Origin of the sequence: Synechococcus sp. PCC 7336 (genome assembly GCF_000332275.1) — a bacterium.
Classification (GTDB): domain Bacteria; phylum Cyanobacteriota; class Cyanobacteriia; order Thermostichales; family PCC-7336; genus PCC-7336.
The window spans coordinates 4,960,554-5,018,224 of record NZ_CM001776.1 but is presented as its reverse complement, the minus strand read 5'-3'; the positions used below and the strand labels follow the sequence as shown (position 1 = coordinate 5,018,224).

Annotated in this window: 50 protein-coding genes, 1 tRNA gene and 1 pseudogene (1 of these 52 only partly in view); 35 read left to right on the top strand and 17 right to left on the bottom strand. The window is 50.7% G+C overall.

Annotated elements, in window-relative coordinates:
* The 7 genes from moeB to SYN7336_RS23425 all read right to left on the bottom strand — a co-directional run.
* On the bottom strand, positions 1-535 hold the 5' portion of the coding sequence (gene moeB, locus SYN7336_RS23455) for a molybdopterin-synthase adenylyltransferase MoeB (RefSeq protein WP_017328387.1). Its footprint begins 635 nt before the window's first position; the window shows 535 of its 1,170 coding nt (coding positions 1-535); it begins with the start codon at positions 533-535; the stop codon falls past the left edge of the window.
* Between the two features lie 3 nt (positions 536-538).
* Entirely contained in the window at positions 539-820 is a 282-nt protein-coding gene (locus SYN7336_RS23450) for a MoaD/ThiS family protein (RefSeq protein WP_017328386.1), read from the bottom strand.
* Positions 821-913: 93 nt separating this feature from the next.
* Positions 914-1,390: a M67 family metallopeptidase gene (locus tag SYN7336_RS27520; RefSeq protein WP_017328385.1), complete on the bottom strand. Its 477-nt coding sequence runs from the start codon at positions 1,388-1,390 to the stop codon at positions 914-916.
* A gap of 261 nt (positions 1,391-1,651) precedes the next feature.
* Positions 1,652-1,855 (bottom strand): DUF3134 family protein, encoded by a 204-nt coding sequence (locus SYN7336_RS23440; RefSeq protein ID WP_017328384.1) that lies wholly within the window; start codon positions 1,853-1,855, stop codon positions 1,652-1,654.
* A 53-nt stretch (positions 1,856-1,908) separates the two neighbouring features.
* Positions 1,909-2,082 (bottom strand): photosystem II assembly protein Psb35, encoded by a 174-nt coding sequence (gene psb35, locus SYN7336_RS31830; protein ID WP_017328383.1) that lies wholly within the window; start codon positions 2,080-2,082, stop codon positions 1,909-1,911.
* A gap of 338 nt (positions 2,083-2,420) precedes the next feature.
* Positions 2,421-3,740, bottom strand: coding sequence for an HD domain-containing protein (locus SYN7336_RS23430; RefSeq protein ID WP_017328382.1), 1,320 nt, complete (start codon positions 3,738-3,740; stop codon positions 2,421-2,423).
* Between the two features lie 107 nt (positions 3,741-3,847).
* Positions 3,848-4,075, bottom strand: coding sequence for a ferredoxin family protein (locus SYN7336_RS23425; protein WP_017328381.1), 228 nt, complete (start codon positions 4,073-4,075; stop codon positions 3,848-3,850).
* A gap of 185 nt (positions 4,076-4,260) precedes the next feature.
* Between SYN7336_RS23425 and SYN7336_RS23420 the strand changes: the two genes are divergently transcribed.
* Both SYN7336_RS23420 and SYN7336_RS23415 read left to right on the top strand, forming a co-directional pair.
* Positions 4,261-4,542 carry a DUF1778 domain-containing protein gene (locus SYN7336_RS23420; RefSeq protein WP_038026233.1) on the top strand — a complete coding sequence of 94 codons (282 nt, stop codon included), beginning with the start codon at positions 4,261-4,263 and terminating at the stop codon, positions 4,540-4,542.
* The gene (locus SYN7336_RS23415; RefSeq protein ID WP_017328379.1) at positions 4,542-5,054 is read left to right on the top strand and encodes a GNAT family N-acetyltransferase; all 513 of its coding nucleotides are present in this window, start codon (positions 4,542-4,544) and stop codon (positions 5,052-5,054) included. The genes SYN7336_RS23420 and SYN7336_RS23415 overlap by 1 nt, the downstream gene beginning before the upstream one ends.
* A gap of 68 nt (positions 5,055-5,122) precedes the next feature.
* On the opposite strand, the gene SYN7336_RS23410 is transcribed toward SYN7336_RS23415, so the two are convergent.
* On the bottom strand, positions 5,123-6,013 hold the full coding sequence (locus SYN7336_RS23410; RefSeq protein ID WP_017328378.1) for an AEC family transporter: 891 nt from the start codon (positions 6,011-6,013) through the stop codon (positions 5,123-5,125).
* Positions 6,014-6,205: 192 nt separating this feature from the next.
* Complete coding sequence (locus SYN7336_RS23405; protein WP_202951127.1) at positions 6,206-8,008, bottom strand: hypothetical protein; 1,803 nt, start codon at positions 8,006-8,008, stop codon at positions 6,206-6,208.
* Between the two features lie 956 nt (positions 8,009-8,964).
* Between SYN7336_RS23405 and SYN7336_RS32825 the strand changes: the two genes are divergently transcribed.
* The 9 genes and pseudogenes from SYN7336_RS32825 to SYN7336_RS29405 all read left to right on the top strand — a co-directional run bounded on the left by SYN7336_RS32825 (position 8,965) and on the right by SYN7336_RS29405 (position 17,993).
* Complete coding sequence (locus SYN7336_RS32825) at positions 8,965-9,363, top strand: deoxyhypusine synthase family protein (protein WP_255346690.1); 399 nt, start codon at positions 8,965-8,967, stop codon at positions 9,361-9,363.
* A complete protein-coding gene (locus SYN7336_RS32820) occupies positions 9,341-10,012 on the top strand; it encodes a deoxyhypusine synthase family protein (protein WP_255346689.1) in 672 nt (223 codons plus the stop codon). The genes SYN7336_RS32825 and SYN7336_RS32820 overlap by 23 nt, the downstream gene beginning before the upstream one ends.
* Positions 10,013-10,112: 100 nt before the next feature.
* Complete coding sequence (speB, locus tag SYN7336_RS23390) at positions 10,113-11,039, top strand: agmatinase (RefSeq protein ID WP_026101270.1); 927 nt, start codon at positions 10,113-10,115, stop codon at positions 11,037-11,039.
* Positions 11,040-11,270: 231 nt separating this feature from the next.
* On the top strand, positions 11,271-13,220 hold the full coding sequence (speA, locus tag SYN7336_RS23385) for a biosynthetic arginine decarboxylase (protein WP_369791891.1): 1,950 nt from the start codon (positions 11,271-11,273) through the stop codon (positions 13,218-13,220).
* Between the two features lie 83 nt (positions 13,221-13,303).
* Positions 13,304-14,431 (top strand): hypothetical protein, encoded by a 1,128-nt coding sequence (locus SYN7336_RS29420; protein WP_071590848.1) that lies wholly within the window; start codon positions 13,304-13,306, stop codon positions 14,429-14,431.
* 238 nt (positions 14,432-14,669) lie between these two features.
* Positions 14,670-15,653 (top strand): DMT family transporter, encoded by a 984-nt coding sequence (locus tag SYN7336_RS27510; protein WP_071590847.1) that lies wholly within the window; start codon positions 14,670-14,672, stop codon positions 15,651-15,653.
* A gap of 114 nt (positions 15,654-15,767) precedes the next feature.
* On the top strand, positions 15,768-16,046 hold the full coding sequence (locus SYN7336_RS31930; protein ID WP_017328372.1) for a hypothetical protein: 279 nt from the start codon (positions 15,768-15,770) through the stop codon (positions 16,044-16,046).
* A complete protein-coding gene (locus SYN7336_RS29415; protein ID WP_369791890.1) occupies positions 15,986-16,663 on the top strand; it encodes a hypothetical protein in 678 nt (225 codons plus the stop codon). Before SYN7336_RS31930 ends, SYN7336_RS29415 begins: the two co-directional genes overlap by 61 nt.
* Positions 16,664-16,761: 98 nt before the next feature.
* Positions 16,762-17,993 (top strand): annotated as a pseudogene (locus tag SYN7336_RS29405) (IS1380 family transposase).
* A 181-nt stretch (positions 17,994-18,174) separates the two neighbouring features.
* On the opposite strand, the gene SYN7336_RS23360 reads toward SYN7336_RS29405, so the two are convergent.
* The gene (locus tag SYN7336_RS23360; RefSeq protein ID WP_017328370.1) at positions 18,175-18,993 is read right to left on the bottom strand and encodes a creatininase family protein; all 819 of its coding nucleotides are present in this window, start codon (positions 18,991-18,993) and stop codon (positions 18,175-18,177) included.
* A gap of 113 nt (positions 18,994-19,106) precedes the next feature.
* Between SYN7336_RS23360 and SYN7336_RS23355 the strand changes: the two genes are divergently transcribed.
* From SYN7336_RS23355 to SYN7336_RS23335, 5 genes are all read left to right on the top strand, one after another.
* The gene (locus SYN7336_RS23355; RefSeq protein WP_017328369.1) at positions 19,107-19,472 is read left to right on the top strand and encodes a single-stranded DNA-binding protein; all 366 of its coding nucleotides are present in this window, start codon (positions 19,107-19,109) and stop codon (positions 19,470-19,472) included.
* A 93-nt stretch (positions 19,473-19,565) separates the two neighbouring features.
* Positions 19,566-20,141, top strand: a complete 576-nt coding sequence (locus SYN7336_RS23350) for a Uma2 family endonuclease (RefSeq protein WP_017328368.1) — start codon at positions 19,566-19,568, stop codon at positions 20,139-20,141.
* Between the two features lie 42 nt (positions 20,142-20,183).
* A complete protein-coding gene (locus SYN7336_RS23345; protein ID WP_017328367.1) occupies positions 20,184-20,756 on the top strand; it encodes a Uma2 family endonuclease in 573 nt (190 codons plus the stop codon).
* A 17-nt stretch (positions 20,757-20,773) separates the two neighbouring features.
* On the top strand, positions 20,774-21,913 hold the full coding sequence (locus SYN7336_RS23340) for an aminotransferase class V-fold PLP-dependent enzyme (RefSeq protein WP_017328366.1): 1,140 nt from the start codon (positions 20,774-20,776) through the stop codon (positions 21,911-21,913).
* A gap of 190 nt (positions 21,914-22,103) precedes the next feature.
* Positions 22,104-22,191, top strand: a tRNA-Ser gene (locus SYN7336_RS23335).
* Between the two features lie 59 nt (positions 22,192-22,250).
* Here the strand turns inward: SYN7336_RS23335 and SYN7336_RS23330 are convergent.
* The gene (locus SYN7336_RS23330; RefSeq protein ID WP_017328365.1) at positions 22,251-23,033 is read right to left on the bottom strand and encodes an SDR family oxidoreductase; all 783 of its coding nucleotides are present in this window, start codon (positions 23,031-23,033) and stop codon (positions 22,251-22,253) included.
* A gap of 212 nt (positions 23,034-23,245) precedes the next feature.
* Between SYN7336_RS23330 and SYN7336_RS23325 the strand changes: the two genes are divergently transcribed.
* The gene (locus SYN7336_RS23325; protein ID WP_017328364.1) at positions 23,246-27,478 is read left to right on the top strand and encodes a DEAD/DEAH box helicase; all 4,233 of its coding nucleotides are present in this window, start codon (positions 23,246-23,248) and stop codon (positions 27,476-27,478) included.
* A 303-nt stretch (positions 27,479-27,781) separates the two neighbouring features.
* Here the strand turns inward: SYN7336_RS23325 and SYN7336_RS27490 are convergent, their stop codons facing one another.
* Positions 27,782-30,007 carry a heavy metal translocating P-type ATPase gene (locus SYN7336_RS27490; protein ID WP_017328363.1) on the bottom strand — a complete coding sequence of 742 codons (2,226 nt, stop codon included), beginning with the start codon at positions 30,005-30,007 and terminating at the stop codon, positions 27,782-27,784.
* Between the two features lie 144 nt (positions 30,008-30,151).
* On the opposite strand from SYN7336_RS27490, the gene folP reads away from it, so the two are divergent.
* The 6 genes from folP (at position 30,152) to SYN7336_RS23290 (ending at position 36,597) form a co-directional block, all read left to right on the top strand.
* Complete coding sequence (gene folP / locus SYN7336_RS23315) at positions 30,152-31,228, top strand: dihydropteroate synthase (RefSeq protein WP_369791867.1); 1,077 nt, start codon at positions 30,152-30,154, stop codon at positions 31,226-31,228.
* Positions 31,229-31,693: 465 nt separating this feature from the next.
* Positions 31,694-32,746, top strand: a complete 1,053-nt coding sequence (locus SYN7336_RS23310; protein WP_017328361.1) for a hypothetical protein — start codon at positions 31,694-31,696, stop codon at positions 32,744-32,746.
* 205 nt (positions 32,747-32,951) lie between these two features.
* Positions 32,952-33,734: an IS5 family transposase gene (locus SYN7336_RS23305; protein WP_017325264.1), complete on the top strand. Its 783-nt coding sequence runs from the start codon at positions 32,952-32,954 to the stop codon at positions 33,732-33,734.
* A gap of 165 nt (positions 33,735-33,899) precedes the next feature.
* The gene (locus SYN7336_RS23300; RefSeq protein ID WP_026101268.1) at positions 33,900-34,589 is read left to right on the top strand and encodes a Uma2 family endonuclease; all 690 of its coding nucleotides are present in this window, start codon (positions 33,900-33,902) and stop codon (positions 34,587-34,589) included.
* Positions 34,590-34,701: 112 nt separating this feature from the next.
* Entirely contained in the window at positions 34,702-35,412 is a 711-nt protein-coding gene (locus SYN7336_RS23295; RefSeq protein WP_017328359.1) for a Uma2 family endonuclease, read from the top strand.
* 390 nt (positions 35,413-35,802) lie between these two features.
* Entirely contained in the window at positions 35,803-36,597 is a 795-nt protein-coding gene (locus SYN7336_RS23290; protein ID WP_017328358.1) for a Uma2 family endonuclease, read from the top strand.
* A 6-nt stretch (positions 36,598-36,603) separates the two neighbouring features.
* On the opposite strand, the gene SYN7336_RS23285 is transcribed toward SYN7336_RS23290, so the two are convergent.
* Both SYN7336_RS23285 and hflX read right to left on the bottom strand, forming a co-directional pair.
* Positions 36,604-38,529 carry an FAD-dependent oxidoreductase gene (locus SYN7336_RS23285; protein WP_156820302.1) on the bottom strand — a complete coding sequence of 642 codons (1,926 nt, stop codon included), beginning with the start codon at positions 38,527-38,529 and terminating at the stop codon, positions 36,604-36,606.
* Between the two features lie 64 nt (positions 38,530-38,593).
* On the bottom strand, positions 38,594-40,213 hold the full coding sequence (gene hflX / locus SYN7336_RS23280; protein ID WP_017328356.1) for a GTPase HflX: 1,620 nt from the start codon (positions 40,211-40,213) through the stop codon (positions 38,594-38,596).
* 218 nt (positions 40,214-40,431) lie between these two features.
* Here hflX and SYN7336_RS23275 point away from each other — a divergent pair, with 218 nt between their 5' ends.
* The 4 genes from SYN7336_RS23275 (at position 40,432) to SYN7336_RS23260 (ending at position 43,372) form a co-directional block, all read left to right on the top strand.
* On the top strand, positions 40,432-42,090 hold the full coding sequence (locus tag SYN7336_RS23275; protein ID WP_017328355.1) for a DUF2079 domain-containing protein: 1,659 nt from the start codon (positions 40,432-40,434) through the stop codon (positions 42,088-42,090).
* Positions 42,091-42,159: 69 nt separating this feature from the next.
* A complete protein-coding gene (locus SYN7336_RS23270; protein ID WP_017328354.1) occupies positions 42,160-42,456 on the top strand; it encodes a type II toxin-antitoxin system Phd/YefM family antitoxin in 297 nt (98 codons plus the stop codon).
* Entirely contained in the window at positions 42,437-42,733 is a 297-nt protein-coding gene (locus SYN7336_RS23265) for a Txe/YoeB family addiction module toxin (protein WP_017328353.1), read from the top strand. The genes SYN7336_RS23270 and SYN7336_RS23265 overlap by 20 nt, the downstream gene beginning before the upstream one ends.
* A 51-nt stretch (positions 42,734-42,784) precedes the next feature.
* Positions 42,785-43,372: a hypothetical protein gene (locus tag SYN7336_RS23260; protein WP_017328352.1), complete on the top strand. Its 588-nt coding sequence runs from the start codon at positions 42,785-42,787 to the stop codon at positions 43,370-43,372.
* Between the two features lies 1 nt (position 43,373).
* Here the strand turns inward: SYN7336_RS23260 and SYN7336_RS31385 are convergent, their stop codons facing one another.
* Both SYN7336_RS31385 and SYN7336_RS31380 read right to left on the bottom strand, forming a co-directional pair.
* Positions 43,374-43,544 (bottom strand): hypothetical protein, encoded by a 171-nt coding sequence (locus tag SYN7336_RS31385; RefSeq protein ID WP_156820301.1) that lies wholly within the window; start codon positions 43,542-43,544, stop codon positions 43,374-43,376.
* Between the two features lie 307 nt (positions 43,545-43,851).
* On the bottom strand, positions 43,852-44,121 hold the full coding sequence (locus SYN7336_RS31380) for a hypothetical protein (RefSeq protein ID WP_156820300.1): 270 nt from the start codon (positions 44,119-44,121) through the stop codon (positions 43,852-43,854).
* Between the two features lie 440 nt (positions 44,122-44,561).
* On the opposite strand from SYN7336_RS31380, the gene SYN7336_RS23250 reads away from it, so the two are divergent.
* The 8 genes from SYN7336_RS23250 to SYN7336_RS23215 all read left to right on the top strand — a co-directional run bounded on the left by SYN7336_RS23250 (position 44,562) and on the right by SYN7336_RS23215 (position 55,614).
* Positions 44,562-45,557, top strand: coding sequence for a ferritin-like domain-containing protein (locus SYN7336_RS23250; RefSeq protein ID WP_156820299.1), 996 nt, complete (start codon positions 44,562-44,564; stop codon positions 45,555-45,557).
* Positions 45,554-45,826: a hypothetical protein gene (locus tag SYN7336_RS23245; RefSeq protein ID WP_017328349.1), complete on the top strand. Its 273-nt coding sequence runs from the start codon at positions 45,554-45,556 to the stop codon at positions 45,824-45,826. The genes SYN7336_RS23250 and SYN7336_RS23245 overlap by 4 nt, the downstream gene beginning before the upstream one ends.
* Before the next feature lie 144 nt (positions 45,827-45,970).
* The gene (locus SYN7336_RS23240) at positions 45,971-47,644 is read left to right on the top strand and encodes an enoyl-CoA hydratase/isomerase family protein (RefSeq protein WP_156820298.1); all 1,674 of its coding nucleotides are present in this window, start codon (positions 45,971-45,973) and stop codon (positions 47,642-47,644) included.
* The gene (locus SYN7336_RS23235) at positions 47,641-48,381 is read left to right on the top strand and encodes an SDR family NAD(P)-dependent oxidoreductase (RefSeq protein WP_017328347.1); all 741 of its coding nucleotides are present in this window, start codon (positions 47,641-47,643) and stop codon (positions 48,379-48,381) included. Before SYN7336_RS23240 ends, SYN7336_RS23235 begins: the two co-directional genes overlap by 4 nt.
* Positions 48,374-50,125 (top strand): fatty acyl-AMP ligase, encoded by a 1,752-nt coding sequence (locus tag SYN7336_RS23230; RefSeq protein WP_162139137.1) that lies wholly within the window; start codon positions 48,374-48,376, stop codon positions 50,123-50,125. Before SYN7336_RS23235 ends, SYN7336_RS23230 begins: the two co-directional genes overlap by 8 nt.
* A gap of 31 nt (positions 50,126-50,156) precedes the next feature.
* The gene (locus tag SYN7336_RS23225) at positions 50,157-50,576 is read left to right on the top strand and encodes an ester cyclase (protein WP_026101265.1); all 420 of its coding nucleotides are present in this window, start codon (positions 50,157-50,159) and stop codon (positions 50,574-50,576) included.
* 427 nt (positions 50,577-51,003) lie between these two features.
* The gene (locus tag SYN7336_RS27485) at positions 51,004-52,056 is read left to right on the top strand and encodes an efflux RND transporter periplasmic adaptor subunit (RefSeq protein WP_162139136.1); all 1,053 of its coding nucleotides are present in this window, start codon (positions 51,004-51,006) and stop codon (positions 52,054-52,056) included.
* Positions 52,057-52,128: 72 nt separating this feature from the next.
* Positions 52,129-55,614, top strand: a complete 3,486-nt coding sequence (locus tag SYN7336_RS23215; protein ID WP_017328343.1) for an efflux RND transporter permease subunit — start codon at positions 52,129-52,131, stop codon at positions 55,612-55,614.
* Positions 55,615-55,827: 213 nt separating this feature from the next.
* Here the strand turns inward: SYN7336_RS23215 and SYN7336_RS23210 are convergent, their stop codons facing one another.
* On the bottom strand, positions 55,828-56,619 hold the full coding sequence (locus SYN7336_RS23210; protein WP_083885865.1) for a PEP-CTERM sorting domain-containing protein: 792 nt from the start codon (positions 56,617-56,619) through the stop codon (positions 55,828-55,830).
* Positions 56,620-57,671: the final 1,052 nt, after the last annotated feature.

Below are 57,671 nucleotides of genomic sequence, written 5' to 3'. Positions count from 1 at the left end.
AGTTGGGGCCGCCCTCGTAGTTGAAGACCGTTGCCTGACCTTCGAACCGATAGATGGAGCCGTAGACGTTGGGTTTGCCGGTTAAAACGCAGGCATCGTTGACCAGATAGCGGGTGGGGAAGTTATCGGTCCCGTCCACCACGATGTCGTAGTCGGAAAAGATCTCTAGGGCATTGCTGGCTTCTAAACGGGTTTCGTAGAGATCGACCTGGCAGTAGGGGTTGATTTCTAGAATGCGATCTTTGGCCGACTGAATTTTGGGCTTGCCCACCCAAGAGGTGCCGTGGATAATTTGGCGCTGCAGATTGGAAGAATCGACCACGTCGAAATCCACTAAGCCGAGACGACCGATACCGGCAGCCGCTAGGTAGAGCAGCAGGGGAGAGCCCAAGCCGCCGCTGCCAATGCACAGCACACTAGCCGCTTTGAGGCGCTTTTGGCCTTCGAGGCCCACTTCTGGGAGGATTAGGTGGCGCGAGAAGCGCTCCATTTCGTCCCGAGATAACTCGATTTGGGAAGTGTCTAGATTCACCATGATTTAGCAACCTCCCGCAATGGAAGGAACGATACTGATGGTTTCGTCACCCGTGACGGGCGTATCTTTGCCCTGCTCCAGGTGGCGGATGTCTTCGTCGCCTAAATAAACGTTCACGAAGTTCCGTAACTGGCCTTCCTCATTGTAAAGATGGCGCTTGAGATCGGAATAGGTTTCGGTGAGGTTATCTAGGATCTCGCCGATGTTGCTGCCTTCGAGTTCCACACTGTCTTGGTTGCTAGTGTAGGCTCGCAGCGGGGTGGGGATGAGAACTTTTACAGGCATAGTTCGAGGGGGTCGGTAGCAGCAAGTGGACGTGCAAACTTGTGGGTCGGGGATTTAGTCTAGCAGTCTAGCGCAGGGGTTGCCGGGTCGGGGTCAAACGATCGTAGGCTGGGTTGTTTCAATCGACTGCTCGATGCATCGATCGGTGGAGTCCAAAACCCAACTGCGCAGGTCGGCAGCCGCTCCAGCCATAATGCTGACAATGACACAGGAATATCCCCACGGAAAAGCATGTTGGCGATCGAATTCAGATGGGATGGCAGGGTGGTTGGGGTGGGAGTGGTAGGTGCCTACAACGCCTAAGCCTGAGGAGCGAGCGTAGTCGTAACCTCGTTTGAAGTCAGCGGGCTCAATCAGGAAGCGACGATTTTTCGATTCGCCGTCAGCCACAGGATTTTCGGCAGAGTCCCAGGTGTTATCCACTTGCCACAAAGCCTCGATCGCCTTGTGTTCCTGTCCGTCCTGCAGCTCGATATTGCCCAATAGCAAACCGCAGCACTCTTGCGGGAAAGCCCGTTCGCCATGTTGTCGAATGGCATCCAAGTGTTCGGGGGTCAGATGCAGCGTCATGAATCTCGCCTATTCCGATGGGAATACTGGACTTTATTGATTGTCACACAAAAACCTGCGATCGCGGGCTGTGCTAGACCGCAGTCTACTGACTAGTTATTCTTTCATGATGCAGGCGATCGCCATTCCACATCCCCCCTAACCCTCTTTCTAGAGCCGAGGCAAGGAGAACCTGACAACAACTAGAGGTTCCCCAGCTATTACTTCCATCTCCCAATTTTGGCAGAAGGGCTGGTGGGGGAAGAGCGGTTCGGCGTTGTTTTAATCTTCGTCGTCGTACTTTTCTTCTTCGCCCATCAAGACGCTAATGTCCTCTTCTTCGGGGCGGTTGAGCTCGGTGGTGGGGACGACCTCGATCAGCCGTCCCTGAGCTTTGAGCCAATCCAAAATAGACAGGGTGTCGCTCATGGGGACGATGGGGGCGCGGCCTTTGAGGGGCTCTTCGCGTAGAGAGGGATTGTGCATGGAACTCTGGCGGTCAGTGGTATAGCCTATCTATCGTACTTTAATCAGATACGCTAGCTGTCACTCTCGTCTTCACCAATTTTGGGAACGAAGTCGGGGCGTTCGGCGTTTTCCCAGCCTGCAGGGCGCTTGGAGTTGTACCAGGCGAGAGAACCTAGTGTCACAGCAGCAATAAATCCGATGGCTCCCACGGCTAGGGGGGCGATGGGGATGTCTCCAATCATCATGTCTTAACCTTTATTTATATTTGATTTAGCTAGTATGACACGGCGCGTTCGCGATCGGTATTGCGAGGGGCTGTGACTACTCTCACCGCTAACCCTACGGGTCTAGCGGGAGCTTCTCAGACTCACGAGTGAGAGTTGCTGTTTCACAGGCATCCCAGCGGATAAGCCTCCACAGCCAGAGAGCGGTAGTCCAACCGCCCTGCGTTTAACTATCCTATCCCCCTCACCGCCAAACGCTCTGCGTTCTGGCGGGAGTACCCCGGAGGTCATGATGGGATTTCCATACAGCTCTGTCGCTGTTGTGGGGAGTTGGCTTAAACCAAGAGGTTGTGGGTGGATTAAATGTTGGTTGGGAGAGGAAGTGTAAGAGGGGCTGGAACTTCGGAAGGGGAGAGGTGTTTGAGGTGGGTTTCTATAATGTCTTCGATTTCTCGGGGGAAGATGAGGCGGGTTTTGGGTTGAGTGTGGGCTAAGGAGTTAACTAGGGGGGAAAGATCGGCGATTTCGCGATCGCCGCGATCGCCTCTCAAACAAATGCCTTCTTGGTAGGGGGTGTAGCCGCGTGCGTAGGAGGAGCGGACGCCGAGATAATAGTTGGCAGGTAGGTCAAGTTTGGCAAGGGCGGCTGCGGCTGCGGCTTGTAGATCTGCTTGGCGATCGGGGGGGAGTGCGGCGATGTTGCGGGCTTTAAACAGATCGCGGTCTAGATAGCGCCGCGCGAGATCGGCCAGGACGGGATCGGGATGGTCGCACCAGAAGCGAATGGGGTATTGGAAGAGGATGTCGTCGGCGGCTAAGTACAGATCGAGGGGGAGCTGGTCTACAGGGCCTTGCAGCCATGCGGTGAGGATGCGATCGCAACTCAGTTCGCCTGCTTGGAGGAGGGTGCGGGCTCGTTCGTAAAGTTTGGTCAGGACAAAGCGGGCGGCGATGCTTTTGGGGTGGTGGTAGACCTGCGCGTACATGAAATAACGCACCACTAAGTAATGTTCGATCGCGCCTAAGCCTTTGCGTTCGGGGATGGTTAATTGCTGGGTGGCAGGGTCGTAGCCCAGGACAGTGACGATGCGATCGAGGTCGAGGCGGCCATATTGGGCTCCGGTGTAGTGGCTGTCGCGCAGCAGGTAGTCGAGCCGATCGCAGTCCAGTTGGCTGGAGATCAGTTGGCTGACAACGGGAATGGGGAAGCGGTGGCGGTAGACCTGTTGCAGTTGGTCGGCGAGGCCGGGTTCGCAGATATCGAATAATTCGGCGATCGCCAGATCTTCTTTGACGATGCGGCAGGTCCAGAGTTCGTGATGGCAGCCAAAAATCTCTTCTCCGGCGTGGCTGAAGGGGCTGTGGCCGATGTCGTGCAGCAGGGCGGCGACGAGGGCAACGGAGCGGTAGCGGCGCAGGTCTTCGTGGTGTTGGGCCAGTTGGTCGAAGATCCGTCGGGCGACGTGGAGGACTCCGACGGAATGGGTAAAGCGGGAGCCTTCCGCACCGTGGAAGGTGAGGGAGGCGGTGTCCAATTGACGGATGCGGCGCAGTCGCTGAAAGGCGGGAGTATCGATTAAGCGAATCAGCAGGGCTTCAGTGCGATCGCCCCCATCCAACTGAATCGATCCGTGTAGCGGATCGTGATAGGTTCTGGATTTACAAAATCTGAGCACCATCGGCGGAGCTCCCGACGCGCTGAATGTTTGGCGATGGTGTGAGTTGGGCCACTGACTTGGGTTGACTGGGGCTGCAGTTTGACTCCACCTAGCCAAACCTTACTCCCTCAGACCGGCAGGCGCTGCAAATCGGGTTTTTCTTCTGGCACGATCGCCCCTTTGACGGGACAGACCTGCAGGCAGATGCCGCAGTCAATGCAGGTTTCGAAGTCAATCCAGAAGTAGTCGGTGCCTTTAGCATTTTTGGTGTCGGCGGGGTGGATGCAGGCGACGGGACAAGCCTCAACGCAGTCGGCTACGCCTTCGCAAACGTCGGTGACAATGGTGTGGGGCATAGATTCCTCTCGCGAATAGCATCACTAGCCTAGATTAAAAATTGTAAACCGAGATGTGGAGAGAAATCGCCCGTCTCGGCAAGACAAAGACAACGACTGAAAGATTTGATTGGGACATAGGCTCGATTTGAGTGTACGGCCTTTTGCCGGATAATATGGAAGCATCTGAATGAATCGATCCTGTCATGGCTACTTCTTCAAAATCGATGGCCCGCCTTGAAGCTCGGGTCGATCCCGAAATGAAAGCACTTTGGCAGCAAGCGGCTGAGCTTCAGGGATGCAGCCTGACTGACTTTGTGGTGTCAAGTGTGCAAGAAGCTGCTTGCAAGGCGATCGAGCAATATCGAACCTTAAATCTGAGTCGGCAGGATAGCGAAGCATTTGTAGATGCGCTGTTAAATCCACCACTTCCTAATGAAGCCTTAACAACAGCAGCAGCACGCTACCGACAAGCGATTCAGTCCTAATGACTTTGCAGTTCGAACCCTTCGATAAACGCCGACACGATCGCGCGAGGTTCACATGCAGAGAACTTAGCCTCGACGATTACATCCAAAAGCAGGCTTCTCAGGATCTCAAAAGGCGAATTGCTGCTGTCTTTGTCCTTGTTGACTCTCCTGATGATGCCATTCTAGGCTACTACACCCTCTCTTCATACTCGGTAGAGCTGTCCGAGTTGGGGGACAAGTTGGTCAAGCGTTTGCCGAACTATCCAAAACTGCCAGCAACTCTATTGGGGCGTTTAGCAGTCGATATCAATTATCGAGGTCGCGGGCTGGGTGAGTTGTTATTACTAGATGCATTGCAGAGATCCCTGCAGGCAGCCACACAGATCGCTTCACTGGCTGTGGTGGTGGATGCTTTAGATGAGCAGGCAGCCAAGTTCTATCAGAAGTATGGCTTTCAGCGGTTTCGACATAACCCTCTCAAGCTCTACTTGCCGATGAAATCCATTGAGTTCTTATTCCCAGGTAGTTAAAGCTGACAGTGCGATCGAGGACCGACGAAAACCTGGCGATCCCGTGCCGCACGATCGCCCATAAACCCTCACAGCGCGGTCAGCCACAGCACCCCCGGCAGCGTCAAGAAACTGAGCAAGGTCGAGAGCACAATGGTTCTAGCCACTCGAACCTTATCTCCCCCCAGCTCTGTGACCCAAATGAGAGAATTGACTGCCACCGGCATAGCCGCCTGCAAGACCAGAACCTGCAGATCCAATCCCTCTAATCCTAAGACTCTCCCGATACCGTAGGCTGACAGCGGCGATACCACTAACCTCAAACCTGCCCCCAAGAGCTCGCGATACCCGAAGGCAAACTGGGTCCGCGATAACTGTACCCCCAGCATGACCAGCGCAATCGGAATTGCCCCGCTTCCCAGCAGCGCGACCCCTCGCTCGATCGCCTGGGGCAGCGCTCCGCCCAAAGCTTGTAGCACCAACCCCGCCAGTGTTGCCCAAAAGACTGGCAGTCGCAGCGTCAAGCGTACGCCAGTTCTGATGCCTGCTCCCTTCAGTACAATCGGAAATAGGCTAGCAATCGTCAGGCTCGACACCACCAGATACAGGACCGCCCGCTCCAGACCCGCCTCCCCCAGCGAGAACAACACAAACGGCAGCCCCATGTTGCCGACGTTGGCAAATAGAGTGGTGGCGATCGCACTTTTCTGCTCGTCTGGAGAAAATTTGAGGCTGCGACCCAACCCCACAGCGAGCAGATATAGCAGGGCTGTGTTGAGTAAGAATGCAGCCACAATCGCGATCGCATTTCCGAAGGCCAGGGTTGTCTCCGTCAGGCTCGTCAGCACTAGTGCTGGCAGCATCACATAGATATTCACCCGTGCTAGCGTCTGTAAATCCAGCTCGAAGATGCGTCCGATCCAAGCGCCCGCGAGTGCCACCAATGCAATGGGCAGCACCGCTGAAATCAAAACAGCCATAAACAAAGCCGGAAGCTGATATCCTGCGTATCCTAGCGCCTCCGTTACTGCGATTCCCCGGACATATTTTGCGCAGATATTGCACGGGGCGGGAAAACCCCGCCCCTACAGGGACAAGGCTCCTGGTATTTTTTCAATCAATTGCAAAGACCCTGAAACACTGATTTCACCGTGGAGAATTCGGGGACTCTACTAAAGCCGCGATGCGGTCAGCTCGACATCGGCATACTGCCATGCCTCGTCAAACCGATCGCGCACCATCTGCGCCTCGTCCGATCGCCCTTGAGCTTCTAAGCTTTGGGTCAAACCAAACAGCGACCAGCCATTGCGCTCGTGGGCAACGAGATCCTGGCGATAAACGGCTTCTGCGGCCTCGGGCCGATCGGCTTCTAACAGCGCGGCTCCCAAAATCTGCCGTACCGGTAAATACCAATCTTCCGGCTCGTTATAGATCAGAGCATCCTCCAGCTCGACAGCAGTTTCTAGAGCGGCGATCGCCGTTTCTAGATCCCCACTCTGGCGGGCAATCTCGCCAGACAATACCTCTTTACTGATTTCCATCAGTCGTGCAACTGAGTTGATATCAAAGACAGTGACGGCTTCGAGTTCGGGGTCGGCGGCGATCGCCTTTACCCGAGCCAACTCTTGCTCGGCTTGCTCTAATTGACCGGTGTTAGCAAAAGCCATGCCGCGCGCATAATGCCACACGCCCATCGGATATGGCAGATTCACTTCGGGGGCAGGCTCGGCCAGAATTTCCTGCCAGCGACCGAAGCGGGCCAGTCCGTAGTAGGGAATCGCGTAAAAGTGCTGCAGCACCCCCAGTTCGGGCATTAGGTCTCGATTCACAGATGCCGCCAATTCGCGTGCCGTCTGGATGCTGAGCTCCCCTTGCCCTTCCATTGCCGCGCTAGACCACAAGAAGTGCTCGTTGTGGGGTATGTAGGCCAGCGGATAGAGTCCTTGAGCGTGACATTGGGTGACATAGTCGTCGTCAGCCGAGATCGCCGCTTGGTTCGACACCGCAGCATCGTGGTAGCGACCGACGTTGATGTAGATGTGGGAGGGCATGTGGACGAGGTGACCGGCCCCTGGCACGAGGGTCGCGAGGCGATCGGCTGTCGCTTCGGCCCATTCGGGATGGACGGCTTCGACAGCGTGAATGTAGAGGTGATTGGCTCCGGGATGATTGGGATCGTGGCTGAGTACAGACTCCAAGCTGTCGAGCAGTTTGCGAGTGGCCTCGCGAGGTTGGTCGTCCTCCGTCCAATAATTCCAAGGGGTGGTGTCCATCAAGGCTTCGGCATATAACACCGCCGCATCGAGATCGTCAGGATATTGCTGCACCACCTGGCCCATTGCCTCGGCATAAGCGCGATCGAGCTCGGAACGATCCTCCACGGGTGACGCTGGGTACCGTTGAGCCATCGCTGCGATATAGGCCCGTTCGAGTGGGGTGGCGCGATCGCTGAGCTCCTGTGCCCGCTGAATGGCGATATACGCCTCGGGCACGGCGTCGTCTGCCATGGCTGCATTAATATTGGGTCCTAACACGTAGGCCAGCCCCCAATGACACATGGCGCAGTCGGGATCGAGGCGAGCGGCTTCTCGGAACGAGCGAGCTGCTTCGGCATGGTTGAAGCCATAGGCGAGAACCAACCCTTGGTCGAAATAGGTTTGGGCCAGTGGGGATGTGGTTGAAATGGGGTGATGGGTGTCGCCCAGCCCTTCGAATAAGGGTGCTTGGGGGTCAATGGCGGCAACGCCGTTCTCGGCAGGGGCGCTGTCGGTGTTTTGGCTGAAGGCATGGGGCAACCCTGCCAACCCCAGCAACAGCAATGCAGCAATCAGGTAAGTCGTCAGTCGCTTCATTTGGAAAACCTCTCGATATCGATAGGTCAAAGATGCAAGTATTGGAGCGAGGGGGTCGGCTTGCGATCGCCTGCTCAGAGCCCAAACCCATCTTCGGTAGTGGGCTGCGGGAAATTCAAACAATTGCAAAATCCCGCTGCGGAAAATCCCCCAACTCCGGGAAGGAGTGCGGGAGCCATGCTTGCATTCAGTCAATATTTGTAGTGTGAGACACCATTTTAGCCCTCGCAACTGAGGATCGCAGGTTAAGCCCTCAACTTAAGCACATGCAAAATTCTCTGCCGAAAACCGCCGCTGCAACTGCGGTTGCGAGGGCGATCGCCCGATAGATATCTGCTCCTTCCAAACGTGTAACCCACAATTGAAGCAGGTCTACGCAACTACTTTCCCTACGGCGCACATTGAGCGACTCTTAATCTGAGAACAGGCTTGAAAGCTCATTTCTTACCTTGAAAGACTTACATTTCTGATGTGGTTATGGCTTCAAATCTTATCAAGCTGTTCGCGAGACTGGTTCCCCTTGGGCTGATTAACCACCGATCGGACTTTCAAGTATACTCTGAGCCTGCGATAACTCTTCCTCAGCGATCTCCGCTTCATACGTAGTGAAGTCCCTGAGCGAGCTGACAAAAGTCCCACGAAGCTGATGACAGGAGTAGCTCATCCACATTGGCTCGAACTGCTGGATTTCCAACGTTTACAAAGAGCGTAATTCACCTCTACATGTCTAATCCGGCTATCTTCAAGTGACGGAAAATTGTTATCTTAAGTTAGCCAGTTTTTGAACCAGATTAATTGCTAATTTAATAAAAAGATAGTATTACAATAAACTTACTTTAAAGTGGAATTTATTGATAACTACAAGCTCAGATTTTTCTAAGCATCATCTAATTCTCAAGACTGAATAGAAGATCTTATGTTGGATGCATCTCATGACCAGGAATAACTTGACTGAGAGTCGATGAAAGCAAAGTATTTTCTTAGACTACAGTGGAGAAATCTAGAATGGAAGAGTAAATATATTAACGGACTTGAAAATATTAACAGACTTGAAAAAATAGTAGCGCGGTAAACATGTTATGAATCGTCAAAAACTTCTACAAAAAACTGTCAACCCAATCGATATCAAAAGATTTGATTGTGTGGATCTGGTTGAAGCAATGGGGCAAATGTCCTTTCAAGCAAGGAATTTGTCTAGAGCTGCTCAAATCTACGATCGGATGATTCAAGATACCGACTGCAATATTATCCTTTGCCTTGCTGGTTTCTTATTCAGCGCTGGATTAAAGGAAATAGTTTATGACTTGATCGCCAATAATATGGTAGATGTGATTGTCTCGACGGGAGCTAACATCGTCGATCAAGATTTCTTTGAAGCCTTAGGCTTTCGTCATTACTTGGGCGATCCACTTGCCAATGATGAGTTACTAAGACAACAACAGATCGATCGAATTTATGATACCTTTATCTATCGATGAAAGACAGCTAAGGGAATGCGATCTTACTATTGCTGAAATTGCAAAATATTTGTCCCCCAAACCTTACTCTTCTCAAGAATTTATCCATCACATGGGCGAGTATCTTACACAACATGCTAAAGATACTCGCTCTGTCGTGTTAGCAGCTTACCAACATCAAGTTCCGATTTTTGTTCCTGCATTTAGCGACTGTTCTGCTGGATTTGGTCTGGTTCACCATCAGTGGAAGTCTCCAGAGTGTCATCTCACTATCGATTCAGTACGAGATTTTCGTCAGCTAACCCAGTGTAAACTAGCTTCAACTTATACAGGCTTAGTGACGATCGGTGGTGGTGTACCGAAAAATTTTGCTCAAGATACGGTAGTGGCTGCTGAATTACTAGGTTTTGAAACTAGCATGCACAAATACTCCATCCAGATTACTGTGGCAGATGAACGAGATGGTGGCTTATCGGGGTCAACTCTGCGTGAAGCTCATTCTTGGGGCAAAGTAGATAAGAAAGTCGAACAGATGGTTTTTGCTGAAGCTACTTTAGCGTTTCCTCTAGTTGCTGGATACGTCTACGGTAAAAATAACTGGCAGGAGCGCAAAGCTCGTTGTTTAGCCAGATTATTTTGCTCATCTCAAGTACCTCTCGCTTACACTTAGAAGTCTTCGGTGAAAGCCTTCCAATTCAAAGGTAGACCGAAGTATTCACTTCCATAATGATTTTAGTACGAGAATGATGTAAACCAACCTATCTAATACCATGCCAACTCAAACTATTTCCGTCATCCCTTTCCTGGGATCTGAAGTTGCGGCGGATTATGATTCAGCTCAAGTAGTCATTCTACCGATTCCTTACGAGGCCACAACAACTTATCGCCGAGGCTGTGAACATGGTCCATCAGCAATCCTCAAAGCCTCTCAACAAGTGGAATTCTATGATGAAGAGCTAGATCGGGAGGTCTGGACCATTGGAATTTATACTCACGATCCGATTGCCGATTCTCGTCATGGTTCTAGGAAATCCTCAGCTGAAATGCTTGCTGTTACCCAACACACTGTGCAGCGTTTAATTGCAGACAATAAATTTGCGATCGTGCTGGGTGGTGAACATAGCATTACAGCAGGTATCGTAGAAGCTTACCGACAGGCAGCAAATCCTAATGAACCCTTCACTGTTATTCAAATTGATGCCCACGGCGATCTACGCCATAAATATGAAGGTTCAATCCATAACCATGCCTGTGTGATGCGTCGAATTGTAGACATGGATTTACCAACAGTACAGATTAGTATCCGTAGTATCTGTAAAGAAGAAGCCGATCTAATAAAAGAAAAACAGCTCACTGTATTCCGAGCCCGAGAGATTGCTAAGCAGCCAGATTGGATAAAACAAGTACTCGCCAGCATTCCGACTCAAAAAGTTTTTCTGACCATCGATTTAGATGGAATTGACCCGACACTCATTCCTGGTGTTGGCACTCCAGAACCTGGGGGATTGGACTGGTATAGTCTCACGAGCTTCTTGCGACAAGTTTTTGAAAGTTATCAAGTAATCGGTTGTGATGTCATGGAGTTAGCACCTGTTGCAGACTCTGTCGTGTCAGAGTATACGACCGCTAAATTGATCTATAAGCTCATTAGTTACTACACATTGTTGAGGTCGGCAGAGAAAAATCAGGATGAATAAGGGAATGCTAGGAAGATTGTGTTAGGTAAGTCAGGAATTTAATGTGCTCAATCTTGCCTATTCTGATGTGAATTTCTCATAAACTTTATGCTCTAGATACCTAGATCTTAAAATCAAGATCTAGAGAAATATTTCCATCAGCTACAAAAATATTCACGGAGTTCAAAAAAGATGAAAATTGAATTAACAGACATCTCAACTGAACTAAAAGAACCATTCAACAATCGACGTATGGTTGAGCTAAAAAGCAACCCAAAGCGATTTTTACCAGCCATCAAATCAGATTCGTCTCATTTGTGGAAGATAGAAGATAGCGAAGAACTTTACCGGATTAAAAGCTGGGGGCAGCGTTACTTTTCAATTAATGCTGCCGGTCATATTACTGTTTGTCCCAAGGGCGATCGCGGCGGTTCTCTAGATTTGTTTGAATTAGTCAACGCTCTGAAGCAGCGTAACTTAGAACTGCCTCTGCTAATTCATTTTTCCGATGTATTAGAGGACTGCATTGAGTGGTTAAACTCTTGTTTTGCTAAAGCAATCACCCACTACAATTATCCTGGTATTTACCGTGGGGTGTTTCCCATCAAGTGTAATCCGCAGCGGCACTTAATTGAAGACTTAGTGCGCTTGGGTAAGCCTCATCAATTTGGTTTAGAAGCTGGTTCTAAACCAGAATTAATGATTGCTCTGGCGCAGCTGGATACAGCGGGAGCATTGATAATATGCAACGGTTATAAGGATCGGGAATACATCGAGACGGCGATGTTAGCCCAAAGATTGGGAAAAACGCCAATTATTGTTTTAGAGCAGATTGAAGAAGTCAATTTGGTGATTGCTGTCAACCGCCAGTTGGGGATTAAGCCAATCTTGGGAGTTCGCGCTAAACTCAGTACCCAAGGTGTAGGACGCTGGGGAACGTCAACAGGAAAGCGGGCCAAATTTGGTCTGACTATTCCTGAAATTATCCAAGTAGTTGACAAGTTACGGGAAGCCAATCTATTAGATTCATTACAACTGTTGCACTTCCACATAGGTTCGCAAGTCTGTTCGATTAATGCGATAAAAGATGCCATCAAGGAGGCCAGTCGAATCTATGTTGAATTAGCCGTCTTAGAGACAAACATGAACTATCTTGATGTCGGCGGTGGCTTGGCTGTCGATTACGACGGTTCCCAAAGCAATTTTCATGCTTCGAGAAATTACACTATACAGAACTACGCCAATGATATCGTGGCAGAAGTAAAGGAGAGCTGCTCTGAGCGTAATATTCCAGTGCCAACATTGATTAGCGAAAGTGGACGGGCGATCGCCTCCCATCAATCGGTACTAGTTTTTGATACCCTCAGTGTCAGCCAAGTCTCTTTTGAGTCACCAGAACCTCCATTAGAAGGAGAGTCTCCAATAATTACTCACCTTTGGGAAATATACCAATCTATTCACAAAGATAATTTCCAAGAACCATACCACGATGTGACTCAACTCAACGAAGAAGCCAGAAGTCGCTTCAATTTTGGACTTTTAAATATTACAGAACGAGCCAAAGCTGAGAAGTTTTACTGGGCTTGTCATCAAAAAATTCTTAATATAACTAGGCAGCTGGAGTACATACCAGACGAGCTGTCGGATCTAGAAAAAATTATGGCTTCCATCTACTATATCAATCTTTCTGTGTTTCAATCATCACCAGATTGCTGGGCGATTGACCAGTTATTTCCTATCATGCCGATACATTGCCTGGATGAAGAACCGACACAGCGTGGAATTTTGGCAGACCTTACCTGCGACAGCGATGGCAAAATTGACCGATTTATTGCTTTGCGAGATGTTAAGCCAATTTTAGAACTACACTCTATCAAGTCAGGAAAACCTTACTACTTGGGGATGTTCCTTCAGGGTGCTTACCAGGAGGTTATGGGAAATTTGCACAACTTATTTGGCGATACTAACGCTGTTCACATCCATCTAACCCCTAAAGGCTACCAGATTGAACATGTTGTCAAAGGAGACACCATAACGGAAGTGCTTGGCTATATGCAGTATAACTCCGACGATCTGGCTGAGAACATTCGCAAGCAAATTGAGCAAGCTTTGCAAGAAAAGCATATTACTTTGACTGAATCCCAACGACTACAGCAAAACTACGAGCAGAGTCTCAGCCAGTACACTTATCTATCCTCCTAGAAATTTGGCTATTCAGGTAGTTAGTGAATTCATGCTTGAACACTTAAATTTATCCTTTATCAATTGTTCAAAAGGAGATTATCATGTCTAAATTTGGAGCTTCTTCTTTTTCTAAACTTCCGCAGCATCCTGATGAATACGACTTCGGCTCGGACATAAATGAAGCTAATCGCATACTTTTATCTAAAGAATATGAACAATCGCAGAAAATAGAGTGTTTATTTAATTGGATATCTCGCTACAACCCCTGTTTTTTTGGTCGAGTAGCAGTTCGTCAGTCAGAAGGACTTTCTGTTGAAATTTGTTGGATATCAGAAAGCGAAATTGAGTTAGGTCAACTATATCTGATCGACAAAATACAAACTGCTCGACGCGCTTGGAAAGATAAAGCAGAAAAAGGTAAAAGTCATGGTTTTCTTATTTTCTTTAACAGTAAGCAATTAGCATTTGCCAAACCAAGCTTTGAACTACTTGATGTTTGCAGGTATGTATCTGATATATATTTTATTGAACATGCCCCCACTGAAACTGACGTCATTTACACAGAGGCTATTCCCCTCCGAGATAAAAATGAAAATCTAAGCATTTTCAAAGCTGGAGCGAATATTTTTTATCCTGGAGCTCACAAAACACGAAACCACGATCGTCGCATTCCTGGTGGATTAATGATTTCTATCAATTCACCTGGCCATTATGCTAATTCTCTCGTTTATCGAGATCTAGCTTCTTCTTTATCAGAAGCTATAGAGCATGTACGAAATCTTGCGTGGCTTTCAATAGGTAATGGTGGAATAGGTGATGAAAAAATGTATAGCACGACTTGGCATAATCAAGATCCATCGCAACTCCCATCAGAATGTCCGATGAAAAATCGTCCCCCTTACATTCCCAGCGATTTTTCTAAGGAAAATTACTCAGGTCTTTATCATACTGACATCCTTTCGCCTACCTCAGTGACAATCGATTCAAAGGAGATAGATGAACTGGAGGGAGATTACAAAGGCTGTGAAATATGGAAGGAGCTAAGAATTGATTACCTTACAGAGCGTCGTTTTAAACCCGGGGATCGAAATTATGCTTTGTTTCACGGACATCCAATTTCTGATGAAGCAAAATATCACAATCCATGGCCTCCGATTCGGGCCGTAAACAAACCAGGATTGACCTACGGATATTCAACAGGGCTTACACAAGCACAATATATGCATTGATGTAAGGCTTAATGGTGTAGAAAAGTCTTAGAATGCCTGCTGTGCCTGGAGTCTCAATCAGACAGGGGTAGCTTGAGGGAGGTGAATCATGGGATACTCAAGTTCCCAAATTGAAAGCGCCCATAGAAATGCCCCTGCTTATCGTCAATGGCTTGAGCAACTGCGTCAATGGACTGTGCCGACGATCGCCAAGACAACCTCGCCATATCTGGTTATTTAATCAACCCAGGAAAGGGATATGCCAAACTTATTATACCCGATGGATCTGACCAAATGGAGAGCAAAAGGATTTATGATCCTATCTGCTGCTTGCTGGGGGGGATCTACAGTAATGAGTAAGGCAGCATTAGAATATATTCCTCCTCTACATCTACTTATCATTCAACTTGCTGCAAGCATCACTTTACTATGGATGACGACACTGATAGTAAATCAACGATTATTTCTGAATTGGGCTGCCATCAAATATAGTTTGACTGGGTTCCTCGAACCAGGACTAGCCTATATTTTTGGAATGCTTGGATTGGTACTGACTACTGCAACCAAAGCATCACTACTGGGTACAACTGAGCCTATTATTGTTGTCATTATTTCCTGGCTTTTCTTACGAGAAAAAATCACTAGAAGCTTGCTTTATTCTGCTGGACTTGCTTTTACTGGTGTAATTTTAATTATCGGTCTTGATGCAGAAATTATTAATTATAATAATAGTGCTCTTGTGGGTGATATATTAATTTTTATTGGTACTTTTTGCGCAGCTCTTTATGTTATTTTTTCCCACCGAATAGTTGGCAACTTTTCCCCAGTTACTCTAGCAGCTGTTCAGCAAACTGCTGGTTTTATATTGGTAACTTTTGTCTGGTATACTGGAATACTAGGCGACGAAGTGTTAGATTTTTCATCCCTAGATTTAGGAATATGGTTTTTAGCAATATTTTCTGGAATCGTTCAGTATGCGCTGGCATTTTGGTTTTATCTCATTGCTCTCAAAACAATAACCGTAAGCAGTGCAGCACTATTCCTTAATCTCATTCCGGTTTTTGGTGTTGGTGCGGCTTATCTATTTCTAAATGAAAAATTAACGATTTTGCAGTGGCTAGGAGCAATTATAGTTCTTATTGCTGTGGCAAATATTTCTATGATACAAAGACAACGTGAAGTTCAAGTCAATACTCCGGACAGTTTTGAGACGGAGATGGAAGAAAAGCCACCCACCGTGTAGAGTGCGATTGTAGAAAAAATACACACCGATGGATAGCTTCAAAGAGATTCTAACCGGTCTGCTGGACTCAGCAGGCCATTTCACAAACCCCAACGCCAGTTTCTGCTGACCTTGATGAGCACAATTTTCGTGGTCTGTGGCAAGGTCAATTACACCAACCTCAGCCGCTACAGCGAACTATCCGAGCGAACCTATCGTCGCCACTTTGAGCAAGGACTGGGATTGGAGAGGCTCAACCAAACGCTGATAGAACAGGTGAGCTCCTCCCAAAGCAACCAGATCGCCGTGGTGGATTGTAACTTCGTCGAAAAAGTGGTCGTCATACCCCCGGACTGGATTGGTTTTATAACGGCAAAACCCAACGAGCCGAGCGAGGTTTGGAGTGGTCGGTAGTGGCGATCGTGGATCTGGAACAGAACACGGGATATACCCTGTCCGCTCAACAGACCGAAGCGGGATTGGCTAGCCAGGCTGACACAGCGGCTCCAGCACATCAGTCTCGGGGCAACCGTGTGGACTTCTACCTGGGACATCTGGCTTATTGTCAAAGCTATTTCCCCCCTCAAGTGCGCTATGTGGTTGGCGATGGCTACTACACCAAGGACAAGTGGGTGGAGGGGGTGGTGCAGTTGAAGCTGCATGCGATTGGCAAACTGCGCTGCGATGCTCTGCTGCTCTATCGCTGCTATAAGGCTCGCTTTCAGATCGAATTTATTTTCCGCGATGCGCGCCAGTTTAGCGGACTGGCTGATTGTCAGGCCCGCTCCCCCGAGGCTTTAGATTCTCATGTCAATGCCAGTCTCATGGCACTGAATTTAGCCAAAGCCGCCTTGCAACAGCAGCGGCCGACCCATGAGCCGCTCAGTTTCTCCATAGCTTCTTACAAACGGTTGGCTCTCACCGAACCTCTTTTAGACTTATTTATTTCCATGTTTGAGCTAGAGCCGACTTTAATTAAATCTCATCCCAACTACCCAACTACCAGAACCTGCTTGCCTACGGGGCTATAGCCGCCTGATTCTGTCCGAAGTATTGTTCGGGCTAGGAAAGAGAGGCTGAAACGTATTAGACTCAGACTTTCTAGCAGTTTTCTGAGTTGAATTGTGCCATGGCAGCCTGTGATTCGGATGTGATGCTGGATTTTTATCAACAGCGTCCATTAAGCGTGGAGTTTTCAGAGCTGGACTTGAGTTCAGATGTGGGTATTCTGTTAGCGCGTCAGGCGGAAGAGCCGTTACAGATTTGCCAAGGGCTTGCAGCTTGCATTGAAGACTGGCGGGACCCGAACAAAATCACCCACTCCTAGCGCAGCTAGTCAGCCAACGGGTCTATCAACTGGTGGGCGGTTACGAAGACGCTAATGATAGTGATTTTCTGCGCCACGATCCCATTTTTAAGATTGCCTGTGAGCGCTTGCCCGTGCCTGGGGAGGAATTACTCGCGAGTCAACCGACCATGAGCCGCTTGGAAAACCATGTCACGCGCCAAGAAGCGTCTGCCATGCGTCGGAGTTTCATTGACCGGTTCATTGCCAGCTATGAGTGTGCGCCCTCAAAGGTCGTCTTAGACACTGATGGTTGGGATAACCCCACCCATGAGGAGCAAGAACAGAGTGCTTTTCATGGCTACTACGGACAACACATGTACTTTCCTGTATTGAGCAATGAAGCGTTCAGTGGCTTTCCATTGGTCTTGCAGTTACGGGCTGGCAATAGCCATCCTGGCAAGGGTGTGGCTGGAATTTTGCGCTGGTTATTCTGGCGTCTCAAGCGAGCCTGGCCAAACGTGTCGATTACCCTGCGCGCGGATGGAGGGTTTTCTTTGCCCGAAGTCCTGACGGTGTGCGAACGCTCTAGAGTGCTCTATGCCATAGGCTTTAGCAGCAACGCTGTGCTCAATCGTAAAATTGCGAACTTGCTCGAACAGGCTCGGGTGGTGTGTTGTCTGAGTGGGGAAAAGGCTCGCCTGTTTGATGATGTCTACTATGCTGCAGGCACTTGGGAGCAACCCCGCCGCATCGTGATGAAGGCCGAGTGGTTGGCTAAAGGCCCCAATCCTCGCTTTGTGGTGACCAATCTGGAGTTGCCGCCGCAAGAGCTCTATGACAGCTTTTATGTTCAGCAAGGAGCGGCTCGGGTCAGGCTGTCCTCTCGCAGAGTTCTGGTCGAGTTGGCTGCATTTTGTCCCTTTGCCAAGGAAATTCAGGTGATTGCACAGCGATTATGTGCCCTTTCCCCCTCAAACTCAGCTAATACTCCTCACAGTCATTGGATGGCTTTGTCTGATTGCCTCCAATCAGGAGATTTTGATGCCCTTTTGACGGAGATTGACGCAATCTGATGCGTCTGATGCGCTTCCCTCTCTCCCATGTCACGATTTAGCACCGTCAAAGGCCCAATCGCAGGACCTGGAAAACATTCATGAATAATGCAGGCTAGTTGAACCAACCTCATCGAAGACGAGCGGAGCTTGTTGGAGGCGATCGATGCTTTCGCGGAACTCGAACGGGAGTGAAGGTCAGTTATCTCTTTATATCCTCAGCCCGAGGCTGCTGGAACCCATAGATGTCGCCGATCGCCTTCACCCAGCCATCCGCTAGCGAGGCCCAAATCTGCTCCCCCTTCTTCCGCGTTGCCACTGTCGGGTCTCCCAGAGTGCCGGAGCGGGATAAATCCCGCGTCGTCCAAGCAAACGACAACTTCCCCTCCATACTCAACAGGCTCCCTTGCGGCAACCCTTGCGGATACTCTGTCTGTGCTTTGTCCATACGCACCTGTTCTGGCAAAATCGCCAGCATCAAACTGGTTTCCGCATCCCCCGCATGAATCTCCAATTCCAGCTCTTTGGGGGCGAGCAAACTGGCGGCGACATTGGGAACATTCCAGACAAAGAGGGGAAAGACTGCAAAGTCCTCATATCGCTGGTGTAAATCCCGAGCGGCGATCGCCAATACCTCCGGTTGCCCTCCGTGGGCATTCACGAACGCTAACTTGCGAAACCCCGCCCGATATACACTTTCTGCCACCTCCGTTACCACATCCAGCAACGTCTTTGCCCCTAACGTCACCGTGCCGGGAAAGTGCCAGTGCTCGTTCGATTTGCCGTAACACAGTGGTGCTAGCGCGTAGGCGGGAATGCTGCTATCCAGTTGGGCTAAAGCACGACCGACAACAGCGGTGGCGATCGCGCTATCCACCACCAAAGGCAGATGGGGACCGTGCTGTTCGATCGCCCCGATCGGCTGCAAAATAACCGTATTTTCCCGATCGGGCATATCCCGAATTTCAGTCCAAGTCAGATAGGGGAAAAATCGCTCTGGGGGAATATAACCATGCAACATAGAGCACCAACCGCAACGCCATTTCACTTAGTCAACCATACGGAAACGAAGTCCCGAGGGGTCGGCTACAGTATCTATAACGATCGATAATCCTCAATACCTCCGTTAACGCTATGAGCCTGAACCTCGTCAACATCGTCGGACGTGCCGGACGCGACCCCGAGCTGCGCTATTTCGAATCTGGCAATGTCGTCTGTAATGTCTCGATGGCCGTCAATCGCCGTCGCAAAGGGGACGACAAGCCCGATTGGTTTGAATTAGAAATGTGGGGGCGCACTGCAGAGATTGCGGGGGACTATATCCGCAAGGGCAAACTCTTTGGCGTCACCGGCTCGCTCAAGTTCGATCGCTGGAAAGACCGCTCCACTGGCGAAGATCGGCAAAAGCCCGTAGTGCGAGTCGATCGCCTCGAACTGTTGGGTTCCCGCAGCGAGAGCCAACAGGCTGGCTCCGATGGTGACTTCGATAACGAATTTTAAACTGTACCGACCCTTCCCAATCCTCCCTCGACCGAATACTGCGCTGCTGCCCGAACGATCGCAGTAGAGTGGAGCCAGAGGGAGGGTTTTGTCATGGACGCCATTGTGCTGGAGCCCGCGATCGCGCTGACGGACGAGCAGTTTGAAGCACTCTGCCGCCAAAATCCCGAGCGGAACTTCGAAATGAGCGCTAAGGGGGAGTTAATTGTTGTGGCTCCAGTGGGTGGCGAAAGCGGCAGGTGCGAAATTCAATTGCTCTATCAATTGGAGGGATGGAACGAGGCACATCGATTGGGCATTGCGTTTAGTTCTCAAACCTGTTTTAAGTTGCCGAATGGTGCCAAGCGTATGCCCGATGCTGCCTGGGTGCGGCGCGATCGCTGGCAGGCTCTGTCCCCGGCAGAGCGACAGGGATTTGTCCCCTTCGCCCCCGATTTCGCAGCAGAAATTCGTTCCCCTGCCGATCCTTTGCCGCCACTGCAAGCCAAACTGCGCGAGTATCTCGATGCTGGCGTTCGTCTCGCTTGGCTCATCGATCCCCAACGGCGGGTGGTGGAAATTTATCGCCCCGAGCGGGAGGTCGAGGTTTTGCAAGCCCCCACAGAACTTTCTGGAGAGGCTGTGCTGCCGGACTTTATTTGCAAACTGTCTTCCATTTGGACGGATTGAGGGAGGCTCGCAGTAGAGTGAAGCCAGAGAGAGGGTTTTGTCATGGACGCTATTGTGCTGGAGCCTGCGATCGCGCTGACGGACGAACAGTTCGAAGCACTCTGTCGCCAAAATCCCGAGCAGAGCCTTGAAATGAGCGCCAAGGGGGAGTTAATTGTTGTGGCCCCAGTGGGTGGCGAAAGCGGCGATCGCGAAGCTGAGGCGATCGGACAACTTTGGAACTGGAACCATCAAAATCGCCTGGGGAAAGTCTTTAGTTCCCAAACCTGTTTCAAGTTACCGAATGGTGCCAAACGCATGCCCGATGCCGCCTGGGTGCGGCGCGATCGCTGGCAGGCTCTGTCTTTAGCAGAGCGACAGGGATTTGTCCCCCTCGCCCCCGACTTTGTGGCAGAAATTCGTTCCCCCTCCGATCCTTTGCCGCCGCTGCAAGCCAAACTGCACGAGTATCTCGATGCTGGCGTTCGCCTCGCTTGGCTCATCGATCCCCAGCGACGGGTGGTGGAAATTTATCGCCCCGAGCAGGTCGAGCTTTTGCCAGCTCCCACAGAACTGTCTGGAGAAGAGATACTGTCAGGCTTTATTTTCAATGTATCTGCCCTCTGGATGTCCTAAACGATTCTGCCCCTCGCATGCCCAACACCCTTACCCCTCTATCCCTAGCCGAGCTGCGCCAGCAATTTCCCGCACTGGCAGACAAAACCTATTTCAACTTTGGCGGTCAAGGCCCTCTATCTGCCCCTGCCCGCGAGGCGATCGCCGCTGCCTATCGCCGCTTTGACGAACTCGGTCCCTTTTCTGTCGCTGTTGCTGACTGGCTGCAGCAAGAACAGGCACAGTTGCGTCAGGCGATCGCCACCTACCTCGCCACTACGCCAGACCGCATTGCTTTTACCGAAAGCACCCTCGCAGGCATGAATATTCCCATGTGGGGCTTGGACTGGCGGCAGGGCGATCGCCTGCTCCTCTCCGATGCCGAACATTATGGCGTCTGGGAAATTGCTACAGCGTTGCGCGATCGCTTCGGTATCGAACTCGACACTTGCCCCTTGACCGCCAGCCCAGATCCTGCCGATACCCTCGAAAAGTATCTCAAACCCAATACACGCATGGCCTGTATCAGCCATGTTTTCTGGAATTCGGGCAGGGTGATGCCCCTACAACAACTGTCTGAACGCTGTCGCGCGCGCGGTGCCCTCCTGCATGTGGATGCCGCTCAATCGGCAGGGGTGTTGCCCCTCGACTTGCCTGCCACGGGAGCCGATTTCTATGCTTTTACCGGCCATAAATGGCTGTGCGGTCCGGCGGGAACGGGGGCTTTATACCTGTCGGAGCGGGGACAGGCGGCGATTCGTCCTACCTTTACGGGCTGGTGCAAAACCTATGCCAAAGGAGGCGCAGAACAATTTGAGGTCTCGACGGCGGCTTATCCGGTGCGGATTGGGCTCGCAGCGGCGCTGCAATTGCACGATCGCTTCGGAACTGCAGCAGAACGGTACGGGCGGCAGGTGGAGATGGCGCGATCGCTTTGGCAGCAGTTGCAGGAGATTCCGGGGGTGCGATGTCTGGGTGCGGAGCCGCCTGAGGCGGGCTTGGTGCCATTTGCAGTGGCGGGCAAACATCCCGAAGCGTTGGAGTTGGCTCTGGAACGGCGGGGGGTTTACGTGCGATCGATGGTAGAGCCGGTATCTCTGCGCGCGTCGGTGCATTACTTCACCACAGCAGCAGACATCGATCGCCTCTTGGCTGGAGTTCGCACTTTGGCAGTTTGAGGCCAGGTTCGACCAGTAGCCAACGGTAGCAAAACTGGGTTGCCCGCCCTCGGCGATCTCAATGGCAAATTTGTGGATTTGCGCGAAAATCCGCTGCATCGGTCTGTTAAGATACTGAGGCTAATGCGGCCAAAGCGTCGCACTCGCGCTGAACTGACACTTGCTTCAGCCCGAGCAAATAGTGCCTTTTGGAGAGGTGGCCGAGTGGTCGAAGGCGCAGCACTGGAAATGCTGTGTAGCGTAACCCGTTACCGTGGGTTCGAATCCCACCCTCTCCGTACCTGAATTTACCATCGCTGATTCGCCATCGCTGCTTCCAGTTCGCCGATCGCCCCAACTATTCGCTACCCTTCCGCCGATGCACCATCGTGGCGGCAGATTGATCGGTGGGCATAACGATGACATCGCTAATATTGACGTGGGCCGGTCGGGAAGCGCAAAACAAGACAATCTCGGCAACGTCGTCAGGGGTTAAGGGGGTCATGCCTGCATAGACATTGGAGGCGCGATCGAGATCCCCCCGAAAGCGTACGTTACTGAAGTTGGTTTCCACCAAGCCCGGATCGACTGACGACACGCGAATCGCAGTTCCGTGCAGATCTTTCTTTAGGGCTTGTGTCAGCGCTTTGACGGCAAATTTCGTGGCGCAGTAGACACTTCCTCCCGCATAGGCTTCGTGTCCGGCAGTCGAGCCAATATTGATGACATGCCCCTTATCTCGTTCGACCATTCCCGGCAGCAGCACCCGAGTCACATACAGTAACCCCTTAATGTTGGTGTCGATCATCTCTTCCCAATCGCGGAACTCTGCTTCCTGCAGCTTGTCCAAGCCGCGACTGAGACCGGCATTGTTGACGAGCACGTCGATCGCCTTCCACTCGTCTGGCAAAGCTGCGAGGCTGGTTTCGACTGCAGGGCGATCGCGCACATCCAGTTGTAACAGGCGAGTCTCGCAGTCCCACGCAGCTTTCAACTGGGAGGCCAGCGCCTGCAATTGAGGCATACTTCGGGCTGCCAAAATCAACTGGGCTCCCTCCTCCGCAAACGCCCGAGCGCAGGAGCTGCCAATACCGCTACTGGCCCCCGTTACCATCACAATCGAATTCTGCAAACGCGACATCTTTCCTCCGAGTTTCCTGCTAGAGCCCTATTCGTAGGGATGCCCGAGGCGGAGTCGGTTCAGACCGCACCATCCTCCCATTTCGGGTCTCGACGCCCGATAATGGAGCATCGGCCTTTCCTCCGTCCCTTCTGTGAAAGGGGGCCGAGCTTCCGCAAAGGGCATTTCAGGTTACCTATGGCGATCGCCTGACCACATAGCATCACTATCCCATGACTGATTCTGCTACTAACGCTGACGCCATTCGCCTCAACCTGATTGAGGCTTATCGCCAGTTAAAGCCGCTAGACAAAACCATTGTCCAACTGTTCTCAGTCATTTACGAACCGGTCAGCCGCAGTGCTTTTGTCACCTGTTTCAATCAAACTGGGGCGCGCGACAGTCAAAATCGAGCCTTCACTGCGATCGTCTTGAGAGCTCACTTTCAGAAACTGCTCAGTCTGGGCCTACTGGTCCAAGCACGCAGCCAGGGGCCTCGGTGCCATCCCTTACTAGCTGAGGTTGTGACTCGCGATGCCATCCGCGAGGGCAGGTTCGAAGCCTTTGCCAGGGCGATCGAGGAGACACTGCCCCTCTCTTCATACAACTGGGGCCGAGGGCAGCGCTATTTCAGCAGTCAAGACCAATTGGTGCGGGAAGTTCGCATCGGGCTTTATAGACAGGATATCGAGTTTATCAATCGCCAACTTGTCGATTACAACAAACAGGGCGATCGCAAAACTAAAGTTTTACTCGTCGATCTGTTCGCGCAGATCTGCAACAATCCCTTCGATCGCGAGTGGTTTCGTACCCTCTCCTTGCCCATCTACGAGCTGGGGCTTTCCACTATCCTCGCGAGCTCGAGCTCGGACTTGCAGCCCGCAGACCGAGCCTTTGCCCTACTGCAGGAGGGATGTACCGAGTCAGGAAAGTATTGTTCGGATGTTTTACGGTTGACTTTAGCCGAGCAGTGTCTCCTGCGCGGTCGCCTGTCGGAAGCCCAAAATAGCCTCGAATCCGTTTCCGCCGAGAATCGAGACGAGGCCAGTCGGTACTGGGGGTGGCTGACGTTTGTGCGGGGAGAGAACGATGCGGCGATCGCCCATTTCACTGAAGCTCTCAAACATCGCAAACAAGCCACCCGCAAGCGCAAAATCTTCCTCAATGGTTTCAGCGGTCTGTTGTTTGTGCTGGCATTGCTCAAAGATGGCTCCCCCCAACGACTGCAAGAAGCGACAACCTATGCCCAAATCATCTCGGGACAATCCGAACATTGGCTTGCCCCCATCTACCAGTCGCTGGCCGATCTGCTCGGCATTCGGCAGGGGGAGCTGTCGGCAATGGACTCTATCCTGAACGCGCATCTCTCCGACTACCGCGAATCCCACAGCGCCGAGCCCCTATTCGTCGCCTTATGTCTCTACTGGGCGGATGCCGATAAAGCCCAATCAAACTCTCGCTTGCCCAAAGTCTTGAGCCCCCTTTATGCAGAGGCCAAAGCCTGTGGCTATGACTGGCTGGCGATGGAGACTGCCGAACTCCTGTCGAAATGTTTATCGAAGGGCCAATACGATCGCAAGGCAGCCGCATTGCGCCAAGACAGCGGTATCCAGCCTCTGGTGGATACGGTGCGATCGCAGCAAGCTTGGGAGCTGTGTTTAAATGCATTGGCCAACTTGCAAGAACCTCCTAAACCCGCCAATATCCCCTCGGCGGAAAAACGCTTAGCTTGGTTTGTGACGTTCTATCCCAACCAGTGCGTGTTGCAGCCCCGCGAGCAAAAAATTAATGCCCGAGGAGTTTGGAGCAAAGGGCGGCCGATCGCCCTCAAGCGCCTCCACCACCAACCGGGGGAGTTCGACTATCTTACCCCGCAAGATCTGCAAGTCTGTGCCTGTATCGAGACCTTTACCTCCTACGGCTCGTACGGATATCGCGGCAGCATTGACTATACCTTTAGCAGGCGGGCGATCGCCGCCTTAATCGGACACCCCTTGGTTTTCTGGGAAGACACTCCCACCATTCGCGTTGAAGTGGTTAAAGGGGAACCAGAATTGCTGGTGCAAAAGAGGGCGCAGGACAACCGGCTGATCTTGGAATTCTCTCCCAAGATTGCCAGTGACAAGGACACGATTGCCATCAAGGAAACCCCCACTCAAATCAAGGTAATTGAGGTAACTCCAGAACACCATCGCATTGCCGAGATTATCGGCCAGCAAAATCGACTGGAAGTTCCCGCTCTGGCTCGGGAGCGCGTGCTGGAGGCGATCGGTACCGTCTCCAGAATTGTTACGGTTCATTCGGATATTGGGGGCGGTGCTGTCCGGGCCGAAGCGGTTCCGGCGGAAATCAAGCCTCACATTCACCTGCTGCCTGCTGGCGAGGGGTTGAAGGTAGCGATATTTGCCCGTCCCTTTGCCGATGGCGGTCCTTATTTTCGTCCGGGGGCGGGGGGCGAAACGGTGATTGCCGAGATTGGCGGTCAGCACCTGCAAACAACACGCGATTTACGCCACGAACTCATACAGGCGAAAGCTGCAGTCTTGGCCTGTCCCACTCTCGCTCGCCAAGTAGAACAGAATCATGAATGGCTGGTGGAGGAGCCAGAAGACTGTTTGGAATTGTTGATGGAGTTTCAGGAGTTGGAGGATGACGTCGTGCTGGAATGGCCGCAGGGGGAGAAACTGCGGGTCAGCCACCGAGCCAATTTTGATGACTTCCATTTGAATATTAAAAAGCAGCGGGATTGGTTTGCGGCCACTGGCGAATTGAAATTGGACGAAAACTCGGTGTTGGATATGCAGAGCTTGTTGGCACTGCTGGAAAAAACTCCCAGCCGGTTTGTGCCGTTAGGGGACGGTCAATTTCTGGCGTTGACGCGCGAATTTCGCAGGCGCCTCGACGAGATGCGGGCATTTTCTGAGCAGCACGGCAAGGGGGTGCGCTTTCATCCACTGGTGACGCCAATCATGGAGGAGCTGCTGGACGATGTCGGCCAGCTCAAGACCGACAAGCATTGGAAGGAGCAGGTCAAGCGCATTGAGGAGATGCAAACTCTGCAGCCGCAACTGCCGTCAACGCTGCAAGCTGAGTTGCGGGATTATCAGTTGGAAGGGTTTAACTGGTTAGCTCGGCTGGCCTATTGGGGGGTTGGAGCCTGCTTGGCTGACGATATGGGGCTGGGCAAAACCTTGCAGGCACTGGCGGTCATTCTCACCCGCGCTCCAGAGGGGCCGACTCTGATTGTGGCTCCGACTTCGGTGGGTGCGAACTGGATGAGTGAAGCTCAACGGTTTGCGCCGACTTTGCGAGCAATTCTGTTTGGTAGTGGCGATCGCCAGAAAATGCTGGAGGCTCTGCAGCCGTTTGACATGCTGGTGTGCAGTTACGGATATCTGCAGCAGGAAGAGGTGGCCGAGATGCTGGCACAGGTGCAGTGGCAAACGATTGTGTTAGACGAGGCCCAAGCAATTAAAAACTTTGCCACCAAGCGATCGCAGGCGGCTATGAAGCTCCAAGCGGGCTTCAAAGTGATTACGACAGGTACTCCGATTGAGAATCATCTAGGTGAATTGTGGAATCTGTTTCGCTTCATCAATCCTGGCTTGTTGGGGTCTCTGGAGCGGTTCAATCAGCGCTTTGCCCATCCGATTGAAAGATCCCAGGACAAACAGGCTCGCAGCAAATTGAAGAAGCTGATTCAGCCTTTTTTGCTGCGCCGGACTAAAAGTCAGGTTTTGGCAGAGTTGCCCTCTCGAACGGAAATCTTGCTGCATGTGGATTTGAGTCAGGAGGAGACGGCGCTGTATGAGGCGTTGCGGCGGGAGGCGATCGCGAAGTTGGCCGAAAGCGATGGAGCAGCGGGTCCAAAACACTTACAAGTGTTGGCAGAAATTATGAAATTGCGTCGGGTCTGCTGCAATGCTCGCCTGGTGGTACCCGATGCTCCACTCCCCAGCGCCAAGTTGCAATTGTTTGGGGAGACGATTGGGGAGCTGTTGGAGAATCGCCACAAGGTGTTGGTTTTTAGCCAGTTCGTCGATCATTTGCACATCCTGCGCGACTATCTGGAGGAGCGACAGATCCAATACCAGTATCTGGATGGCAGCACCCCCGCTAAGCAGCGCAAACAGCGGGTGGATGCTTTTCAGGCTGGGGAAGGGGATGTCTTTTTAATTAGTTTGAAGGCGGGCGGTACGGGGCTCAATCTCACGGCTGCCGATTATGTCATTCATATGGACCCTTGGTGGAATCCGGCGGTTGAGGATCAGGCTTCAGACCGCGCTCATCGGATTGGCCAGCAGAGACCGGTGACGATCTATCGGCTGGTGGCGAAGGACACGATTGAGGAGAAGATTGTGTCTCTGCACCAGCAGAAGCGGGATTTAGCGGACAGTCTGCTAGAGGGGACCGATATGAGTGGCAAGATGTCAACAGATGAGTTATTGCGCTTGATAAGCGAGTAAGCGGCAGTTTCAGTTGACAACAATGAAGGCGCAGGTCACTCTGCCGCTGCTGCGAGCAGAAGTTGTCATCGGCGAAACGAGAGAGAAACCCGAGCAGTATGCGGCGATAAGCTGCAGGCCGAAAAATTAGAAGCCTGGTTAGAGACGATTATTCACAACTATGGCGATCGCATTCTGGATTTCACCGAGATAAAAGCCCAGGTATGGGGACGATTGCGCGTACCCCATTACGAAAATGCGCTAGACAAACAAGCTGAAAGGTCCAATAAGTAGCTTGGATTTGCTGACCTATCTGTAGTTGCGCTAACCCCTGTCCAGCGCCAAGCGTCGCAGGCGTAGAGCATTCGTTACCACCGAAACCGAACTAAACGCCATCGCTGCTCCAGCAACAATCGGGCTGAGCAACCAACCCGTCAGCGGATAAAACAACCCCGCCGCGATCGGAATCCCCGCCACATTGTAAGCAAAGGCAAAAAACAGATTTTGACGAATATTGCGAATCGTCGCCCGACTCAACTGAATCGCCGTCACAATCCCCCCCAAATCCCCCGACACCAACGTAATATCGCTAGCCGCGATCGCCACATCCGTCCCCGTCCCGATCGAAATCCCCACATCCGCCTGAGCCAAAGCAGGCGCATCATTAATCCCATCCCCCACCATCGCCACCCGCTTGCCCTCCTGCTGCAACCGCAAAATATGCTCCGCCTTTTGCTCCGGTCGCACCCCCGCAATAACCCGCTCGATCCCCACCCGATCGCCAATCGCCCTAGCCGTCCGAGCATTATCCCCCGTCAACATCACCACCTCTAACCCCATCTTTTGAAGGCGTCCCACCACCTCTTCAGAAGTCGGCTTGAGCCGATCGGCGATCGCCACCATCCCCTGCAACTCCTCCGCCACCGCGATCGCCACCACCGTCTGTCCCCCCTGCTCCCATTCCCGCTGCCGCTGCACCGCCGCATCCGTCGCAATCCCCAACTCCGACAGCCATTGCACCGTACCGACATTCACCCTTTGCCCCTCCACAATCGCCGTCACCCCCCTACCCACCACCGCCTCAAACTGCTGCGGCTCCGGCAAATCCACCTGGCGATCGCCAGCACAATCCACAATCGCCCTCGCTAGCGGATGCTCCGAATACCGCTCCGCCGCCCCTGCCCAGCGCAACAGATCGGCTTCGTCACCCGCCAACGCCCAACCATCCGTCACCGCCGGTTTCCCCTCAGTCAGCGTCCCCGTCTTATCCAACACGATCGCATCCAACGAATGGGCTAACTCCAGACTGTCCGCCGTCTTAATCAAAATTCCCCGCTCGGCCCCCATGCCAGTCCCCACCGCAATCGAAGTGGGCGTTGCCAGACCTAACGCGCAGGGACAGGCGATCGCCAACACCCCCACTGTCGTAATCGTGGCAAACCCCAAATTGCGGGCCAGAATCAGCCAAGCCAAGAATGTCAGCGCGGCGATTGCCAAGACCGCAGGCACAAAATAAGCTGTCACCCGATCGGCCAACCGCTGAATCGGAGCCTTCGAAGCCTGCGCCTGCTGCACCAATTGCACAATCTGAGCCAACACCGTATCTCGCCCCACCCGCGTCGCCCGCAACCGCAATGCCCCCGTCCCATTCACCGTGCCGCCAATCGCCTCAGCTCCCGTCCGCTTCAGCACCGGAAAACTCTCCCCCGTGACCATCGACTCATCCACTGCCGACTCCCCCGACAGCACCACCCCATCCACCGGCACCCTCTCCCCCGGTCGTACAATCGCCACATCCCCCACCAGCACCTGCGCGATCGGAATATCCAACTCGCGATCGCCCCGTACTACGCGAGCCGTCTTCGCCTGTAACCCCATCAACTTGCGAATCGCCGCCGACGTTTTCCCCCGCGCCCGCCGCTCTAACAAGCGACCGAGCAGCACCAATGTGGTGACCACAGCAGCAGTTTCGTAATAGACATCGGCAGGCAAGCCGCGAGCTTCAAAAAACGCAGGCCAAACCGTCGGAAAGACCGAATAGCCAAACGCCACACTCGTCCCCAACGCCACTAATACATTCATATCGGCAGTGCGACGGGCGATCGCCGCCCGCGCCCCCAGATAAAACCCCTGCCCCACCCAAAACTGCACAGGAGCTGCAAGCACCAGTTGCACCCAAGGATGGTGAGCCCGCATCCACCATTGCGGCGCAGGCAACCCTGTCATACTCGGTATTGCCCCCAGCACGAGCAAGCCACTCAAAATGCCCCCCACCCACAATTTGCGCGTCAGTTCCGGCGAGGCAAGCGGTTTTTCTTCTCCAGCAGGAGCATCTGCTTCAATGGGAAGGGCGACATATCCGGCAGCTTCAACTGCTGCCTGTAGTTGCTCGACCGAGGTTTGGCCTGAATCGAAATCGACCGATGCCTGTTCGAGGGCAAAGTTGACGGCAGCGCGATCGACCCCGTTGACCGCTAGCAGCGATCGCTCGATCGCTGACGCACAGGCTGCACAACTCATCCCCTCCAAGCGCAATTGAGCAGTTGCCATGACCCTTTCCTTGCTGGTGTTGCTCCCAAGTTAGACCCTCCAGTTCACCGGAGAGTCAAGCTAGCCGTAGAATCGCCAAGTTCTCGATCGCAAGCCTTCTAACTCTTGCGGTAGGATGCGGGGATGCTATCTCAGAAATCTGCGATGCGTCTGCGTGTAACGGCTGTCTTGCCCGAACCCCCCGGCGGATATCAACTCTATGTTCGGTCGGTCAATGACGAAGCGCAGCGCGATCGCCTCCAGCAGCTTTCGCCCCAATTGGAATGGCACTGCTCTGATGGCGGCTGGCGCGCTTGGCTGCCCTTAGAACTGTTGGAGTCAGTTGGAGCCGAAATCGGTGCAGCGATCGATCGCTACCGCCGTCCCCCAACCGCTTGGCAGGTGCGCAACAAAATCTTTGTCTGGGGCGATCGCACCTATCTGATGGGAGTACTCAACATCACCCCCGACAGCTTTAGCGACGGCGGTCAATACGACCGTTTAGAACGAGCCGTTGGTCGAGCCTTACAGCTCATCGATGCTGGAGCCGACATGCTCGATATTGGCGGAGAATCCAGCCGACCGGGAGCCCAACCGGTGGACGCCGAGACAGAAATTCAGCGGGTAGTCCCGACGATCCGGGCGCTGCGGCAACTGACGGATATCCCCATTTCGATCGACACCACTAAGGCGGCTGTGTTGGAAGCGGCGATCGCCGCTGGTGCCGATATCCTCAACGATATTTCCGCCGGACAACTCGATCCCGACATGTTGCCCACTGCCGCCCGCCTCAATGTGCCGGTCTTTCTCATGCACATGCAGGGTACCCCGCGCACCATGCAGCAAGCGCCCCACTACCGCAACGTTGTCGATGATGTCTACGATCGCTTAGCCGATCGCATTGCTGATGCCACCGCCGCTGGGATCGATCGGGACAAGATTGCGATCGATCTGGGGATCGGGTTTGGCAAAACAGTAGCCCACAATCTGGACTTAATTCGCCACTGCGATCGGTTTCGCAGTTTGGGATGTCCGCTATTACTGGGGGTATCCCGCAAAAGCTTCTTAGGCAAAATTTTGGCATATGCCGATCCTCTCGATCGGGTGTGGGGGACTGGTGCGGCTTGCGCTGTGGCGATCGCTGGGGGTGCCGATTGTCTGCGGGTACACGATGTCGCTCAAATGCGCGATATTAGCCGAGTGAGCGATGCCTTGCTGCGGCAGAAATTCGTTCTTCCATAGACCGGGTAAGAGTACAGATCTTTCAGGTAATAGAGCGACTCTAGATTCACGGCCTGCCCATGGCCATACTTCAAGGAATCGGCATTAGATCGGCGGAATGTTACAGATTGCGAAACTATCTTGCGCTGACATTGAACGAACAGGAATAGTGGAAGATATTTTATACAATTTAAATAAATTTTTAGTATATTAAACTAATAAGTACTACTTTTTGCGGTTTGTCAATCCGTTACAACCCTGAGGTTATGTGTTTTTAGGACTCTTCTATCGAAATTCTAGTACTTTTACGGTGAAAATTACCGTACTAAAGGTAATTAATATACTGTTCAAGACCTTGGTTAATTTTCTCGCACAATCCCCTATTCAATCGATCGAGCGCACTCCTGAAGTACCCCAATCATTGCATTCACAATCATTGCATTCACAATCATTGAATCCATGTTCTCAATCGTCTGAGGCAATCCGATGAGCCAACCCCAACCTCCTGTGCCCCAAGCAGCTTCTCAAGTTTCATTATCTGAACTTTGGGCCAAGAAATACCTTCAATCTTTAGACGATGGAAGGAAAGGCGATCGTATCAATTCTTTGTCTGGCAAGTCGGCCCTGGCACGGGCGGTGTTGGAGGGGCTGCGCTTTGCCAGCTCTCAAGCTTGGTCTCGCACTGAAGCACTTTTAGCGGCAGAAATTCCCAAGCAGAGAATCGATATGCAAGCGATCGATCCTTGGCAAATTGCGGAAGATTCCCGCATTCTCTACGAGGCGGCTGCCAAAAGCTACGAATCTGGCACTAGCCCCGAACGGTTTTCTCAAATTATTGCTGCAAAATGCGGCCAGATTCGAGCCGCGCACACTGCCAAAGATCCTCGCGTGCTGGGGTTCGTCAGTATGCAGTTTCACTATACGGGCCAACTGCTGCTAGCTGACTTACCCGAAGCTGCCAGAGGCGTCTTTGAAGATTATTTCAAGGTGATGGACGATCACCTTTACATGCCTCTACAACGCTCTTATCGTGCTGCTGCCGATTGCGATTATTATTCTGCCGAGCTGTTAGCAGTCCGAGAGCTGATGCCAGAGATTACTGAAATTGCAGAACAGATTGCTGCCCGTTCTGCCACTCGCCATCCCGGCTACTGTTGTCACAGCGGCAAGTTGAACCATGTCAATGTCCGCATTTCTAGCATCCGCGATATCGAGATGTTCCAAATTTACCTCTGTTTGGTGGTTTTGGAAGGCAGTACGGATGCCGTTCAGAAAGAGCTCTTCCCACTATGCGTAATGCTTTATCCACCCCTGAAGGTGAGCTGGGAGCTGGTTAGGGAAATGCTCAACGAAATCGCTATTGAAATAGATGCGCGACTATCTCGGAGAAACCAGGCAGTCATTGGGCAATATCTCGAGGCGTTTCAAGCGATGTATGCGAGCGATGTTTTATCCGATCTCGAAGTCTGGTCCCATCACCCCGATACGTTGCAGTTCATGAATGCTGCTCGAGACTTGATGGGCCAATATGCCAGCTAGTCTGAGGTCGGTGACAAGATACGTATATAAGCCTGCACTGTAGGTCTGGGTACTGGTTCTGTCGGATGCAATCAAGAGCTCCAAGCGCTTGCTATAAAAGGAGCGTAGCCATTCTGGCAATGAATTGCTGTAATCTTTGCCCTAAGAGCGTGTCTGAAAAGGTCAGCAGATAAAGTTGAGAGGCTGAGTTAGAGCCTCCCAACCAATGACACGCCAATCCTACGACACCGATCTAACCCCTGCCCAGTGCGAGCTTCTAGCTCCGCTATTACCGCCAGCTAAGCCAGGCGGTCGTCCCCGCAGCGTCAACGTTTTCGAAGTGGTCAATGCCATCTTCTATCTGTTGAGAGCCGGATGTGCCTGGCGTCTGCTGCCCCACGACTTCCCCGCTTGGCAAACGGTCTACTATTACTTCCGTCAGTGGGAAGCCGATGGCACCTGGGAAGCTCTCAACCATGCTCTGCGCCAGCAACTGAGAGAAACGGTGGGGCGCAATCCTTCTCCCTCGGCAGCCTGCCTGGATTCCCAATCGGTCAAAACAGCTGGTGCCGCTCAAGAAACAGGCTTTGATGGAGGCAAAAAAGTTAAAGGTCGCAAGCGCACTATCCTGGTTGATACGATGGGTCTACTGCTGGGTGCCAAGGTCCACAGTGCCCGACGCTCCGACCATGACGGCCTCACCTTGCTGGGGATTTGGTTTGCCAGTATGTGGAGTTGCTTGCAATTGATTTGGACCGATAAAACCTTTGGTGGCAAATCTTTTGTGGCTTGGGTTGAGCAAGCGTTTGGCTGGACTATTGAAGTCGTACAACGGCCTGCTGAGCAAAAAGGGTTCCAGCTTTTACCTCGGCGATGGGTGGTTGAGCGCACCTTTGCCTGGTTTGGTCGATACCGTCGCTTGAGCAAGGACTACGAATATTTGCCCACTACGAGTGAGACGATGCTTTACGCTGCTATGGTCAATCTCATGCTTCGTAGGCTGGCTTGAGACTTTTCAGACACGTTCTAAAGGTATGCCATGGATTTTCTCCCATCAAGCTGAACCGGTATCAGCCTATCTCAACTGTGGATCGCACCACGCGCTGGCGTTTCATCAGCAGCAGGGCCTAGCAAACCCGTCGCTTAAGATGGATTTACTACCAGAGCGATGATTATGGTCACTGCACGAGACGCTCAATCCTCTGCAACCTTGACTCTCCCAGTGGGGGAGCTATACAGCGACGAGCCGCCGATGGAAAGCGATGCCCACTTACGCCAGATGCTGTTGCTGATTAGCTGTTTAGATTGGCTCTGGCAAGACCGAGATGATTATTTTGCCTCTGGCAATCTGACGATATATTTTAGTCCCAAACAAATTAAATCCAGAGACTTTAGAGGACCGGACTTTTTTGTTGTTCTGGGCACGGAGCGGCGCTCCCGCAAAAGTTGGGTGGTTTGGGAGGAAGAGGGCAAATATCCCAATGCGATTGTCGAGATTTTATCGGAGAGTACAGCTCAGGTCGATCGGGGAACGAAAAAGCAACTCTATCAAGATACGTTTCGCACGCCAGAATATTTCTGGTTTGACCCCAACACGCTGGAGTTTGCCGGCTTCCTATTAATTGGCGGCACTTACGAACCCATCTCTGCCAACGAAGCAGGCCAGCTTTGGAGCCGACAGCTCGATTTATATCTGGGCATTCACGAGTCTCAACTGCGCTTTTTTACCCCAGACGGGCAATTAGTCCCTACACCACTGGAAGCTGCTCGGCAGGCCCAGCAGGAAACTCGGCAAGCCCAGCAGCGAACCGATCGCCTCGCCGAAAAGCTAAGGGAATTAGGAGTTGACCCAAGTACGATTTAACGGTTGTATGACGCGATCTACAAGCCGGAATGCTGCGATCGCAAGTGTTCCATTAGCAGCGGGGCTCAGCCAAACTATCGCTTAGAATGGATTGATTCCCAGAGTAATGGTTATGGTGACTACGCAAGATCCTCAAGTTCCTGAAATCTTGAGTCTCCCTGTGGGAGAGTTATACAGCGACGAGCCGCCGATGGAAAGCGATGCCCACTTACGCCAGATGCTGTTGTTGATTAGCTGTTTAGATTGGCTCTGGCAAGACCGAGATGATTATTTTGCCTCTGGCAATCTGACGATATATTTTAGTCCCAAACAAATTAAATCCAGAGACTTTAGAGGACCGGACTTTTTTGTTGTTCTGGGCACGGAGCGGCGCTCCCGCAAAAGTTGGGTGGTTTGGGAGGAAGAGGGCAAATATCCCAATGCGATCGTCGAGATTTTATCGGAGAGTACAGCTCAGGTCGATCGGAGAACGAAAAAGCAACTCTATCAAGATACGTTTCGCACGCCAGAATATTTCTGGTTTGACCCCAACACGCTGGAGTTTGCAGGCTTCATCTTAATTGGCGGCACTTACGAACCCATCTCTGCCAACGAAGCAGGCCAGCTTTGGAGCCAACAGCTCGATTTATATCTGGGCATTCACGAGTCTCAACTGCGCTTCTTTACCCCAGACGAACAATTAGTCCCTACACCACTGGAAGCTGCTGGGCAGGCCCAGCAGGAAGCTCGGCAGGCCCAGCAGGAAACTCGGCAAGCCCAGCAGCGAACCGATCGCCTCGCCGAAAAACTAAGGGAATTAGGAGTTGACCCGAATACGATTTAACGGTTGTAAACCCCATCCATATTGAGATCTGGAGTTTTCAGGCATTGCACTCGGCCCCCTAAATCCCCCACCAGTGGGGGACTTCCGAGAGGCTATTGGCTTCGTTCTACAACTTTAATCATCCCGATCTCCATCGCCTTCCCCGCCTTCCAATTCTCAACTGGAACTGTACTCAAGTCCCCCAGAATGGGGGATTTAGGGGGCTAATGCAGCAAACCACAGCGCTAGTGAGAGGGTCTAATAGACACATTCTCAAAACTACGGGTCTCTACTTAGGCGGGGTTTATGACGCGATCTACAAGCCGGAATGCTGCGATCGCAAGTGTTCCATTAGCAGCAGGGCTCAGCCAAACTATCGCTTAGAATGGATTGATTCCCAGAGTAATGGTTATGGTGACTACGCAAGATCCTCAAGTTCCTGAAATCTTGAGTCTCCCTGTGGGGGAGCTATACAGCGACGAGCCGCCGATGGAAAGCGATGCCCACTTACGCCAGATGCTGTTGCTGATTAGCTGTTTAGATTGGCTCTGGCAAGACCGAGATGATTATTTTGCCTCTGGTAATCTGACGATATATTTTAGTCCCAAACAAATTAAATCTAGAGACTTTAGAGGACCGGACTTTTTTGTTGTTCTGGGCACGGAGCGGCGCTCCCGCAAAAGTTGGGTGGTTTGGGAGGAAGAGGGCAAATATCCCAATGCGATCGTCGAGATTTTATCGGAGAGTACGGCTCAGGTCGATCGGGGAACGAAAAAGCAACTCTATCAAGATACGTTTCGCACGCCGGAATATTTCTGGTTTGACCCAAACACACTGGAGTTTGCAGGCTTCCTATTAATTGGCGGCACTTACGAACCCATCTCTGCCAACGAAGCAGGCTACCTTTGGAGCCGACAGCTCGATTTATATCTGGGCATTCACGAGTCTCAACTGCGCTTTTTTACCCCAGACGAACAATTAGTCCCTACACCACTGGAAGCTGCTCAACAGGCCCAGCAAGAAGCTCAACAGATCCAGCAAGAAGCTCAACAGGCCCAGCAGGAGGCTCAACAGGCCCAGCAGGAGGCTCAACAGGCCCAGCGGGAGGCTCAACAGGCCCAGCGGGAAGTTCAGCAGGCCCAGCAGCGAACCGATCGCCTCGCCGCAAAGCTAAGGGAATTAGGACTCGATCCAAATACGATCTAATTCAGCCTAACGAAAGTCAGCCCAATCCGTTTCCACAATTGAAGTGCCGGGAAAAGTAATGGGATTGTCGAGCGATTCAACTTGGATCTGGAGCGATCGCAACTGCTCGAACTCCGTCGGCAACCCTTCCACCAAACTTGCCGGAAACACATCTTCCGCCAGCGCAAAAGCAGCGGCATTCCCAGCCGCCGATCCGATCGCCCATTCCACCGGATGCACTCGATAAGACGCCGCCGCAATATGCGTGGCAGCAATATTCTTCGCCCCCGCCAACAAATTATCGATCTTCTGCGGAATCAGAGCTCGCAACGGAATCTGGTAGGGGTAACTCAAAATCACCCCCTCGTAATCAATGTCCAACGGGTCGGGAGAAAAATCTTCTGGCTGCACGCAGGCATGAAAATCAATCGGATATTGCCCAATGCCCAACGAATCGGTAAAGACAAACGGACGCCCCCGTTGCAAATCCGACGCTTCCACCGAAATATCGCTTTCGTAAATCAAAAAACCCTCGGGATACCCTACGCCAGGTCGCCCCAATAGCCGCCGACTTTCGCGGATATAAGGGTATTTCGACAACCCGCTAGCCGTCCCCATCGGCGCATCGGCCCCCTGCATTAGTCGATGGCGAAAGTGGTAGGCTTTCTCAAACTCGGGATCGTCTTGCAGTAAAAAGTCAGTGCGTCCCACCACCAGCCAATAGAAATAGCCCAGTGCGTGCTGTTCTCCCCATCGCAGCGCCTCGGGCCGCAATCCCCCCCGCCAGCCCCCAGGTTCGAGCTGTCCCGATGCCTCCAACTGCGCTGGAGTCAAGATGAAATTGCGATCGGGCGTGGAAATGCGCCAGTCATTCCCCCAAGTCCAATTCTGCATCGAGCGATCGCCCACTCGAATTGTTGCCGCTTGTACCTCGTTGTCGATGCTGCCCGCAGCCACCTGCCCGCGAATGCGGCGATAGGTGAACACATTGGCAAAATTGAATCGGGTTTGCTCGAAGCTGTAATAGCGTCCGTGCTCGGGATTGTCGTAAAAGTCCGGCTTGATGTGGACTTGGGGAGTCGCCGTCCGCTCCATTACAAAGGTGTAGGTAAAACCCTGCGTGCAGTAGGGGGTGGCGGCTTCGGATTTGGCAGAGGGCTCCCAATAGGCGGCCAGATTGTCGGTTCCGAGCAAATAGGGAACGTCAGCGAGAGGCCACAGTTCGCCGGTTTCGGTGGCATCGATAACCATCCAGGGTACTACTGCAGTATTAGCGCGATCGCTGGGGGGCACGAAGGCGATCTCCTCCTTATCCCAATCCGCTGAAGGGGCCGGATCGTACCAATCCAAAAAATACTCCGACAGATTGCCGCGCCCACCGCCCGCTAACTCGGGGCGGGTGGGAATGTGGCGAATGGCTGTCACCGAGGTGACTAAATTCTCGTCAGTGTCGACGGAAGCCACAACCGTGTCGGTAAACAACTGCAGTTGCCCCGATTCGACATAGGGCTGCAACATCTCCCGCAACACCTGATGCCCCACCCGAGGCGAAAAGCAGAGAACACTCACCCAACATTTGCCGGGGTTGAGTTCGCCGCCATAAGCCGCCCGAATGCGATCGCGAAATTCGCTGTATCCCGACGGAAAATGCTCTTCTCCCGTAGCACCCCCCCGCTGCAGCGGTCGCTCGTCCAGGGCCGAAACCCCTTGCGCCGTCGCCTGTCCCCCAATCCAATCGGTAATTTCAGTCACACAGACCTGCTGCCCCAGTCGCAAGCTGTCGTAAGCTGCCGCCACGCCCCCCAAACCACCTCCCGCAATCAAAACCTCGCACTCCACTGTCGTCGGTTCGGAGTCTGTTTGGGCCGCCACCGGAGGGCCGAGCGGTGCAGTCAGCAGTAGCCCCAACCCCGCCAGCAAGCTGACTTGCCAGCCGATGTCGATGCATTCCATCTTCGACACTCCATTGCGAAATTTTCTCGAACCTAGCATTGCGTAGATTGAATTCTGCAGCCTATCAAACCGCCTTCAACGTCGCTCTCTGGGCAAAGCGACCTAAAACCTCCAATAGAGTGTCGAAGTTGAGTCGCTCCGTGGCGGAGACTTGTAGCGATCGCGGGTATTTCTCAGCCACCAGGGTTTGCTGCTCTGCCGGTACGCGATCGATTTTATTAAATACCAACTGACGCGGTCCTGTAGCGACTGTCATGTCATCCAGCAGCTTATCCACCGCCTCAATTTGCTCCAACCAACTGGGATGGGACAGATCCACCACATGCAAGAGCGCATCTGCCTCCGTCACCTCCTCCAACGTGGCTCGAAATGCATCCACCAACTGCGGCGGCAACTCCGTCATAAATCCCACCGTATCGGTGAGGAGTAACGGCGTATCGGCATCTAACTGCAACCGCCGCGTGGTCGGATCCAATGTGGCAAATAAGCGATCGGCGGCATAGGCATCCGATGCTGTCAGGGCATTCAGCAGGGTGGACTTGCCCGCATTGGTATATCCCACGATCGCAATGGTGGGGATATCCCGCTGCTGCCGCCGCTGCCGCAACCGCCGCCGATGGGCCTGCAGCTCGTTCACTTGCTTTTGGAGCAAGGCAATCCGCCGCTGAATCCCCCGCCGCTCCATCTCCAACTTGGTTTCCCCCGGACCCCGCGTGCCGATGCCGCCCCCCAAGCGAGACATCGTTCGACCTCGACCTGCCAAGCGAGGCATGAGATATTCCAATTGGGCCAACTCCACCTGCAGCTTGCCCGCCCGCGATCGCGCCCGTTGGGCAAAAATATCCAGAATCACCTCAGTGCGATCGAGCGCCCGCACCCCCACCCGATCCTCCAAAGTCCGCACTTGCGACGGGGATAACTCGCGATCGAACACCACCATATTGGCCCCCACATCCTGTACTAACAGGGCCAGCTCTTGCACTTTACCGGGACCGATCGCCGTTTTGGGATGCAAGGTATCCCGCCGCTGCCACAAAGCCTCCAAGACGTCGCCACCCGCACTATCCACCAGCAATTCCAGTTCGGACAGGCGCTCTTCCAGTTGATCTTGGGTGTGGCCGGCGGTTAGCAATCCCACCAGAACCGCGCGATCGCGTTTGCCATCCACCTGCCGCGCTGAATAGAGCCGACTGAACTCCGACTCCAAGCCCTCGACTAAATCGAGGAAATTCTCTTCGATCGCAGCCCCCAATTGCAGCGGGGGAGACACCGACCAGCGATCGCCAGCAGCAGGGACCAAGTGAGACAGGTGGACTGTGCTGACAAACCCAGCCGCCCCGCGCCCCTGCTTGCCCACCGATCCCTCGCCCGTGACGTGCAGCGTGACGAGCGCATCCAAACGCTGTAAGGCCATAGCCAGCAGTGTCTTCTGTCCCGGCTCCCGGGTGGAATACTGGGTCGAAATACAGCGAATCCCCGACAGCCGCTCGGCCCCCTGGCGGGGTAACTCCAGCAACGGGATCTGGGCTTCCATCGGGTTGCCGATCGCCACCCGAATTACCTGGCCGCGCCGATTCACAAATGCGGAGACGGATTGAGGTTTCAGCGTCGCCCCAACCGCTCCCAGGCGCTGGGCAAACTCAGCTGTCAGCAGGCGATCTCGAGGCAAGCGCTGTTGGTACAATCGCTTGAGCTGCTTGACTTGAGCCGGTTTGAGACCGTTCAGCTTGCCGTAGAGGGTGTCGATAGGAAGCCCTTGAATCCATCTGAATCGGACTGTATTCTAGCAACCGAATTTCCCGCGATCCCCGAATTGTTGCAATTGCTTAGGACGCGATCGCGCCTCCCGCACTCGTTTAAACTTGGCAGGAGAATCGTTAGAGCTTCCCCAATCGCCATTCAATGCTAGCCACCTTAGCCAAAAAGCCCGGACTCAAAGGGGCGATCGCTGTCGCGAGCGTCTTTTTTGCCTTTACCCTCATCCTTACCCTCAACCGCCATTTCACCTTTTATTCGTCCTACGACCAGGGCATTTTCAATCAGGTGTTCTGGAACGGGCTCCACGGGCGGTTTTTCCAAAGCTCCCTCTCATCCCAACTCTCCACTAACGTCATCCACAGCGGCGAAGTGCCGGAAGTGTTCTACCACCGCCTCGGCCAGCACTTCACCCCCGCCCTATTGTTGTGGTTGCCCCTCTACGCCCTGTTTCCTTACCCCGCCACTTTGACCGTCTTGCAGGTGGCGTTGGTGACTGCTGCGGGATTGGTTCTGTTTGCTTTGGCCAGACAATATCTCCAACCCACGCTGTCTGTCTGGCTGGTGGCGAGCTTTTACGCCGCTAACGCGGTGTTGGGGCCAACGCTGGCCAACTTTCACGACAGCAGCCAGATTCCCCTATTTGCCTTCGGGCTGTTATTGGCCATGGAGAAGCGCTGGTGGTGGCTGTTCGGCATTCTCTGCGCTTGTATTTTGGCCGTGCGGGAAGACAGCGGTGTGGTGTTATTTGGGGTGGGGGCTTATATGTTGGCCAGCCGCAGGTTCCCCAGAATTGGGGCGGCTGTGTGTGCGGCGAGTCTGGCTTATATCTTGCTGCTGACCAATTACGTCATGCCTCTGTTTTCAGAAGATGTGTCGCGGCGGTTTGTCTTGGAACGGTTCGGCCAGTACGTCGAGGGCGATAGTGCTACGACCTTTGATGTCATTGTGGGGATACTTTCACAACCTTGGACCTTTGTGGCCGAAACCCTGTCGCCGCTCGAAACCACGCTTCTTTATATGGCAGGGCAAACACTGCCGCTGGCGTTTGTGCCGCTTCTCTCCCCAGCCGCTTGGGCCATGGCGGGTCCGCCGACTTTACAAATCTTGGCCGCTAAGGGCACCGTGCTTTCCCTCAACCTTCGCTATGCCATGACGGTGGTGCCCGGTATATTTTACGGGGGAATTTTGTGGTGGTCGGGTCGGGGATGGCGCAGGTTTTGGCCGCCAGGGGCAGGGGTGCAGGCCAGAAAGCTGATGCCGAAATTTAAGCGGTGGTGGACATTTTGTCTTGTGGTGTCTGCTTTGGTGTGTTTGGCTCACAGCCCCAACCGCACGCTGTATTTCGTTTTGCCCGATTCCTATCAGCCATGGGTGTATGTGTCGCTGCCCGAACAATTGCAGCGCACCCAGCAGATGAACCGGATCTTGCGGACGGTTCCCCCCGATGCGAGTGTGTCGGCTACCACCTATCTGGTCCCCCATCTGTCGGGTCGTCGAGAAATTGTCCGCTTTCCTAACCTATTGGTGCGCAATGACGATCGCCAGGTCATTTCGGTCGATTACGCGATGGTCGATCTGTGGCGTATGGAACGCTATCAGGTGGCATTTAGGAGCGATCGCGGAGGGTTAATCCAAGCGGTCGGGCAAGTTGAAGCGATGCTTGATGGCGGTGACTATGGCGCGATCGCCTTTGACAATGGCGTCATATTGCTGCAGCGCCAGACCCCGTCCGATCCCGCTGCACTGGAGGGATGGCGGGCCTATCGCCAGCATTTGGACCCGATTTTGCAGCAGGTTCCCTAGTCTTCCTCTCTAGCCGACAATCTACCTGTTATTGGTTAACATAGAAACGTACGTGATTCGAGTACGTTCGTGCTAGCTAAAACCTTGAGCTACAGTCAGGCCCGCGCTAATTTTGCAGAAACTTTGAATGATGTAGAAGACAATCGCTCTATTGTCATTGTTCGACGCGCCAATCGGCCAGGGGTTGCTCTAATCTCAGCCGATGAACTCAGTAGCATGATGGAAACCGTTCACCTGCTGAGATCGCCTGCTAACGCCCGTCGCCTTTTCGATGCCATCGATCGCGCTGAGGCAGAGGAAGGGGAACCCTGTCCCGATATTCATGCACTGGCTCGGGAGCTGGGTTTTGGCCAAGAAGAAAGCTAAGCTCAATCCTTCAGCAGATACCTGGGAGATTATTCTCGACCGAAATTTCAGAGAAGATTTGCAATATTGGGTGCGGCAGGATCGAAAACTGACGCTGAGGTTACTGGCTCTAGTGGATGCGATCGCCACTGACCCGTTTGCTGGCATTGGCAAGCCCGAACTCCTCAAGCACTTTAGGCCGAATCTTTGGTCTAGACGGCTTACGCAAGAACATCGGGTCGTTTACCTCGTAGGAGACCGGAAGGTTTATCTGTTGGGAGCGCGGTACCACTACTGATTCGTTCAGATCGCGGATCTCCAATCGACAGTCAAGATATATCAAAGGTTCATGGCCGTGCAATACGATCGAACTGTGATTGGTTATCATGGCTGCTCGCAGGATACAGCAGAGCGCATTCTGGCCGATCCAACTGGCAGCGAATTCCAAGAGAGTGAGAATGACTACGACTGGCTTGGCAGGGGGATCTACTTTTGGGAATACGGTTTAGATCGCGCCCTCCAGTGGTCACAGAAGCGTTTCCCAAGTAATTCAGGTGTAGTTGGAGCATTAATCCAGTTAGGTAACTGCTTCGATCTAATGGATACCCGATTTACACTGGAATTAGGTGAAGCTGCTTCGCAGTATGTCAGTTCGTTACAAGCAAAATCTGCAGCTCAGCCGATACCCAAGAACGTTGGCCAGGGGTTTGCGGCAAGAAAATTTGACTGCGCTGTCATCAATACCTATTTACAGGCTCTAGAAAGTAGAGGTACAGCTTACGATACAGTACGCTGTGGCTTTGTAGAAGCAGGTTCTGCTTATTCCAATCAAGAATTAAGAATCCATATGGGAATCTATCAGCAAAGCCATATACAGCTGGCTATTAGAAACCCTCGGTGCATTATTGGAGCTTTTAGACCTAGATTGGAAGAATGACTCAGTCACCCTGGGTTCGGTAAAGCTCTTCAAGTGTCCCATCTTCTTTATGAACTCCCGCCTCTACTGATGCACGGAATACACGGTTGGGGTTTTCAGACCAGGCTCTCATGAGCTGCTTGTGGGCGCGCGCACCCTTGTGTTCGGGTAATTTTAAATTCTTATCTTTCATGGCAAGCTTCCAGTAGCAGTCAGAATGTCATACACTCTGCTATCCAACAAATATAGCTCTTTCCAAGCTCTCCTAGACGCAGGCAAAAATCCTAGAATCAATCGAGATCCCAGGGAGGTGGGGCTGAAAGGTGAGTTTGGCGATCGCTAGTTGCTTAGATTAGAGGCAGTGCTGCTAAAAACGCTTGCAGAGTCGCAACGTGCTGGGCGGGTGCTGCGTCGAGTAAATGGATCTAAAACCCCGCTATGTTACGAGATAATTCGCCAGCAGCATCAAGTTTGGGCGAGGGGAGAAATGGCCTGAAACCCTAGGGTTCGGCAATGTATCGACCGGGGGCCAGAATGCCATTGGGGTCGATCGCCTGTTTGAGGGTCGCCAAGAATTTGCGATACTTCTCCCCCTCTGGAATCGCATTAATCTGAAGAATATGTAACTCAGACCAGCAGTCTGAAAGGTCAAAATATAACTCCCGACTTCCTCCCGTTAAGCTTCTATAGTGGGAAAGTTTCAGTACCAGAGTTGCAGAGCTGGTGGTACACGGACCTCCCTTCTCTCGCTTCCATTCATACCAAGGCACCCATGTACATTCGCGAGAGAGAAACGCTAAAGACCTTGCAATACAAGAGGTTCAGTCATTATGGGAGGCTACTCTTACCGCAGATTTTCTAGTGTCTGACTTCATGCCGCACAGTAGAAAATTTTTATTTCTCCGTAGAATCTCGTAAGAGACAGCTCAAACACGCTTGACTCCATAAAGATGCAATGAAGAGTCCCAGCATGAATTTTTATTTCTCCGTAAAATCTCGTAAGAGACAGCTCAAACACGCTTGACTCCATAAAGATGCAATGAAGAATCCCAGCATGAATTTTTATTTCTCCATAAAATCTCGTAAGAGACAGCTCAAACACGCTTGACTCCATAAAGATGCAATGAAGAATCCCAGCATGAAAGGGGTAAGCTCTACATGATGCCAGTTTATTCTGGCAAGTCATTACGATGAAAGGGTGAAGGTGCTGATGTTAGCGACACTTCGGGAAGAACTGCCTCGTCAAGAACATTCTCCAGGCTATAACTATTTCTTCCGAGATAAAAAGCTTGAGAAGATATTACATGAGTCACTGCATGATTCATGCAATATTTTTGACGATTTTGCATGGGACACATCTTTTGATGCCAGCAAAATTGGCAGTGATTGTACTCATAGCTCAATCACAGGACTGCCTGAGTTTAAAAAGCTCACTAAACATCAGCAATCAGAATTAAAAGCTAAGGAGTTGATTTACCACGTCAGTAATTTATTGGCAGGAGAGCATAAAGCAGTCTCATTAGCAGCTAAAATCATGACTGAATGCCCTCAGGATAGTTTGGACATTGTTTACTGTGGAACGGCGATCTTGAGTGATGAAAGGAATCACTTTATGGCTTTGCTACGGTATTTACAGGATAAGGTTGGCTTTCATTACAAGCCCCACCCCAAACTGCAAGCAACCTTTGATACGCTCTTGGCGGAAGAATCTTACGAAATCAAGCTATTTGTTTCACAAATAGCACTCGAATGGACTGCTTCATCGTTGTTATCTTCTCTCCTGATGAAAAACCCAGAACCTCTACTCAAGCAGATTTTAGTCCGCATCATTAAGGATGAGAGCCGTCACTTAGCCTTCAATCGATGGGTATTTAACCACATGCAATCAGAACAATTATCGAGATTGAAGCGATCGCTAGAAGATCTATTCTTTGAGTCATTAGTTGCGATTACAGCTTCATTTTTTGCTATTCCGGTCTGGAAAGAATATGAACTTTCAAAATCTGAATGCATTAATTATACGGCAAGAGATCTCGAGCAGAGAGGCGTACTTCGATTTTATAGCCAAGTCTTGCCTAGGCAATTATCACGGTGTAATATCTACTCAGATCGCTTGATGAGTTTGATTGAAAATAACTTACTCAAAAAAGTGATCGAAGCTCATTATTCTTATGAACCATCTGTATTTGTGGGGAATGTTCGATGACTGAAACTTCAGATTTTTTTACTCGTGTAAAGGAAGCAATTATCCAGGTCTCTCCAGAAGTTCCTGAAGATCGGATAACGTCTGAAAGCTCCTTGATTCTCGATCTCAACATTGATTCTTTGAAGATTGCTGAGCTTTCAGTAATTCTGGAGGAGCTGTTCGATACATACATCTTTCTTCCAGAGTTGATTGTCAAAGTAGAAGACCCGAGTAAACTAACGATGGGAGCCCTGGTGGACTACATTCAGGAAGAAGTTGCAGCAGGCTAATACCGATTGACCTTAAATTAGGTTGTCGCGATTGTTAGACGTTATGTCCTTTAACTCTCAAGGCAATATCTCACTTTTGAATTTGTGAGTAGCATTGGCAAGATTTAAGTGAACCCTGAGAAGCTATCTCAAGAAATAAAGTCCATGAAAGACGCATTCACAATTCGGCAGCAAGGGGAGATTCTTTTTCTTGAGATAGCTTCTCCTAACTCTGTGGTCAATGTTTTCACTAGAGAAGCTGCTTGTCAGCTCAATCAGATCTTTGATGACATTGATTCAAGCACTAAACTAATTGTTTTTAGGAGTAAAAAGCCATTTAGCTTCCTCAACGGAGCTGAATTAGTCCTAGCAAAATCAGTTCAAAAAGTTGAAGATATTGACATCTTATCCAGTGAAATTAGATCTGCTTTTGAGAGGGTTGCTAATTCTGACATCCCTACAGTTGCAGCTATTGAAGGTAATTGTTATGGATGTGGGGCTGAATTTACACTCTGCTGCGATTATAGAGTTGCATCTGATTCATATGACACACACTATTATATGACAGAGCTGTGTGACTATTACCTGCTGCCTCTGTTTGGATCTTTAGAAAGATTGCCACAATTAGTGGGTATGCGTGCCGCTGTAGATCTCCTCTTATGGGGACATAAGTACCGTGCAGAAGAAGCTCTTAGCTGTGGCTTGATTGATGCAGCATTTCCAGCTAAAGATTTCAAAACGTACCTCGATTCTTACCTAGAAGACCTTATGGAAAGCTCTTCTAGTCATCAGCTTCGATCGAAAGCTGAAAACCGATCTGAAAATATTCACTGGAGTCCCATAGATCGAGAGCTTACGCTTAAGAAAATTGAATCCCTAGCACCCGACAAGCAATTCCTATACAAAACCTGCTTTGAAATTCTATGCGATGCTGCATCATACAAATCTAGTTCTGAAGAAATAGAACGAAGGACAACAGAGGGCCTATTCAAGTTACTGTCTGCTGAGGCCGCAAAGAAAGCAACATCATTTTTCTTCATTAAAACAATGGCAAGAGTCTCGACCTTAGGGACATCAAGTATTATCCCAGAAAGTCATGTTGAGATATCTGTACCTCGTTTATCTCAAGACCCATTCCAGGAACTGCTTTCTAAAAGCAAGCTTCGAGGTTTGAATGTTAACTCCCTTGATGATTTTCAAACCAAAGAAGAATCCGATCGGATCTCATTTTCTATACACAGTTCGACAGGCAAGAAGCAACTAGTTTCTGCTTATTGTAGCCACTATAAAGAATTCACTTCTGCAGATAGGATCTCACTTTATTTTCCTGCCTATGACAAAGTTGAACTTTGCGAAGTGTTTCTAGCCAAAGACCAATTGCATCTAGTAAAACCGTTTCTACTGTTTCTCCATCACTTAGGGTGGCAAGTAATTGTCAATCTAAAGAAAGATGAGAGTATCTTAAATCTTTTTATTGATGCATACACTAACTTTCTAGAAAAAGTCTCTGGTCGAGGAAAAGATGTAGAAGACTTCAATCATACAATGTGGTGTTTTGGTTTCGACTTTCTTCCTAGTGATATTGTCAGCCATTTTCATCTGGGTTCGACTCTCTCTTGGAATCATTGCTTTTCATCAGGAAATGAGCGATCGGAACTCCTGTTTGAGTTTTTATCCGATCTGTTTGAAGTTGGGAAAGTGTGTATCGACAAAGGTCTGTTAAAGCATAGCTCACAGATCGATCTAATCATCAGAGCACTGTTTGGTTTTCCTTTATCTAAAGGGAGCTTTAGTGCCTATATGTCTTCCTACTTATTGAGAGGGAGATTGGCGGCATGAAGCAAGTAGCAGTTGTAACAGGTGCTTCCGGGGGGATTGGTAGAGAAATTGTGGAGAAACTACTTACCTTAGGTCTCAAAGTCTTTATCACAGATCTTCATGAAGATTGTCTCAGTTTACTGCAACAACAACTCTCTGATTTAGGCTTTCTTGAGGATGTTCTTTACTACCCAATAGACGTGAAAAGCCGTGAATCAATACAATGTGCCTATGAGTTTGTCTTAGAGAGCTGGGGAAGAGTTGACGTTCTAGTTAATAATGCAGGTGTTTTTGAGAGTAGTCCCATTCTTGAAATTAGCGATACATCATTTGACGAAGTCCTGGATGTTAACCTTCTTGGCGCATTTCGGATGTCTCAAATTTTTGTTCGAGATATGCTTGACCGAAAATCGGGGAAGATTATCAATATGGGATCTGTTGCTGGCATTAAAGGAACTGCCCTAGCTGGTCATTATGCTGCTAGTAAAGCTGCCCTTACCGCTCTTTCAAGGTCTATGGCACTTGAATGGGCTAACTATAATGTTCAAGTCAATGTGGTTCTTCCTGGGTATATTAATACTCCAATGTTGGGCGATCGGGAAAAACCCCTTAGTGCACTTGCAAAATGGAGAATACCTAGCAAACGACTCGGACACCCAAGGGAAGTCGCTGAAGTAGTGGGATTTCTAGCCTTAGCTGAATCAACTTATCTGACAGGTTCTGAAATTACTGTTGATGGAGGACTTAGTCTTGGATAGCGATCGCCTAGAAATAAACTCTATTATCTCGGATCTTCCTTTAGTTAGATTTCTGAAAAATTGTCAGGAATTTCCTGATTTTGTGTGTGGTAATCTCTTAAGCTGCGAAGGAAATATACAAGCCAAAATAACTTTTAGTGACTGGCAGAACAAAGCAGTTCGGATTGCTTTAGCCCTCCGAGAGCGGGGAGTTCAAGTAGGTGATAGAGTCGTTTTATCTCTTCCTACTTCAGAAGCATTTTTGGTTGTTTTCAAGGCTCTTTGGCTACTTAGGGCAGTGCCAGTTCCCTTGCCGGAACTTTCATCCATAGCTAAGAAAGGCGTCTTTTTCGAACGAATTGTCCACGTTGCTGGTGACTGTTCCCCTGCCGGATTCGTCGTTCTGGAGTCAGCGAGGGTTCTTCTGAAAGAAATGGAGGGAGATTATCCTATTCTTTCTACTTTTCAGGCGTGGACTTGGGAAGATTTGCTATTATCCGATCCTGAAGCTGAGCTCGACCTAGATTCGGTAGTCACTCACACGACTAAAGAGACGAAGGCTTTAATTCAATATACTTCTGGTAGCACAGGCCATCCTAATGGGGTCATCGTAACCCAGGGGATGCTTCAGGCAAACATTCAAGCGATGGGAGATGTAGCGAATATCTCCAGGCAGGATAAATTACTCAAATGGATGCCCTTATATCATGATATGGGCTTAATCGGCGGTATTTTATTCCCACCCTACTTCCGAGTACCTTTCTATTTGCTTCCAACTACTTTCTTTTTATCCAGTCCGACTGTTTGGTTGCGGGCAATCTCGAGATATTCTATCACTATATCGTCGGGGCCTAATTTTGCATATAGTCTTTGTGCTCGCTGCATTCGGCCCAATAGAATTCCGAACCTGAATCTTTCAAGTTGGCGTCTGGCTCATAATGGTGCGGAGCCTATCGACGTTAAAACCATTGAATCTTTCAGCCAGAAATTCTCGCCATACGGATTTTCTGAATCTGCAATGTATCCCGTCTACGGCATGGCCGAGGCAACCCTTGCCATCGCTTTTCCCAAGCCTGGTCAAGATATTCGTGTCGATCTCGTCAGCCGGAAAGCAATCGTCGAAGAAAGCAAGGCTATTCCTGCTAGCCCTGAAGAACAAAATGCGATCTCGTATGTATCGACTGGCACATGCATTCCTGGGCATGTCTTAACAATTAGAGAACCCTTCGGCGAGAGAATTCTGCAAGAGCGTGAGGTGGGAGAAATCTGCTTCTCTGGCCCGTCTGTTACACCTGGATATTATAAGCAAATTGAACATGGGTCCGAACAGATTTCCGAACTTCGTACTGGTGATTTGGGATATCTATCTAATGGTGAATTATTTGTCGTCGATCGCCTAAAAGATGTTATCCAGGTTGCGGGCGCCAACTATTATCCCTTTGATATCGAAAGGCAGGTTCAACAAATTCCAGGCATCCGCTTGGGTCGTATTGCCGCTTTCGACATTCCAGCCAAAGGAACTGGTACAAACTCATTGGTAATTATTGCTGAAGGGAAAAGGGCAATTCAAGCTACCGCAATCTTAGATGCAGTGGCGGCAGTAAAATCTAGAGTGTATAACAGCCATGGAATCATACCTTATGACATCATGCTCACTGAGCCCAAGAGCATTCCTCTTACTTCTAGCGGTAAAATCAGACGTAGAAAGTGCCGAGAACTTTATCTTGAGGGTAAGTTAATTCCATTGGCACAAATATCTGCATAAATCAATTAGAATGCTTGAGAGGAGGAAAAGCATGTCAGAGGACATACAGACTCTTTTTCGTCGATATATCAATGAGGTTTGGAATGCAGGCAATTTATCTGCTGCAGGTGAATTTATTGCTCCGACTGTTCTAAGGCACACCCCCAGCCAAGACTTTTCAGGCTTAGACGGAGAAAAACAATTTTTCAATATCTATTATACGGCTTTCCCTGTCCAGGAGTACACTATCGAAGACCTATTTACTGATGGAAATAAGGCTGTCGCCCGCTGGACTCTGAAAGCAACTCATGGGGGAAATTTAATGGGCATTCCTGCAACAGGTAAAAAAGTTACGGTTTCTGCTGTTACCATTGCTAGATTTGCTAATGAAAAGATCGAGGAAATATGGAGTTTCTGGGATACTCTTTCGATGTTGCAACAACTTGGAATCTCACCTTTGGTAGAAAAATAGGATGCGGTCTAGGAGATCTATAGGCGTGTTAATATTTTTTCGATTTCTCTTTCGAAGAGAGTGCCCAGGTTGCATCCCTTAAGAGTATCATCGAACAATCTGATTCATGACCTAGAACCTGTATGAGATTCCAATGGCAAGTCACCTCCCACGATTAGGTAATAAAGCAGTACGGACGGCTCCGCGACCTACTCAGCGGCCCGTCTCCTTGATGGATACCCTCCCTCCATCGCTATATTCTGGCCCGTATCCTAAGCTTGATTCACCTCGCCATCGTTGGAAGTTTCTTGCAGCAGGAACATTCCTTCTCCTGTCTGGTATTGGGGTTGGCATCAGCATTGGCTTAACTGTGCGATTGCCACAGCAGACCCCAGTTGCATTAGAAGCTGAGGGCTTATTGGCAAATGCAATCCCTGTTAGCACCTTAGTGACAGAACCTGTAGAGTCTTACAACGTTACACGTGCTTTTACCGGTGAGGTGGTGGCACTTCACGCAAGCGAGCTGGGCTTCGAACGAAATGGCAAAGCTATAGAGATTTTCGTTGATGATGGCGATCGCCTAACGAGGGGTGCTCCATTAGCACGGCTGGATACTCGCAACCTTGAAACCCAACGCTTGGCCATCAAAGCGCAATTGCTTCAGGTTGAAGCTGTTATACGGGATTTAGAAGAACAACTCAAGTTATCTGAAGTCCAGTTAGATCGCAGAGAAGGTTTGTTGGTTGAGGGGGCAATTTCTCGCGAGCAGCGAGATGAATTTTCCTTCGGCACCGATTCTTTACGCGCTCGGAGAGATGCACAGGTCGCTTCCATCCAACAACTGGAAGCACAGTTAGCTGATATTGATGTAAACTTAGACAAAAGTATCCTACGAGCACCGTTTGATGGTGAAATTGCTCAACGGTACATCGATAGAGGAACAGTAGTCGAAGCGGGACAGCCAATTCTTCGATTGGTGGATGCCAGTAATTTGGAAGTACGGATTGGTATCCCAGCCGAGATGGCAGATCGGCTAGAAATAGGGAGTTCTCACACAGTCTTGACTGATAGCCATTCCTCTCAGGCTGAGGTGAAGGCAATCCTACCTGAAATCGATCTTGCCACTCGTACGCGCACAGTAATTTTAGGTTTAGATAATCCTGCCAATGTGGTTCCCGGTGAAGTAGTGCGGTTGGAATTACAAAGCGATCCCATTGCTACATCGGGGTTCTGGCTACCTCTATCCGCCTTGGTGCAAGGAGAGCGCGGTTTGTGGTCTACTTATGCTTTGACTGCTGCGGATTCAGGTCTTCCAGGGCTCTATCGCGTCGAGCGGCGCGACGTTGAAGTTCTGCATACTGAAGGCGATCTTGCCTTGGTGAAAGGAACGTTACAAGTGGGCGAAACTTTAGTAGATAGAGGGGTTCACCGCATCGTACCAGGTCAGCTCGTGCGCCCTCTATCTTCATTGGCTACGACCCAAATCGAGACGCAATCCTGACCTAGCCTAGCTTGGAAACTGCTTTTCAATGGTTCGAGTCCTTTTTCCCGGCTAGTCGGCTGAGGTAATGCTATGTGGGATTTATTTTACCGCAATAGGCGATTGCTGGTTTTAGTTATTGCTGTTATTTGGCTGTGGGGGCTAGTGGGTTTTCAGGCGTTACCCCGCATGGAAGATCCAAACTTGACACAGCGCAACGCTGCAATCGTCACGCTCTTTCCTGGTGCTAATTCCGAAAGAGTGGAATCGCTGGTCACGAAACCCATCGAAGACGAGCTGGTGGAAATCGAAGAACTTAAAACGATTGCCTCAATCTCTCAACCAGGTATTTCAATTATTAAAATTGAACTGAGCGATACGATTCGTGCTCCCGATACTGGTGAGATATGGTTTCAAGTTAGGGATCGTCTCAACGAGGTTAGAGCAAATCTGCCTGTTGCTGCCCTAGAGCCAGAATTTCAAGATTTGCATATTGCAGCTAATACTGCGATCGTTGCACTCACCTGGGATCTCGAGGTGCCGCCTTCTTATGGAATCCTTCGCCGCTCGGCTGAAAGCCTTGCCGACCAATTGCGTAACTTGCCAGGAACTGAGACCGTTGAGTTGTTTGGGGCACCTGAAGAAGAAATTGTTGTTGAAGTCGATCCTGACAAACTGTCTGCCATTGGCTTAATTACTAGCGAGCTATCACAACAAATCGCTGAAAGCGATGCCAAGCTAGCAGCTGGACAACGTTATGGATCTGAGAGCGATTTACCTATTGCAATCGATACAGAACTGGATTCTCTAGAACGGATTGGTCGTATCCCCATTCGCACTGGCAACACTGGCCAATTTGCTCATCTTAGCGATATTGCAAATATTGAACGCAGCATTGTCGATCCTCCTGCAGAGTCTGCGCTTGTTCGAGATCGAGCCTCTATCGTTGTTGCAGCTCGAATCAATTCAGAGGAGCGGATCGATCGATGGTCTCAAATTGTTCGCCAGACCCTCTCTACTTTTGAACAACAGTTGCCGCAAGGGATAATTGCAAGTGTGATATTCGATCAGAAGCCTTATGTTGATGAGCGTCTGAGAGGATTGATCCAAAATCTCCTGTTTGCAGCAGTGCTAGTCTCGGGCATGACGCTATTCATGATGGGCTGGCAGTCGTCCTTAGCTATTAGTCTTGCGCTGCCACTGTCAATCATGATGGCTTTCGGGTGCATGTGGTTTCTGCATATCCCCCTCCAGCAGGTTTCTATGACGGGGTTAATTGTCGCCCTCGGCATGCTGATTGATAACGCCATCATTATGGTTGATGAAGTCACGCATCGATTGAAGGACGGACAAGCGCCAAGCCCAGCCATTGAATCTAGCATTCGTAAGTTAGGAATACCCTTATTGGGTTCTACTATCACAACTATTCTTGCATTTCTACCTATGATCGTCATGCGGGGCAGTACTGGGGAATTTGTCAGTACACTCAGTATCAGCGTCATCTTGGCAGTGACCAGTTCTTTAATTCTGGCAATGACTGTGATTCCATCCTTTGCTGCACATATTGCAGTGAAATGGAAAACCAATACCAATCCTTCTAACTGGTGGAATTCAGGTTACTTTCATCCCCAACTGGCACGCGCTTATCGCTGGACACTAGATTATCTATTCTCCCGTCCTAAACTAGGAATTCTGCTAGCTCTTGCCATTCCCTTTGCTGGTTTTGTTGTCAGTCCTACACTACCATTACAGTTTTTCCCGCCTGCCGATCGCGATCAATTCCACATTGAGGTAGAGCTGGCTCCTCAGGCTTCACTCGCTCAAACGCAAACAACTGTAACTGAAGTCAGTCAACTATTGAGGCAGCACTCTCGGGTTAAGGATGTGAATTGGTTTATTGGTACTGCTGCACCGACGGTCTACTACAATCTTGTGGCTAATGTCCGGCAGAATCAGTCGAATTATGCTCAGGGAATTGTTCGACTAGATTCGTTTCGTAACAGTAGTTCCTTTATTCGACAACTGCAGGCTGAACTCGATCGCGCCTTCCCTCAAGCTCAAATCCTGGCGAGGCAGTTAGATCAAGGACCACCCTTTAACGCTCCGATCGAGATGCGTCTTTACGGTCCCGATCGAGAGGTACTTAAAGAACTAGGGGATCGCATCCGCTCCGAGCTGGCCCAACTGCCAGATATTATCCATACTCGTGCGAGTCTCAGCGAAGCTGTACCCAAGTTGGCATTACAGGTAGACGAAGAAAAAATTCAACTTTTGGGACTGAGTAACTCCGATCTGGCCCGTCAGCTCAATGCCAGTCTAGATGGGTTTATCGGCGGTTCTATTCTGGAAGCTACAGAGGAGCTTCCAGTCAGGGTGCGCATTTCCAAAGGCGATCGCAGCGATCTCAATTCCATTTCGTCACTCAATGTTTTACCAGATTCCATTTCGGCAGACGGATCTCGTGACGCAATTCCTATCTCAGCTCTGACGAATTTGGAGCTCAAACCCGAACTGGCCTCAATTGAGCGGCGCAATCAGCAGCGAGTCAACACGATTCAGGCATTTATCCCGGCAGGCGCTTTACCGGCTGAGGCGTTATCTTCTGTTCGACAAAGGCTGGAAGCAATCGATTTTTCTCTCCCAACTGGTTATTCTTACGATTTCGGTGGCGAAGTTGCCGAACGCCAATTCGCGATCTCGAGCCTGTTTGCAAGCTTAGGGATTCTGGCCGTTTTAATGGCAGTCACTCTAGTTCTGTCACTGAATTCCTTCCGCCTCGCGGCAATTATTGGTGTCGTTGCTGTTGGATCGGCGGGTCTTGGCTTTGCTTCGCTATGGCTTTATGGCTATCCATTGGGCTTTATGGCTATTATCGGCATGATGGGCCTAATTGGGGTTGCAATTAACGATTCCATTGTCGTTCTCAATGCCATTAGTAAAGATCCAGTGGCCAGCCAAGGTAGCGCTAGGGCGATCGCTGATGTAGTGATGCAATCTAGCCGCCACGTTCTAGCTACAACTGTCACAACCATCGCAGGATTTGTGCCCCTAATATTGCAGGGGGGCGGATTCTGGCCACCTTTGGCGATCGTGATTTGCAGCGGCTTGGTAGGGGCGACTGTGCTGGCTCTGTATTTTTGTCCATCAGCTTATCGATTGTTGATGAGTTCTGATGCGAGGAAGCGGAGAGTAAAATCCGACGGACCGAGTTGCGATCTGCCAGCTTTTGTGTTGGTTTTGGAAGATGCTAGAGGGGAGCGAATCATTCCATTGAACAATACGACTTACACTATCGGTCGTTCTCCAAAATGCGACATTCGTCCGCTCGGTCAGTACATTTCTCGAGAGCACGCAAAGCTGGTTTCCTTTTCATACGAATCTGAACATGGGTATGGATTCACAATAGTAGATGGTTGTTCGCCTTCCGGCCCAAGTGCCAATGGTACCTTTGTTAATGCCGTACCCATCAGCTCACATCGCTTGAGCTTAGACGATGTGATCCATTTTGGTCCCAAAGTGAAAGCAAGGTTCAAGAGCATTGAAAAGCTAGATGAACTTTTGCAAACTAACCTGGGCTAATGCACATTCAGTTGATATGCATTCAGCCTAAGCTACAACTCTAGAAGGGAATATCAGCTTCCATAAAGTAGAACGCAAACGCATAAGCATAATTTTTATAATAGAGATGAGTGCTGAAAACCTCCATATTTCAAGAGAAGTTTCAGCACTTTTTTTGGCTATATAAAAAGTGAGCCCTATCTAACTACTAAACCTGAAAATAGGCTATAGATATCAGGAATTTAGACCCTTCTTACGCTTTAGGTAGCCACCAACACCTAAGGCAATTGCAGAGCCTACAATCGAAATGGGTTCAGGGACTGCGGTAATTGTGCCTGAGAAAGCTCCCCCAGTAGATAAACTACCAGGAGCAAGGCTAGAAAAGAACAGGTTTTCAGAAGTGAAGTCGAAGCCAACTGCAATTGTTGAGTCGAGATCGCGGGTACCATCAGGATTCAAGAATGTAGCAAATCCAGTTGCTAAGAATGAAACCTGTCCAGGCCCAAGAATAGAAATCACCACATCATCATTGAGGTCGAGTACAGTAGCCGGGATTGGATCTACTGGACCTCCACCTCCAGGCACGGCTGTTTCATCAAGGGTTGGTAAAAACCCGAAGTCAATAATAGGTAAGCCCGTTGTACTAAAACTCTGGACGATAGCTGGAGGATTTGTAAAAGCTGGGCTATTGTAAATCGAAAAGGTTCCAGTATTGCTACCGGGTAAGACAGTAACACAGGAAAAATCACCAACAGCGGCTTGCCCTCCCACACAGGCAGCAGCATCTGGGGCCCCGGCAAATTCTGTAGGAGTTAAACCAGTTAAGAGTTCTGGAGTGAAGAAGACATTAGCTTGAATGTCTGAAACATCGCTTGCATCAACGATCTCTAATTGCAGAGCACCACCAATATTTACAACCGAACCCCCAGCAATTGTAGCGGCATCTACCGACTCAACCGCACCGAAAAAACCTACTGCAGCAATGGGCAAAGACATCCCCAAGGCTGTTAAAGCTCTACGTGACATTTATACTTACTCCTTAGATTGTTGCTCTTTAGTTCAGTAATCTCTGACGTCGCCCTAACAGCAAAGAACAAAGCTGCACGAAGCTGCGCCACATCAAAGCATGAATGCTGAGTAAACCCGTAGATGAAGCAACGCTACCCATCACATAGTCAACTCACGCTTGAGGTCTGACGTAGAAATCAAGGAATCCGTAGATGTCCCTAAGTGATTCCACGCAACTGGAATCAAGATACATTGACTCCTATGGGGCTGTCAAGACATATACGTCTCTTGCCAAAGTGGCCGATCGTCAGTCTGGGCCTGAGCTGGCCGCCAGAAAGACCACTACAACCGTTGGAACCCTTGTAAAACAGAGCTTCTAGAGTTTCATTACATCCGTGGATATACGTGAAAGATAGCTTAACATTCTGGGAAGAGTCATCATTTTTTAACAAGTTTTGTCGACTGCTGACCTCGGCAGAGCTGGGTATGATTGGTCTTTAAGTATCCGATCTCGTTATTTACAAGTAAAATGAAGATAGCTGGCAAGATTTATTTGTGTCTATTTATTCCAGCCTCAATGCTCGATCGCTAGATATTTAACATCTGATGCGCATTGGCCCCATATGGTAGAAATAGAAAACTGATTCAGGAGAGCCTACTGTTATGAGGATCGAATGTTGCATATCTTTTCGGTCACCCACCAACTGGATCTGAAGCATCTCTACGTTCGGGCTATTGGATGCTAGCAGACTGGCCAAAAGATTCAATAGGAGTCGGGAGAGCTCAGTCCCCCTAAGCCGAGATTCTCGTAGCGACACAAGGTTAGTGCATAAAGATGGAGAACTTGCCTGAGTAGACGACACTTGGTGGCTAGCGGTTTCAATTGCAGACCCCTCGAACTGGCTCCCTGGATCTAGGCTCCCACCTATGTCATTCTTTATAGCGCCCTGCCTGAGGCTGCAACACCTTGCCGGATGAGCCGCTAAATTGGCACAGCCGATCGCCAAAAAACTAGCATTACTCGATCTCGAGTTTTAAGCCTAATCGGGCTATAGCCATACCCTTGAGAA

Excerpts from the sequence above, each read along its gene's own strand:
- SYN7336_RS23450 (WP_017328386.1), bottom strand. The coding sequence starts at position 820 with ATGCCTGTAAAAGTTCTCATCCCCACCCCGCTGCGAGCCTACACTAGC.
- SYN7336_RS27520 (WP_017328385.1), bottom strand. The coding sequence starts at position 1,390 with ATGACGCTGCATCTGACCCCCGAACACTTGGATGCCATTCGACAACAT.
- SYN7336_RS23440 (WP_017328384.1), bottom strand. The coding sequence starts at position 1,855 with ATGCACAATCCCTCTCTACGCGAAGAGCCCCTCAAAGGCCGCGCCCCC.
- psb35 (WP_017328383.1), bottom strand. The coding sequence starts at position 2,082 with ATGATGATTGGAGACATCCCCATCGCCCCCCTAGCCGTGGGAGCCATC.
- SYN7336_RS23430 (WP_017328382.1), bottom strand. The coding sequence starts at position 3,740 with ATGGTGCTCAGATTTTGTAAATCCAGAACCTATCACGATCCGCTACAC.
- SYN7336_RS23425 (WP_017328381.1), bottom strand. The coding sequence starts at position 4,075 with ATGCCCCACACCATTGTCACCGACGTTTGCGAAGGCGTAGCCGACTGC.
- SYN7336_RS23420 (WP_038026233.1), top strand. The coding sequence starts at position 4,261 with ATGGCTACTTCTTCAAAATCGATGGCCCGCCTTGAAGCTCGGGTCGAT.
- SYN7336_RS23415 (WP_017328379.1), top strand. The coding sequence starts at position 4,542 with ATGACTTTGCAGTTCGAACCCTTCGATAAACGCCGACACGATCGCGCG.
- SYN7336_RS23410 (WP_017328378.1), bottom strand. The coding sequence starts at position 6,013 with ATGGCTGTTTTGATTTCAGCGGTGCTGCCCATTGCATTGGTGGCACTC.
- SYN7336_RS32825 (WP_255346690.1), top strand. The coding sequence starts at position 8,965 with ATGAATCGTCAAAAACTTCTACAAAAAACTGTCAACCCAATCGATATC.
- SYN7336_RS32820 (WP_255346689.1), top strand. The coding sequence starts at position 9,341 with ATGATACCTTTATCTATCGATGAAAGACAGCTAAGGGAATGCGATCTT.
- speB (WP_026101270.1), top strand. The coding sequence starts at position 10,113 with ATGCCAACTCAAACTATTTCCGTCATCCCTTTCCTGGGATCTGAAGTT.
- speA (WP_369791891.1), top strand. The coding sequence starts at position 11,271 with ATGGTTGAGCTAAAAAGCAACCCAAAGCGATTTTTACCAGCCATCAAA.
- SYN7336_RS29420 (WP_071590848.1), top strand. The coding sequence starts at position 13,304 with ATGTCTAAATTTGGAGCTTCTTCTTTTTCTAAACTTCCGCAGCATCCT.
- SYN7336_RS27510 (WP_071590847.1), top strand. The coding sequence starts at position 14,670 with ATGCCAAACTTATTATACCCGATGGATCTGACCAAATGGAGAGCAAAA.
- SYN7336_RS31930 (WP_017328372.1), top strand. The coding sequence starts at position 15,768 with ATGAGCACAATTTTCGTGGTCTGTGGCAAGGTCAATTACACCAACCTC.
- SYN7336_RS23360 (WP_017328370.1), bottom strand. The coding sequence starts at position 18,993 with ATGTTGCATGGTTATATTCCCCCAGAGCGATTTTTCCCCTATCTGACT.
- SYN7336_RS23355 (WP_017328369.1), top strand. The coding sequence starts at position 19,107 with ATGAGCCTGAACCTCGTCAACATCGTCGGACGTGCCGGACGCGACCCC.
- SYN7336_RS23350 (WP_017328368.1), top strand. The coding sequence starts at position 19,566 with ATGGACGCCATTGTGCTGGAGCCCGCGATCGCGCTGACGGACGAGCAG.
- SYN7336_RS23345 (WP_017328367.1), top strand. The coding sequence starts at position 20,184 with ATGGACGCTATTGTGCTGGAGCCTGCGATCGCGCTGACGGACGAACAG.
- SYN7336_RS23340 (WP_017328366.1), top strand. The coding sequence starts at position 20,774 with ATGCCCAACACCCTTACCCCTCTATCCCTAGCCGAGCTGCGCCAGCAA.
- SYN7336_RS23330 (WP_017328365.1), bottom strand. The coding sequence starts at position 23,033 with ATGTCGCGTTTGCAGAATTCGATTGTGATGGTAACGGGGGCCAGTAGC.
- SYN7336_RS23325 (WP_017328364.1), top strand. The coding sequence starts at position 23,246 with ATGACTGATTCTGCTACTAACGCTGACGCCATTCGCCTCAACCTGATT.
- SYN7336_RS27490 (WP_017328363.1), bottom strand. The coding sequence starts at position 30,007 with ATGGCAACTGCTCAATTGCGCTTGGAGGGGATGAGTTGTGCAGCCTGT.
- folP (WP_369791867.1), top strand. The coding sequence starts at position 30,152 with ATGCGTCTGCGTGTAACGGCTGTCTTGCCCGAACCCCCCGGCGGATAT.
- SYN7336_RS23310 (WP_017328361.1), top strand. The coding sequence starts at position 31,694 with ATGAGCCAACCCCAACCTCCTGTGCCCCAAGCAGCTTCTCAAGTTTCA.
- SYN7336_RS23305 (WP_017325264.1), top strand. The coding sequence starts at position 32,952 with ATGACACGCCAATCCTACGACACCGATCTAACCCCTGCCCAGTGCGAG.
- SYN7336_RS23300 (WP_026101268.1), top strand. The coding sequence starts at position 33,900 with ATGGTCACTGCACGAGACGCTCAATCCTCTGCAACCTTGACTCTCCCA.
- SYN7336_RS23295 (WP_017328359.1), top strand. The coding sequence starts at position 34,702 with ATGGTGACTACGCAAGATCCTCAAGTTCCTGAAATCTTGAGTCTCCCT.
- SYN7336_RS23290 (WP_017328358.1), top strand. The coding sequence starts at position 35,803 with ATGGTGACTACGCAAGATCCTCAAGTTCCTGAAATCTTGAGTCTCCCT.
- SYN7336_RS23285 (WP_156820302.1), bottom strand. The coding sequence starts at position 38,529 with ATGGAATGCATCGACATCGGCTGGCAAGTCAGCTTGCTGGCGGGGTTG.
- SYN7336_RS23275 (WP_017328355.1), top strand. The coding sequence starts at position 40,432 with ATGCTAGCCACCTTAGCCAAAAAGCCCGGACTCAAAGGGGCGATCGCT.
- SYN7336_RS23260 (WP_017328352.1), top strand. The coding sequence starts at position 42,785 with ATGGCCGTGCAATACGATCGAACTGTGATTGGTTATCATGGCTGCTCG.
- SYN7336_RS31385 (WP_156820301.1), bottom strand. The coding sequence starts at position 43,544 with ATGAAAGATAAGAATTTAAAATTACCCGAACACAAGGGTGCGCGCGCC.
- SYN7336_RS23250 (WP_156820299.1), top strand. The coding sequence starts at position 44,562 with ATGTTAGCGACACTTCGGGAAGAACTGCCTCGTCAAGAACATTCTCCA.
- SYN7336_RS23245 (WP_017328349.1), top strand. The coding sequence starts at position 45,554 with ATGACTGAAACTTCAGATTTTTTTACTCGTGTAAAGGAAGCAATTATC.
- SYN7336_RS23240 (WP_156820298.1), top strand. The coding sequence starts at position 45,971 with ATGAAAGACGCATTCACAATTCGGCAGCAAGGGGAGATTCTTTTTCTT.
- SYN7336_RS23235 (WP_017328347.1), top strand. The coding sequence starts at position 47,641 with ATGAAGCAAGTAGCAGTTGTAACAGGTGCTTCCGGGGGGATTGGTAGA.
- SYN7336_RS23225 (WP_026101265.1), top strand. The coding sequence starts at position 50,157 with ATGTCAGAGGACATACAGACTCTTTTTCGTCGATATATCAATGAGGTT.
- SYN7336_RS23215 (WP_017328343.1), top strand. The coding sequence starts at position 52,129 with ATGTGGGATTTATTTTACCGCAATAGGCGATTGCTGGTTTTAGTTATT.
- SYN7336_RS23210 (WP_083885865.1), bottom strand. The coding sequence starts at position 56,619 with ATGTCACGTAGAGCTTTAACAGCCTTGGGGATGTCTTTGCCCATTGCT.